Below are 54,665 nucleotides of genomic sequence, written 5' to 3'. Positions count from 1 at the left end.
CAATCAGCTTGGCTCCATTGCATTTCCCGCCATCTCGACCGGCGTCTATCACTTCCCGCCGGACCGCGCCGCCGGCATCGCGGTCAAGGCCGTCGTCGATGCCCTGGCCGCCGCACCCGGCCTCACGCAGGTGATCTTTTGCTGCTTCTCGCCCCAAAGCGGCCAGCTTCATCAGACGGTCCTGGAGGCATTTGGCAGCCCTTGTGCCCGATGATACCGCCGCTACACTTCCCCGTGATTTCCGGGGAGGGATAGTTCAAATGCATTCATTTCGTTTGACGTGCGCCGCCGCAGCCGCAGCGGTGGTGCTGGCTGCGCCGGCGTTCTCGCACACCGAGGGCACCTACGAGATTCCGGCGGGCGCGCATTTCAATCCCGCCAAGCTCGCCAAGATCAGCGAGTTCTTCAAGAACGAGGTCGCGACCGGAAAGATTCCCGGCGCCATCGTCCTGATCCAGCAGCACGGCAAGCCGGTGTATCACGAGGCCTTCGGCGTGCAGGATGTGGTCAGCAAGGTGCCGATCACGGACAAGACCATCTTCCGGCTGGCTTCGATGTCCAAGTCGATCACCGCCGTGGTGTCGATGCAGCTGTTGGAGGAGGGGAAATACAAGCTCGACGATCCCGTCTCCAAGTACATTCCGTCCTTTGCCAACGTGAAGGTCGGCGTCGAGAAGAAGGCCGAGGACGGCACCAAGACGCTCGAGCTGGTGCCGCCAAAGCGGCCGATCACGATCCTCGACCTGATGACGCATACGTCGGGTATCACTTACGGCTTCTATGGCGACAGCCTGGTCCGCAAGGCCTATAAGGAAGCCAATATCTACGGCGGAGATTTCGACCTCGCCGAATTCGCCGAGCGGATCGCCAAGCTGCCGCTGCACAACCAGCCCGGCGCGCTCTGGCAATACGGCCATTCCACCGACATTCTGGCGCGCGTGATGGAGGTGGCCACCGGCGAGAAGCTCTCGACGATCGAGCACGAAAGGCTGCTCGGCCCGCTCGGCATGAAGGACACCGGCTTCTTCGTCACCGATCCCGAGAAGCAGAAGCTGATGGCCGAGCCGATGCCGAACGACAGCGACTTCCGGGTCGGCCGGGTCAACGATCCGACCAAGGTCAAGAAATGGGAGTCAGCCAGCGGCGGCATGGTCTCGACCATGGCGGATTATTCGCGCTTCGCGCAGATGCTGCTCAACGGCGGCACCTTCGACGGCAAGACCATCCTGAAGCCGGAGACGTTCAAGGAGCTGACGACCGACCGCGTCGGGCCGGGCTCCGGCGTCGAGCGCGACTTTTTCTACTTCCCCGGCGACGGCTTCGGCTTCGGGCTTGGCATCGCGGTGCGCACCGATCCCGGCACGGCGAAGCCGCCGCCGCCCGGCGATCTCGGCGAGCTGAAATGGGACGGCGCCAGCGGCTGCTATTATGTCATCGACCGCAAGCAGGACTTCTTCTTCGTTCTGCTGGAGCAGACGCCGACCGAGCGTCAGCGCATCCAGCGGACGCTGAAGCAGCTCGTTTATGAAGCCATGGAAAACTAGAGCGTTTTCGAGCGAAGTGGATACCGGTTCGCGTGAAGCAACGTGTTGAAAAGAAGGGAATGACGGCATGATCCGATTCAGGCGGATCGGCTCGTGCGCTTGCATGCGTGGGGGCCGCGCGCTCGTCGCGTCACTCGCGCTCGCGTTGGTCGCAACAGTTGCGAAGGCCGGCTCCGCGGGGCCGGCCGCGCACAGCTTCTCGGCGGAGGGCCTCGCCAAGGTTTCCGACTATGTCCGGAACGAGGTCGCGACCGGAAAGATCCCGGGCGCGATCCTGCTGCTGCAGCAGCATGGCAAGCCGGTCTACTACGAGAAGTTCGGGGTTCGCGACGTCGCCACCGAGTTCTCGATGAGCGCCGATACCATCTTCCGCCTCTATTCGATGTCGAAGCCGATCACCACGGTCATCGCGATGATGCTGGTCGAGGAAGGCAAGCTCGCCCTCGGCGATCCGGTGTCGAAATACATCCCGGCCTTTGCCGACATGAAGGTCGGGGTGGAAAAGCGCGGCGATGAGGGCAAGATGGCGATGACGCTGGAGCCGCTGAGGCGCCCCATCACCATCGAAGACCTGATGCGCCACACCGCCGGCCTGCCTTACGGCTATTACGGCGGTGGTATCGTGAACAAGACCTACGCCGATGCCGGCCTGTTCAACAACGATCCCGACAATGCCGAATTCGTGGCGCGGCTCACGTCGCTGCCGCTCGCCGAACAACCCGGCGCGCAATGGGACTACGGCCATTCCACCGATGTGCTCGGCCGCATCATCGAGGTGATCACAGGGAAATCGCTGTTTCAGGTCGAGAAGGAGCGGCTGCTCGGCCCGCTCGGGATGAACGAGACCGCGTTCTATGTCGCCGATCGGGCGAAATGGCCGCTGATCGCCGAGCCGATGCCGAAGGATCGCACCATCAGTCCGGTCGCCGACGTCCGCAACCCGCGCAAGCCGCTGCGATGGGAATCCGGCGGTGGCGGCATGGTCGGCACCATCGGCGACTATGCGCGCTTCTCGCAGATGCTGCTGAATGGCGGCAGCTATGAGGGCAGGCGCTATCTGAAACCGGAGACCATCGCGCTGATGGCGAGGGACCATATTGGTCCGGAGACCGGCGTCGTGCGCGAGCAGAACTACTATCCCGGTCCGAACTCCGGCTTCGGCCTCGGCTTCGCGGTCCGCACTTCGGTGCCGGCGAACACAGGCTGGCCGCTGGGCGAGTATCGCTGGGATGGTGTCGGCGGCACCTTCTTCTTCATCGATCCCGCGGACGATCTGTTCGGAATCTTCATGGTGCAGACGCCGTCGCAGCGCGGCCGGATCCAGCAGGAGCTGAAGACGCTGATCTACCAGGCGATGGGACGGTAGACTTCTAGTTGCGTAGCCCGGATGCAGCGCAACGCAATCCGGGGCGGTGTTCCCCGCGGATCCTCCCGGATTTCGCGGAGCCTGTCATCGAGTGCGCGTTCGCGCGACCCGTTGGCTGCATCCGGGCTTCTGTCACGGGCCTGGGTTAGTCAATCCCTTTTTGCGTCATCCGCTTGCCGGGCACTTGCTTCTGTACGGGATCGGCGCGCGATGGCCGTCGCCTGATGGGGTGCATGAGAGGAGCCGGCCGGCCAATCTACGGAAGCGTGGTTGTGAGCCAACTTCCCGGATGGCGGCCTGACCGGATCCGTCGTCCCGGCAAGGGACTTCGCTCAGGGAAGGCCTGGTGTTGTGGCCCGCCCGGATTCGGCTGATGCTTCTTGCTTAGATGACGGCACCCTTGGCCATCGGATTGAACGGTTTTGCGTCGGTGAGCATGCGATGCAGGATCACGGCAAGCTTGCGCGCCAGGGCCACCTTGGCCTTGCTCATGCCTGCGCGCCTGGCGATCCGCATCGCCCAGCTCTTCAGAGCCGAGCAGCCCTTGAGCGGTTTGGTCAGCATGACATGAGCGGCCTGGTATAGCGCTTCGCGGACCGAAGCATCGCCGATCTTGCTGATGCGACCGCTGTAGTCAGTTTGTCCTGATTGGTACTTCTTCGGGGTCAGCCCAAAATGCGCGCCGGTTGCCTTCGATGAGCGGAACCTGGTCGGATCATCGATCGCCGCGGCATAGGTGAGAGCCACGATCGGGCCGACTGCCGGCGTGGTCATGAGAAGTCGGGCTGGAGGATGCGATCTGGCGAGCTTCTGGGTGTGTTTATCCAGACCATTGAACTCGCGCAGCACCACGGCATGGGCCTCGAGCAGCGCCTTCGCCACCAGTTCAAGCCCGGGATGGCCGGCGACGAGCTCCCTGATGCGGCCGGCGAAGCTGCGCTCGGTGGTCTTGCCTACCTTCAGGCCAAAGCCTCGCAGCACGCCGCGCACGCTGTTCTCGACATCGCGCAGTTTCGACTGCAGCAGCTTGCGCGCCGTCAGGATCGCGCGGGTCTCCTGTGCTTCGATCGACTTGCAGTGCACCGGCCGGAACCAGCCCAGCCGCATCAGCTGGGCGATGCCGCGGGCATCATTGCGGTCCGACTTCACCGGCATCGCCTTGAAGGCGTCGCGGACATGCCGCGTCTCCAACAATTCCACCGCAAGGCCCGCATCACGCAGCGCCCCATAGAGCCATTGCGACAGCGGTCCTGCTTCCAGCCCGATCCGCTCGAGGCTCACGCCCAGCGATCGGAACCAGGCGATCAGGGCCGCCGGCTCGCTGGCAACCTTCGCCTCCCGCAAAATCTTGCCCGCGCCATCAACAACGCAAATCGTAGAGCATTCCAAAGACACGTCGATTCCTGCATAGTGATACATGGTCGTCCCTTAATGATGCTTGGAGCGGGTCTTGCCCGACTCCGTTGACACCATCAGTTTGAGGGACGACCGCTCTCGGCCAAGCCGGTCGCAAGCGCGCTGTCCAATTGCGCCGTAGCGGCGACCGGCTCCATCCGTCGGCCCGTGACCCCATCTACGGATCTACGCCGCGCGCACGATGTCCCTGACGTGCCCGACCGCTTCCTCGATCATCGCCGCGGTGACGTCGAGATGCGTGCAGGCCCTGATCCGGCCGTCCATCATCGCCAGCGTCACGCCGCGCTTGCGCAGCTCGGCGACCATCTTGTCGCCGGATACCCCGGCGCCGTCGGGCTTGAAGAAGACGAGGTTGGTCTCCGGCGCCTGTACCGCGATGCCGTTGATCTGCGACAGGCCGCGCGCCAGCGCCCGCGCATTGGCGTGGTCGTCGGCGAGGCGGTCGACATGGTGATCGAGCGCATGGATGCAGGCCGCGGCGCAGACGCCGGACTGCCGCATCGAGCCGCCGAGCCGCTGCTTCCAGCGCCAGACATCGTCGATGAACGCCCTGGTGCCGGCGATCACGCCGCCGATCGGCGCGCCAAGGCCCTTGGAGAAATCGATCCAGGCGGAATCCCAGCCCGCCGTCATGTCGCGCGGCGAAATGCCGGACGCCACGGTCGCATTGAGCAGCCGCGCACCGTCCATGTGGGTGACAAGGCCGTGGGTCTTGGCGATGCGCACGATCTCGTCGAGCGCCGCCTTCTCCCAGATCGTGCCGCCGCCGATATTGGCGGTCTGCTCGACGCTGACGAGCACCTGCGGCGGCTGGTAGCGGGTGCGCGGATGCAGCGCGGCCTGGAAGGTGTCCGGCGTGAACTGGCCGTCATCGCCCGGCAGCTGCGTGATCTGGAAACCGCCGAGCGCGGCATGGGCGCCGCCCTCGCGCGCGATGATATGCGCGGTCGCATGCGCCAGGATCTCGTCGCCGGGGCGGCAATAGGCCAGCGTCGCCGCGACGTTGCACATCGTGCCCGACGGCATGAACACGGCGGCCTCCTTGCCGAGCAGATCGGCGACGCGGGCGCAGAGCTCGTTGGTGGTCGGATCGTCGCCGACCTGCTCGTCGCCGACCTCCGCCTTCGCCATCGCCTCGCGCATCGCCGGAGTCGGCCTGGTCTGCGTATCGGACAGAAGGTTGATGCGAACGGGCGGGGCCTTGGGATCGGGCCGGGCAGGGGTGTAGTGCATGATCTCTCTCTCGGTCGATATGCCCTGACTGTAGCCAAACAAAAAGGCCCCGGCAAAACCGGGGCCTTTCGGATCTCGCATGCGTGCTGTGCTCAGCGCGAATAGAATTCGACGATCAGATGCGGCTCCATCTGCACCGGGAACGGCACGTCCGAGAGGCCGGGGGTGCGCGCGAACTTCGCGGTCATCTTGGAGTGATCGACCTCGATGAAGTCGGGCACGTCGCGCTCGGGGAGTTGGGCCGCTTCCAGCACCGGGGTGAGCTGCTTGGAGGAGTCCTTGACCTCGATGAGGTCGCCGACCTTCAGCTTGTAGCTGCCGATGTTGACCTTGCGGCCGTTCACCTTGATGTGGCCGTGGTTGATGAACTGGCGCGCGGCGAACATCGTCGAGACGAACTTGGCGCGATACACCACGGTGTCGAGACGGCGCTCCAGGAGGCCGATCAGGTTCTCGCCGGTGTCGCCCTTCAGGCGGCTGGCTTCGACATAGATGCCGTGGAACTGGCGCTCGGAAATGTTGGCGTAGTAGCCCTTGAGCTTCTGCTTGGCGCGCAGCTGCACGCCGAAGTCGGAGAGCTTGCCCTTGCGGCGCTGGCCGTGCTGGCCGGGGCCGTATTCGCGGCGGTTCACGGGGCTCTTCGGGCGGCCCCAGATATTCTGGCCCATGCGGCGATCGATCTTGTACTTCGCCTCACTGCGCTTTGTCATCGCGTCCTCTTTTGCATAGCCGTCGCTATCCAGCGGCCGGCGTTTGTCAGTTTCAGGTTTGAGGAGACGCGCCCTCCTGTGTACCGGCCAAAAGGCCTGTACCGACAGGTCCGCCTCGAAAGCTCGGGGAGGACCACGGGTCGCGAAACGCATCGCGGGCCGAAACCGGCCCGCGAGCAAGGGTGGTCTTAAGGAGAAAGTCCGGTTCTGTCAAACAAAACGCAGGGCATTTTGGGCCGAATCGGCGTCAAAATTGGCCAATTTCGTCCCTCAGAGGCGGCTTCCAGCCGCCCGGACCAGCCGGGCATCGGCTTGCGGCCGGCTCGCGCCCAGTTCCGCGGCGATTTCGCCGCCCAGCACCTGCTCGAGGCGGGTCAAGGTCTGCGCGATCAGGGCGGCGTCGCAGACCAGATGGTCCCAGCGCAGCACCACGTCGACAGTGTGGTCCGGCCTGATCACGCCATAGCTCAACAGGAATGGCCCCGGGCTTAGCGCATGCAACTCGCCGGGGCCATAGGCCGCGACCGAGGTCACGCCAAAACTGCCGCAGAAATTGGCGCGCTGCCGGCCAAAATTCATCCCGATCGCCCACGCCAGGCGGCGCAGCGGCAGCGGCAGGCGCGTCACGCAGAGCATTTTGCGGAACGAGGGGATTTCGTGCAGCGGCGCGGTCTTGGCGCGGCGGATCAGCGCGTCGACCTCGGCGAGCGGCATCTCGTCGGCGGCACAGACGCGCTCGAACAGCACGCAGTCCTCGCCCTTCTCAACGCGCGCAATCGCCACCATGCCGACGCTGCGCGGCAGCTCGTAGAGGCAAGGCCACGGCCATTTGACGTGCAGCGTGCGCAGGGTCGGCTCGCTCCTGGCGACCAGCGCGAATGCCTTGACGAAGATGGCGGCCCAGCCCGGTGCCTGCGCCGCACGTGCGCGGGCCTCGACGATTGCACGGACGTTCAGGGTGCGCTTCAGGGAGACCAGCGGCACGCCAGCCGATGCATGCATCAGATCGGCGACGAGACGGCGCGGCAATGAAATCTGACGAAATTTACCGCGCATCCGTTCGGTTTAGTTCCCTTGCAAACAGGCAAAAATCAAAAGGCCCGGCGAGCTCAAATGGTTGCTCGCCGCACCTGAAGCTCAGATGAACCAACTGGCCGAAGACCAGGGGGTTCTGCTCACGGCGCTGGTATTGCCAACGGCTCGCCGGCCTTGACCACGTAGACGCCGAGCACCTTGAGCGGCTTGTCGCCTGACGTCTTGGCGTCGTGCACTGCACCTTCCGGGATCTGGTAGGAATCGCCCGCCTTCAGCTTCAACGGCGGCTTGCCGTCGATCAGAAGCTCGAGCTCGCCTTCGAGCACATAGCCGGTTTCAGCGCCGGGATGGGTGTGACGCCCCGACGCACCCCCGGCCGGAACCTCGGCGATCGCGGTGACCGTGTTGTAGCCCGGCGGAAAATCGACCTTCTGCAGCGGCGTCCGCTTGATGCCGCTCTGCTGCGCCAAGGCAGCGCCGGCACCGGCAAGGGCAATCACGGTGAGACCAAGCAGTAATCTCCTGAACATGCATTTTCCTCCCAACCCGCAAAACTCTAGCAGCGCGGAATCGCGGCGGAAAGCAGGCGACGTGTGATGTGCACTTGCGACATTGGGATTAGTTCGTTCATCCAACACCGCGGGTTTGCGCCGCATATTCATGAGCTCCTCAGGCGAACGAGTTGTCTCGGCGACCCGGAAGCTGTGAACGAGCGGAGCGCCGCGTGGCCGCGTTTGACGCCTTACCGCTTGATCCCCGCGAACGCAGCCGCAATGCCGCGCTGGAACAGCGACCAGTCGAAGCCCAGCGCGAGCGCGAGGTAGCCGCGCTCGATCATCGCATTGGCCTGTTCGGCGGTGCGCGCCACGCCGCCGATCGGCACGCCGCTTTTCATGATGCCTTGTTCGGCGCGCTGCATCAGCGCGACCACTTCGGGATCGTCGGGCAGACCGCGCTTGTTGATCGAGGTGGCGAGATCGCCGGGGCCAATCACCGCGAGGTCGATGCCCGGCGTCGCCATGATCTCGTCGATGCGGTTCACGGCATCGACATGCTCGATGGTGATCATGCAGATCATGTCGTCGTCGGCGGTCGCCATGTAGTCGTTCATCGAGACGCCCCAGCGGAACGGCGCATGGAACGGCCCCCAGAGCCGGTCGCCTTGCGGCGGATAGCGCACGCTGCGCACCGCCTTCACCGCATCGCTTGCGCTGCAGATCATCGGAAAATTGATGCCGAGCGCGCCGATGTCCATCGGTGCCTTGGCGAGATGCGGCTCGTTGGCGGCGATCCGCACCATCGGCACGCAGGGCGTGCCCGAGGTGGCCACGATCATCGCATGGGCGGTGCCGAGATCGATCGGGCCGTGCTCGAGATCGACGATGATCCAGTCCAGCGACTGCGCCATGATCTGCACGGTCTGGATGCTGGGAATGGTCGCGATCGCGCCGAAGGTCGGGCGCTTGTCGCGCCACGCCTTGCGCAGGCGATTGAGCGGCGTCAGCGGGGCTGCGGTCAAATTCGGTCCTCCCTCGAAGGAGAGCAGAGGCTAGCAGCGCGTTGTGACGGCGAAAAGGATCAGGCCGGGACGCGGCCGCCGAAGAATGGCGTCAGCGCTTCCGTCAGCGCGTGCGGGCGCTTCGAGGTGAAGATCATCTCGGCGCCGGCCTGGTCGCTCTCGTGGCCGGCCGGGCCGAGCAGGTCGGCGACGCGGCGTGCGATCGCCGGCGCCGGATCGATCCAGTCGACCGGCCAGGGCGCGAGCCGGGTCAGCCGCTCCAGCAGCAGCGGGTAATGCGTGCAGGCCAGCACGACGGTGTCGGTGCGGGCGGGGTCGTGGGCGCCATCGCCGACGAAGCAGGGCGCGAGCTCGGCCGCGATGTCCTCGTCGCGCACGCTCTCGCCGCTGAGGGCGGCCTCCGCCAGCGAGGCGAGCTCGCCGGAGCCGACCAGCGTCACCTCGCAGCCCTGCGCAAAGTCCGAGATGAGCTTGCGGGTATATTCGCGCTTCACGGTGCCCCTTGTGCCGAGCACCGACACCCGCTTCGTTTTCGACGAGGCGCAGGCCGGCTTGATCGCCGGCACGGTGCCGACGAAGGGCAAAGGATAGGCGTCGCGCAAATGCGACATGACCAACGTGGATGCCGTGTTGCAGGCGATCACGACGAGGTCGGGCGCGCGGGCCGTGATCAGTTCACCGATCAGTGGCACCACGCGGGCGATGATCTCGTCCTCGCCGTGGTGACCATAGGGGAAGAAAGCGTCGTCGGCGACATAGACGTAATGCGCGTCGGGCCGGGCGCGGACGATCTCGCGCAGCACGGTGAGGCCGCCGAGGCCGGAATCGAACACAAGGATGGTCGGGGGAATGGACACGCGAAAATTCTATCCGAAGCAGGGTTACCATTCAGTTGTCTTTGGCCATCCGGGGGCTTCGGCCGACAAAAGGCGGTGAAGCCGGGAATTTCACATGGCCTTGACCGATAGCTGCAAGTATCACGGCAAACTATTGCTGCGACGTGTGAAATCCAAAAATGCGGCCGCAAGGGGGCAACGCGACATGATCCGCAATACCGCAGCGAGCTGGGGCTCGCTCGCCCGCGCGTTCCACTGGGGGCTCGGCATCGCCATCATCGGCATGCTGGCCTATGGCTGGTGGATGAACCACGTCCCGGCGCGGGCGGACAAGTTCTTCTACCGCTCGATCCACGCCGATATCGCCTACCTGGTGCTGCTGCTCACCGTGCTGCGGCTGGTCTGGCGCGGCCTTAACCCGACGCCTGCGCTGCCGGCCGACATGCCCTCTTGGCAGCGGATTGCCGCCCGGGTCAGCCACGGCGCGCTCTATGCCGTCACCATCCTGGTGGCGATGCTGGGCTGGGCGCATTCCGGCGCCCGCGCCCAGGATTATTCGAGCTTCTTCGGCCTGTTTCACGTTCCCCAGATCACCTCGCCCGACAAGGCGGCGGCGGATGCCTTTGAGCATCGCCACATCTTCTTCGCCTATGTCTTGCTAGCGCTGATCGTGCTGCACCTCGCCGCGGTCGCCTTCCACCACTTCGTCAAGCGCGACCGTGTCGCCGCGCGGATGATCCGCGCCAGTCCGGCCGATCACGCGACTTGAGGCAAAGTCTACCTCTTCCGACGGGGAGAGGTGACTACCACGTCCGTGCTGACCTACCCCGCCGGCATCTGCTTCTCGACCAGGCGCACCCAGTAGGAGGCGCCGTGGCCGAGGATGTTGTCGTTGAACTTGTAGGCGGGGTGGTGGCACATCGGACCGTCGCCCATGCCGAGGAAGACGAACGCGCCGGGGCGCGCCTCCAGCATGAACGCAAAATCCTCGGCGCCCATCACCGGCACCAGATTGTCGTTGACGCGGTCGGCGCCGACCACGTCGCGGGCGACCTCGGCGGCGACGCCGGCCTCGCGCGCGTGGTTCAGCGTCACCGGATACATGCGTCCATAATCCGTCTCGGCCGAGCCGCCATAGGCCTTGGCGATGCTGGAGGCGACCTCGCCGATCCGGCGCTCGACCAGGTCGCGCACACCTGGATCGAGCGTGCGCACGGTGCCGCCCAGCGTCACGGTCTCCGGGATCACGTTGAACGCGGTGCCGGCCTCGAACATGGTGATCGAGATGACCGCCGATTTCAGCGGGTCGACATTGCGCGATACGATCGATTGCAGCGCATTGATGATCTGGGCACCGATCAGCACGCTGTCGACCGCCTCGTGCGGCGCGGCGCCGGCGTGACCGCCCTTGCCGTGGACGACGATCTTCAACGTGTCCGACGAGGCCAGCATCGGTCCCGGCGTGGTCGCGAAGTAACCCTCGGGCAGGCCCGGCATGTTGTGCAGGCCGTAGACCTCCTGAATGCCCCAGCGGGTCATCAGCCCGTCGTCGACCATCGCCTTGCCGCCGGCGCCGCCTTCCTCGGCGGGCTGGAAGATCACGACCGCGGTGCCGTCGAAATTGCGCGTCTCGGTGAGATATTTGGCGGCGCCGAGCAGCATCGCGGTGTGGCCGTCATGGCCGCAGGCGTGCATCTTGCCGGGAATCTTCGAGGCGTAGGCGACGCCCGAAGCCTCCGCGATCGGCAGCGCGTCCATGTCGGCGCGCAGGCCGATGGTTTTTCCTGAAGTGGACTTGCGGCCGCGGATCACGCCGACCACGCCGGTGCGCCCGATCCCCGTCACCACCTCGTCGCAGCCGAACTCGCGCAGCTTCTCGGCGACGATGCCGGCGGTGCGGTGGACTTCGTAGAGCAGTTCGGGATTCTCATGGAAGTCGTGGCGCCAGGCGGCCATTTCATCCGAGAGGGCGGCAACGCGATTGACGATGGGCATGGGAGGGTCCGTTTCTTGTTGTCGGAGGGAAGGTCGGTTCGTAGGGCGGGTCAGCGTAGCGTAACCCGCTGCGTTGGGGGAGTGGAGAAGAAACCGGTCTATGGTGGCGGCCGCGGCGCACGCGTTGCCGCGAAGGAGACCCTCTCCCTTTCCCGCTTGCGGGGGAGGGCTGGGGTGGGGGCTCTCTCGGCGAGTCACATCGTGGAGAGAGCCCCCACCCGGATCGCGATGCGATCCGACCTCCCCCGCAAGCGGGAGAGGTGCAGAGAGCTCGCGGGCTGGCCGACTATTGAGGTCTAAAGGTTTGCCAGCCCGCATTCGACGGCGAGGCGGACCAGCTGGGCGTCGGTCCGCATGCCGGTCTTGGCCTTGATGAGGTAGTGATAGTTCTGCACGGTCTTGGTGCTGAGGTTGAGGTTGGCGGCGATCTGCTCCTTGGTGCTGCCGGCCGCCAGCTGCCGGAGGATTTCGATCTCCCGCTCGCCGAGCTGGTCGAGCGCCGATCGGGTTGGCACCAGGCTCTCCAGCGCCAGCACGCGCGCAACGTCGTCGCTCATCGCATGCTCGCCGCGCGCCACCGAGCGGATCGCCGCGATCAGCTCGGCCGGTTCGCTGCCCTTGGTGACGAAGCCGCTGGCGCCGGCGCCGAATGCCGCCTTCACCTGGGCCGCCTCGCTGTGCATGCTGAAGACGAGGATGCGCGCGTCGGCGTCGCGCGCGCGGATGTTGCGGATCGCCTCCAGTCCGCTGGCACCCGGCATCGAAATGTCCATCACCACCACATCGGGCCGGTGCGACTTGAACGCGCGATAGGCATTGGCGGCGTTGTCGGCTTCGGCGACCACGCGGAAATCGTCCTGATGCTCGAGCACGCGCCGGTAGCCCTGGCGGACGACCGGATGATCGTCCACCAGCAGGATCGAGATGCCCCGAATCTCCGCCGTCGTCGACGTCACGGTTGTCATCTCACGCGGCGAGCGGGATCGTGGCGGCGACCGACAGGCCGCGGCTGGCGCGCGCGATCGACAGCGAACCGCCGAGGGCCGTGACGCGCTCGCTGACGCCGGTGAGGCCGAAGCCCGCGGATTGCGCCACCTTGGCCGCATCGCCGCCGCCATCGTCCTCGACGCGCACCAGCAGGGCGTTCTCGCTTCCGGTTCTCCGCTCGATCCGCAGCACGATCTCGCGCGCCGAGCTGTGGCGCAGCGCATTGGTCAGGCACTCCTGCGCGACGCGATAGGCGGTGGCGGCGACCGTGCCGCTGATGTCGGCAAGGTCGCCCCGCAAATCGAGCTGGATCATCGGTCGCGCCGTGCGCGACCGCCAGCTGTCGACGAGATCGACCAGGCTTGCCTCCAGCCCGAGCTCTTCGGCCGGCGGATGGCGCAGCCGGTTCAGTGTATCGCGCAGGCACGCCATGATGCGGCGCGTCGCCTGCGAGATCATCCGTGCATCCTGCGCAACTTCGGTGCCGGCGGCATACTTGTCCCCGGCGCTTGCCTCGATCGTGTTGGCGAAGGCGAGGATCGCGGTGAGGTTCTGGCCGAACTCATCGTGCAGCTCGCGCGCCAGCGTGCGGCGTTCGTCGTTGCGGATTTCGAGCAGCCGCCGGGTCAGCACCGTGCGTTCCTCCTCGGCGAGCGCGAGGCGGTCGCCGAGATCGCTGACGGCGCGCCCGATCATCGCGAGCTCCATCGAGCGGACGCGCGGCAGCGGCGTACGGTACTCGCCGTCGGCCATGCGCCGCAGCGCCGACACGATTGAGTGGGCGGGCGCCAGCGTGTGCGCGATCGCAAGCGAGGCGAGCAGCGCGATGGCGAGCGCCATCAACAGCGCGACATGGATGTTGTCGAGAATGTGCTGCCAGGCGAGCGCGATGGCGGCGTCCGGATCGGCGATGGCGCGGACGGTTCCCGCGGTCGCGGCGCGGGCGCTGATCGGCCGCTCCACGGTGGCGTGATCGCCGAGTACCATCTGCACGGTGGCCGCGAACCAGCGCGGCGGCGCCTTGCCGATCCCCTTGCTCTGGCCGCAGAGTGGCTTCTCGAAGGCGCCGGCCGGGTCGAACTGCACGCAGATCCCGGGCGCGATCAGGCCCATGGTTTCGATGGTGCGCCAGTCCGGTGCCGGCAGCAATTGCTCGCGCATCCGGTTGCTGCGCAGCAGCAATTCGCGCCAGTACAGCGCTTCGAGCGATTGCGAAACCCGCTCGGCGGACGCCTGGGTGGCGCGATCGACGCTGCGATAGGCGTCGATCGTGGCCCAGACGGTGGCTGCGCCGAGGCATAGCGCGACGATCACGAGCAGGCGGGCGACCAGTTGAAGCACGAGGCGCATGCGATCACTCCACGGCCAGAGCATGATCCGCAACGGAGAGAAGCGGGTGGTCATGCTCAAACGAGAGATGCGATGCTAACAGCAGCGCTGTTCCCCGCCAATCGCAAGCATGCGAAGCTGCGCAGGTCGGGAAATTTGCCCGACGAAATCTGGGCAGATGTCTTTGGACGGCGCAGGCCGGCTCTGCTCTAACGGAAAGTGAGGCCCGCGGAGCCTCATGGAACAGTCGCCACAGGGAGCTCACGCAGCATGGATGCCAAGGTCGACGTCGCGGCCGCATCGGCCGGCACGGACGCGGCGGAGCGCAGCGCCCTGCTGCTCTGGATGATCTTCACCGGCCTTTCGCTGTTTGCCGCCTTCCTGCTGTGGCGCTACGGGCTGATCCGCCTCATGATCAGTTCCGACCGCACCTACATTTCCAGCGTCATCGCCGTCCTCTACATCGTCACCTGCATCCATTGCTTCTGGCGGACGCGGGCGATCGCGCGGGAAGGCGAGGTCGCGCGCTCCTGCCGCACCATCCTCGCCACGCCGGATGGCGCCAAGATCCTTGCATCGGGGGCGCTTGCATCGGATGCGCGCGGCCTGCCCGGCGGGCTCGTCACCGATCACATCAAAAGCCTGGTGCAGAAGGCCGAGGCGCAGGCCAAGGGACGCATCGACCAGACCCTGCTGCTGCGGACGCTGGCGGACCGGCTGCGCGGGTCCAACGGCTTTGGCGCCTTCGTCTCCGACACGCTGATGAAGCTCGGCCTGCTCGGCACCATCATCGGCTTCATCATCATGCTGGCGCCGATCGCTTCGCTGGATGCCGCCGACAAGGTCGCGATGAAATCGTCGATGGGCCTGATGAGCGACGGCATGGCGGTCGCGATGTACACGACGCTGGCCGGGCTGATCGGATCGATCCTGGTCCGGATCCAGTATTACATGCTCGATTCCGCGACCCAGCGGGTGTTTTCCGACGCCGTCGTGCTAACCGAGACGCACGTTACGCCGGCCCTGGAACGTCGCCTTGGTGCGCCGTCATGATGGATGAGTTCGGGCTCTATCCACGCGAGGAGCCGTTCGATCCGCTCGGCGTCATGCTGTTCAAGGCGCTGCAGGTCATCGCCTTCCTGTTCTTCCTGGCGCTGCTCGCGGTGTCGCCGGACTCCAAGGAAGGCAAGATCGAATCCAAGGCGGAGTTCATCATCACGATGGACTGGCCGGACAATCATCCTGACGACCTCGACCTGTTCGTGCAGGATCCGGCCGGCAACATCGCCTGGTACCGGCATCGCGAGGCCGGCTTCCTGACGCTCGATCGCGACGACCGCGGCGGCGCCAACGACTTCATCATCGTCAACGGCAAGAAGATCGCCTCGCCGATCCGCGAGGAGATCGTCACGCTGCGCGGCGTCGTTGCCGGCGAATACACCGTCAACGTCTCGCATTTCCAGGCCACGACCGGCGAGCCGGTGCAGGCCAATGTGAAGGTGCAAAAACTCAATCCGACGGCGCAGGTGATCTTCGACGACAAGCTGACCGTCGATCACACCGGCGACGAGAAGACCGCGGTCAGGTTTCGTCTCGACGCCGAAGGCAAGGTGATCAACGTCGACCGGCGGCCGAAATCGCTGCTCGAGACCTTCCGCAGCAGCTGGCGCAACGGCGGCGACCTCGATCCGAAAACCGGTGTCCCGAAAACCGGCGTCAGGGTGCTCCGCAATGATTAGCTTGCAGTCAGTGATCCTCACGCTTGCGGTCGCATACGCGGTGGTCGGTGCGCTGCTCTTGATCGTGCTGGTCTATGCGCGGCTGCACTGGTCGCTGAAGGCCGTCGTCATCGTCGTGACCAGCGCGTTCTACTTCGTCAGCTTCGGCGGCATGCGCGGTCTGCTTGGCTGGGCGTCCGCAGAAAAACTGCCGGCGAATTTCAAGCTGCTGTCGACGCGCATCGTGGAGCCGCATTCGCTCGAGGGCGACCCGGGCTCGATCTATCTCTGGGTCGAGGAGCTTGACGAGGACAACCGGCCGAGCGCGATCCCGCGCGCTTTCCGCATTCCCTATAGCGAGGCGTTGGCGGAGCAGACCCACACCGCCGAGAACGAGATCAAGGCCGGGCATCCGCAAGGCGGGCGGGCGGCGGATTTCGGCGGCGGCGACGGCACCATCATGGACTTCGTCAGGGAGTACATCACGCCGAAGACGATCGTGGAGACGACCGGCGGTGATTCCACGACGGGGACGTTCGTGGCTCCGCCGGCCGGCGCGCAAGGGTCGGTGTTCACGCCGCTGCCGCCGCCCCGGATGCCGCCCAAGGACGAGCAGCAATAGCGGGATGCCTACCCGGGAGGGTGGCACAAAAATAGGGATCGGCAATAATCAGTCAGCGGGATGGACAGTAATCATCCGGAATTCCTCAATTCCCTGAAGTGTGTAGTCTTGTGGCTAACCGGGGCTAGATTTTATCCCCAAGCCATTTTTCCCGGCAAAGGGGCCGCTGCGTGAAGCGGCCCCTTTCGATTCCGGCGGCAAGGCCCGGTGAGAGGCCGGCGCGGCGGGGCGGGCTTACAGCACCGTCAGAAATGCGATCGCGAGAACCATCAGCCACCCGACAATGACGAGCGAGACCACCGCGCCCGCGGTGATCTTGGCGATCTCCTTCAAGGTCATTGGCCGGTCCATGCAAACCTCTCCTGGCTAGCCCTGAGCGGAGACATAGGCACGGACCGGCATATCGCCCCGACCGCTCACGGAACGTTGTAGCGCCCATAAGCCAGGGGTGGACCGTTCCGGGGGGGGGGCCACGGCTGTCATGTCACAAAATATTGTCTGACAGATATTGAAATCTGTCAGCGAGATGGTGTATATACTCGGGAGCCCAAGGGAGGAGGGCGCCCAGTGGCTGTTCCGGCGTTTGGCCAGGGAGCCGGACTTAATTTGACTACCTCGAAGGACTACCTCCATGACCATAGAAATCTTTCAATTGACCGCCCAGATTCAACAGTGGCTCAATCTTCGCGTCGCCCGCCACTTGGCCGCCCAAGCCGCCAAGTTCACCCGCGGGCAGGACAGCGATAACCAGACGGTAAACGCATGAACGAGGCGGTGGTTTTGACACCCGAGCGGATCCTTGAGGCAACTGAGGATGTCTTGAGGCGCTTCGGGCTGACCAAGGCCACTGTTGTCGACGTTGCCCGTGCGCTGGATGTCAGCCACGGCAGCGTCTACCGTCACTTCCCCAGCAAAGCCTCGCTGCGCGATGCCGTCGCCAAGCGCTGGCTCGACCGCGCCAATGAGCCGCTGTGCAAGATCGCAGCCGGCGATGGTCCGGCGCCGGAGCGGCTGGAACAATGGCTGCGCACCGCCTTCTCGATCAAGCAGAAGAAGGTCTGTGACGATCCCGAGATGTTCGCGACCTACCTTGCGCTGGCGCAGGACGCGCGCGAGGTGGTGGAAGCCTACAAGGACAAACAGGTCGATCTGATCGCGAAAATCCTGTCCGACGGTGTCGCGCAGGGCGTGTTCGAGATCGACAATGTGAAGGCGACCGCGCGTGCGGTGTTCGACGCCACCGTCCGCTACCATCACCCGGCGCATGCCGAGGAATGGGCCAAGCCCGAATGCCCGTCGCGGATCGACGCGCTGCTGGCCCTGCTGCTGAAGGGCCTGCGGGTCTGCAAGCCCTGACCGACCTTTCTGCCGACATCCTCTGACCGCCTGATGCCTTTGGCCCGATTGCGAGCCCGGGGCCGCGTGTGCTTGATATCGGACAGGGATCAGCAACGCGGACCACGATGCGGCTTGCACTGTTCGCCGATATTCACGCCAACCGGCAGGCCTTCGCCGCCTGCCTCGACGCTGCGCATGCGCGCGGCGCCGAGCGGCTGATCTGCCTCGGCGATATCGTCGGCTACGGCGCCGATCCCGAATGGGCCGTCGATACGGTGATCGACCTCGTCGCCAAGGGTGCGATCGCGGTGCGCGGCAATCATGACAATGCGATCGGCGTGCCGAGCGACACCATGAACGCCGAGGCGCAGGCCGCGATCGACTGGACCCGCGGCCGGCTCAGCGGCGAGCAGAAGGAGTTCCTCGCTGGGCTTCCTATGTCGCGAGAGGAGGACAACAGGCTCTACGTGCACGCCGAAGCTTCGGAGCCCACGAAATGGCGCTACGTTCGCGACACCGCCGACGCCGCGCGCAGCATGATGGCCACCGAGCTGCAGATCACGTTCTGCGGCCACATCCATCGTCCCGGCCTCTATTCGATGTCCTCGACCGCCAAGATGACGAGCTTCGTTCCGACTTCGGGCATCGCTGTTCAGTTGCTGCCGGGGCGGCGCTGGCTTGCGGTGCTCGGCTCGGTCGGCCAGCCGCGCGACGGCGATCCCGCGGCGTCGTTTGCCATGTTCGACACCATAAGCCGCGAGATCACCTATCATCGCGTGCCCTACGACGTCGCGACCGCGGCGGCGCGGATCAAGGCGAACGGCCTGCCGCACTGGCTCGCCGACCGTCTGCCGCTCGGCCGGTGACGCCGATGGCGGCGCTGGCGATGCAGGCGGGTGCCGAGATCGATGGCTTCACCATCGGCGAACGCGTGCACCGCGGCGGTATGGCAACGCTGTGGAGCGTCACCCATCCCGGCATCACCGTGCCGCTACTGATGAAGGTGCCGCTGACCTCGGAGGGCGAGGATCCGGCCGCGATCGTCAGCTTCGAGATGGAGCAGATGATCCTGCCGCGGTTGTCGGGGCCGCACGTGCCGGCCTGTTTCGGCACCGGCGACTTCGAACGCCAGGCCTATGTGGTGATGGAGCGCATCCCCGGGCAGACGCTCTACAAGCGGCTCGGCGAGCTGCCGATGCCGTATGAGGCGGTGAGGGTGATCGGCGGCAAAGTCGCGACCGCGCTCGCCAGCCTGCACCGGCAGAACGTCATCCATCACGACATCAAGCCGAGCAGCATCATGTTCCGCGAGCGCGGCGAGGCGGTGCTGATCGATTTCGGCCTCTCGCATCACCGGCATCTGCCCGACCTGCTGCAGGAGGAGTTTCGCCTGCCTTACGGCACCGCGCCCTACATGGCGCCGGAGCGCCTGCTCGGCGTACGCGACGATCCGCGCAGCGATCTGTTTTCGCTCGGCGTGCTGCTCTATTTCTTCACCACCGGCATCCGCCCGTTCGGCGAGACCGAAAGCCTGCGCGGCATGCGCCGGCGGCTGTGGCGTGACCCCTATCCGCCGCGCCAGCTGAAGCCCGACTATCCGCCCTGGCTGCAGGAGATCGTGCTGCGCTGCCTGGAGATCGACCCCGTGGCGCGCTATCCGACCGCGGCGCAGCTTGCCTTCGATCTCGGCCATCCCGATCAGGTGAAGCTGACGGCGCGGGCGCAGCGGCTGAGCCGCGATCCGCTCGGCACGGTCTGGCGCCGCCGCTTCAATCTCGGCGCGGTGCCGCCGCGGCCGAAGTCTGATGTCGCGGCCCAGCTCGCCGCGAGCCCGATCGTCGCCGTCGCGCTCGATGTCGGCGAGGGAGCCGAGGCGCTGAACGACGCCATCCGCGTCACTGCCGAGCGGGTGCTGTCGACCTCGCCGTCGGCGCGGCTCGCTTGCGTCAACGTGCTGAAGCTCAATCGCCTGGCGATCGACCGCACCCATGACGAGCAGGGCCAGAACAAGCATGTCGACCGCCTGGTGGCGCTGCAGCACTGGGCGCGGCCGTTCGGGCTCGAGGAAGGGCGGCTGACCGTGCATGTGCTGGAGGCGATCGATCCCGCCGCCGCGATCCTGGAATTCGCCGCGGTCAATCTGGTCGACCACATCATCATCGGCGCGCGGCAGAACTCGCTGCGACGCGCGCTGCTCGGCAGCGTGTCCGCCAGGGTCGCGGGGGAAGCGCCGTGCACGGTGACCGTGGTGCGGCCGTCGCGGCTGGCGCCTGCGACGGATGCCGATGAAGGTGACGGCGCGGCGGACCAGGCGGCCAATGCCGCGGCCACGCCGCCCGCGTTGTTCTAGCTTCTCCGGATCGTCAGATCGCTTCGCCGCGCGCTTCGGCCGCCGCATGGCGGATCGCGGCGATGTTGGTCTTGTAGGCTTCGACGGTGCCGCCCTTGAACACGGCGGACCCTGCGACAAAGGCGTTGGCGCCGGCGGCGGCGAGCTGGCCCGCGACGTCGGGCGCAACGCCGCCGTCGACCTCGATGTCGATCGGGCGGCCCGCGACCATCGCCCTGACGTCGCTGATCTTGCCGATCGCCGAGCGGATGAAGGCCTGGCCGCCGAAGCCGGGATTGACCGACATGACCAGCACGAGGTCGATCAGGTCGAGCACGTATTCGATCGCGCTCGCCGGCGTTGCCGGATTGAGCGAGACGCCGGCCTTCTTGCCGAGCGCACGGATCGCCTGCAGCGAGCGATGCAAATGCGGGCCGGCCTCGGCATGCACCGTGATGTGGTCGCAGCCCGCCTTGGCGAACGCCTCCAGATAGGGGTCGCAGGGCGAGATCATCAGGTGGGCGTCGAAGATCTTCCTGGTGTGGGGCCGCATCGCCTTGATGACGTCAGGCCCATACGAGATGTTCGGCACGAAGTGTCCGTCCATCACGTCGAGATGGATCCAGTCGGCGCCGGCCTGGTCGACGGCGCGGACCTCCTCGCCGAGCTTTGAGAAATCCGACGCCAGGATCGACGGAGCGATAACGAGGGGACGCGGGGTGAATGACTGAGTCATGTCAGCTGTTCCGGAAGACTTCAGGGGGCGACGGGTGAGTCCGCCTAACATGCGCAGGCGTGGCGGGCAATGCGAGCCGACGGCGCTCCGTGACCGGAAAATTCTTCCGCCGGCGGCAGCTCTTGCCGGGTGCGCGGAACCGCTTCGACGCGGGAACGCCTGGTTTCACTGGGTTTTTGCCATGGCACGCCGTTTGCTCAGCCACTGACCAGCGTTTGAGCCGCCAGGCGCGGCCCGGTTGGAGTATTGCCATGCTGTTCGCCCTTGGCGCTGCGTCGTCGGCCATTGACCTCTTGAGCTCGCTGATGTCGTCGAAGTCGACGACGCAGACCGGCAGCTCCAGTCGGGGGAGGCAGACCACCGGCCTGTTCGCCCCTTCGACCGGTACCTCGACGTCGACCGGCAGCAGCACCGGCACCGGCTCGGGCAGCGGCTCCGCGCAGATTTCGCCGCTGACGATGGGCGCGCTGATTTCCGCGCAAAGCCAGTCGCAGACCGCGGTTGCAAACAGCCCGACGGCGGCCAGCCGCTCGGATGCGCTCAAGGACCTGTTCTCGCAGATCGATGCCGATGGCAACGGCAAGATCACCCAGTCCGAATTCGAGAACGCGCTCGGCGCCGGCGGCACCAACACGGCGCAGGCCGACGACGTGTTCTCCAAGCTCGACAGCAATGGCGACGGCGGCGTCAGCCTCGACGAGATGTCCCAGGCGTTGCAGAGCCACAAGGGCGGCCATCATCGCCATCACATGGCCAGCGGCTTGACCGATGGTTCCGGCTCCGCCAGCGGCGCGGGCGGATCGAGCTCCGATCCCTTGATGCAGGCGCTGGACGGCGCGACCTCGACGTCGGTGACCAACAGCGACGGCTCGACCACCACGACGACGACCTATGCCGACGGCTCGAAGGTGTCGATGACGACGCCAGCCGCGTCCTCCGCGACCCTCAACGCGGCCTCGTCCTACAATATCGTCGAGCAGCTGATCCAGCGCCAGGCGAAGGCGATCTCCGCGCAGGACTTTGCTTCGGTTTCCGTTAGCGCCTAGCCGAACCGGTCCCGCCAACTCGGCAGCGCGCCGGCAAATGGCAGCGCGGTCGCTGAATGGACGCCGCGGGCGATGGCGCGCGCCACCGTGTTGGCGGCGAGCGCACCGAGCCTGGTGAGGCCGAACAGCGGATCGATCGGCTTGGCGCCGGTCGCGGCGGCAAACACCACGTCGCCGTCGAGCGGGGCGTGCACGGGATAGATCGCACGCGCCATGCCGGTCTGCGCGATCATCGCAAGCCGCCGCGCCTGCGGCTTCGTCAACTGCGCGTCGGTCACCACGACGACGAGGGTGGTGTTCTCGGCGGCGCTGGCGTCGGCGCCGCCCTTCAGCCGCGCCTTCAGCATGTCCGGGGTGAACGCGGGCGGCAGGCCGCGCCCGCCGAACTCGCCGCCGACCTCGAACGGCGCCGCCCAGAACCAGGGGCCGCTGCCGACCGTGACGCTGCCGACCGCGTTGACCACCGCGAGCGCCGCGACCGTCACGCCGTCGTCGGTCACGTCGGACGCCGAGCCGAGGCCGCCCTTCAGGTTGGCCGTGGTCGCGCCCAGGCCGGCGCCGACGCTGCCGAGCTCGAAGGCATCAGAGGCGGCATTGGCCGCCGCGTAGCCGAGATCGCGATAGGGCGGAAAGCGTCCCCACGCCTTGTTGCCGCCGTTGAGCAGGTCGAAGCAGATCGCGCCGGGCACGATCGGGATCACCGCGTCGCGAATGCGGAAGCCACGGCCGCGCTCGGCGAGCCAGGCCTGCACGCCGCCGGCGGCATCGAGCCCGTGCGCCGAGCCGCCGGACAGCGCGATGGCGTCGATTGCCTCGACGACGTTGTGCGGCGAAAGCAGCGCTTCCTCGCGGGTGCCCGGACCGCCGCCGCGGACATCGATCGAGGCGACTGCCGGCCGTTCGAACAGGATGGCCGTGACACCGGAGGCGACCGTGGGATCGTCGGCATGGCCGACGGCAACGCCGCCAATATCGGTGAGAAGGTTTTTCACGATGGGTCCATCCGCCTGCTGTCCGATCGATCCGGTATAGCAGCCGCGACGGATGCATCAACCGTCGGGCGCGGGCGGGCGGAGGCGTGCGGTAAGACTTGCCGGCATCCGGTCAAAAAAACGCCCCGGCGGACCGGGGCGTTCTCGTATCTCTGATGGATCAGACGCGCGAACGGCTCAGGAGCCTTTCGGATTGATCTCGGTGTAGTTGCCCTTGGCGTCCCACTTGTAGACGACGTAATCGATCGCCTTGATGTCGCCCTTGGCGTCGAAGGCCATCTTGCCGAGCACGGTATCCCACTCGCCGGCCTTGATGGTGTCCATCACCTTCTTGGCGTCGGTCGAGCCGGCCTTGGCGACGGCCTGCGTCCAGACCTGCATCGCGGCGTAGGTGTAGAGCGTGTAGCCCTCGGGGTCGATATTCTTGGCCTTGAACTTCTCGACGATCGCCTTCGCGGTCGGCTTGTTGCGCGGGTCGGGGCCGAAGGTGAACAGCGTGCCTTCGGCGGCGGGGCCGGTGATCGAGGCGAACTCCTTGTCGTTCATGGCGTCGCCCGCCATCAGCACGGTCTGCAGGCCCTGGTCGCGCATCTGGCGCAGGATCAGGCCGGCCTCCTGATGGTAGCCGCCGACATAGACCAGATCGATGTTGTCGCGCTTCAGGCGCGACACGATCGAGTTGAAGTCCTTGTCGCCCTTGTTGTACGACTCGAACATCTTCTCCTGGAAGCCGGCCTTGTTCAGCGCCTTCTTGGTCTCGTCGGCGAGGCCTTTGCCGTAGGTGGTCTTGTCGTTCAGGATCGCGACGTTCTTGCCCTTGTAGTTCTTCATGATGTAGTCGGCGGCGACCAGGCCCTGCTGGTCGTCACGGCCGCAGACGCGCGCCACGTTCCAGAGCTTGCGCTCGGTGAACAGCGGGTTGGTCGAGGCCGGGGTGATCTGGAGCACGTTGGCGTCGGCATAGGCCTCGGAGGCCGGGATCGAGGACGACGAGCAGAAATGGCCGGCCACGAACGGGATCTTCGAAGAGCCGATCTTTTCCGCGATCGAGCGCGCCTGCTTCGGATCGCAGGCATCGTCGTCGGCTTCCAGCGCGAGCTTCTTGCCGAGCACGCCGCCGGCGGCGTTGATGTCGGCGACCGCCTGCTCGGCGCCATTCTTCATCTGCCGGCCGAAAGCGGATTCGGAGCCCGTCATCGGGCCCGCGACTGCGATGGTGATGTCTTGCGCGAACGCGCTCGCCGAGAATGCGAACGAAGCGCCCAATGCCAGGCCGATCAGCTTCAGTGATTTCATGAGACGTCCCTCGTGGTCGTTGCCTCTTGCGGAAGGGCCCGGCGCGCCGGGCCCCAAAACCGCGGGCATTCTCAGCTGATTTCGCGGCGAAGTCACCGGCAATTTTCAGGCAAATCGACGCTGCATCAGCTGCATCCTGCTTGCGGTGGCGGCACGGAACGCGCAGCTAGCCGCGGCGGCCGCCTTCCAGATAGGCGGCGCGGATTTCCGGGCGCTGCAGCAATTCGGCGCCGGTTCCGGCCAGCGTGATCAGTCCGTTGACCATGACATAGCCGCGATGGGCGAGCTTCAGCGCATGGTTGGCGTTCTGCTCCACGATCAGCACGGTGAGGCCGTCCTGCCGGTTCAGCGTGCGGATGGCGTCGAAGATCTGCCGCGCGATCAGCGGTGCGAGCCCGAGCGAGGGCTCGTCCAGCATCAGCAGGCGGGGCCGGCTCATCAGGGCGCGGCCGATCGCGAGCATCTGCTGCTCGCCGCCCGACAGCGTGCCGCCGCGTTGTGCTACTCGTTCCTTCAGGCGCGGGAACAGCGCGAACACCCGCTCCAGCCCGGCTGCGCGCTCGGCCTCGCTGCATTCGGTGGCATCGGCGCCCATCTGCAGGTTTTCCGCGACGCTCATGCGCGGAAAGATCCGCCGGCCTTCCGGCGATTGTGCGATGCGCAGCCGTGCGATCTCGTGGGTCGGCACGCCGGTGATGTCACGGCCGTCGAACTCGATCGCGCCGGCGCGGGCGCGCGGCCGGCCGAAGATCGTCATCATCAGCGTCGACTTGCCGGCGCCGTTGGCACCGATCAGGGCGACGATCTCGCCGCGATTGATCTCGATATCGACGCCCTTCAGCGCCTCGATCTTGCCATACGCCGCGCGCACGCCGCGCACCGCGAGCAGGGGTGTCGTTGGCTGTGTCGCGCTCACGTGCCGCTCTCCATCACGGCGATCGCCTCTTCCTCGTCGGCGCCGAGATAGGCGGCGATCACCTTGGGGTCGTCGCGCACCGTCTGCGGCGTGCCCTCGGCGATCTTGACGCCGTAATCCATGACCACGACGTGATCGGAGATCTCCATCACGACCGACATGTCGTGCTCGATCAGGAGGATCGAGGTGCCCTGTTCGTTGCGGATCGACAGCAGCAGCTCGTTCAGCCCGCCGCTCTCGCGCGCGTTCAGTCCCGCTGCCGGCTCGTCGAGACAGAGCAGCGCCGGTTCAGTGCACATCGCGCGCGCGATCTCGAGCCTGCGCTGGTCGCCATAGGGCAGGTTGCCCGCGGCATCGTCGGCGCGGTCGAGCAGGCCGACGCGTGCGAGCCAGGTCCGCGCCAGATCGATGGCGCGCTGCTCGGCCTCGCGCCAGGACGGCAGGCCGAGCAGCCCGAGCAGGGTCAAGCCCGAGGCGCGCATCAGCGCGTTGTGCTGAGCGACCATCAGGTTTTCCAGCGCGGTCATGCCGGGAAACAGCCGGATGTTCTGGAAGGTGCGCGCCACCTTGGCCTGCTTGGAGATGCGGAAATCGTTCAGCCGCTCGAGCTGGATGGTGCGGCCGTCGTCATGGGCGAGGCGGATCGCGCCCCCGCTCGGCCGGTAGAACCCGGTGATGCAGTTGAACACGGTGGTCTTGCCGGCGCCGTTCGGCCCGATCAGCGCGGTGATCTGGCGCCGCTCGGCCGCAAAGGACAGCTCGTTGACCGCCACGATGCCGCCGAAGCGCATCATCAAGCGGTCGACGGTGAGGATGGGGTCGCCGCTCATCCGTGGCCCTCCTTGACGAGGTCGGACGAGATCGCTTGGTTGCGTTCCAGGAACACGGTCGGTGCGCGATGGCCGATCAGCCCGCGCGGGCGCCAGATCATCAGCAGCACCATCGCCATGCCGAACACCAGCATGCGGTATTGATCGAGGCCGCGGAACAGCTCGAAGCCGCCGATCATGGTCAGCGCTGCGAGCGCCACGCCGAGCTGCGAGCCCATGCCGCCGAGCACGACGATCGCCAGCACCAACGCCGATTCCTGGAAGGTGAAGGATTCCGGACTGATGAAGCCCTGCCGCGTGGCGAAGAACGCGCCGGCGAGGCCGCCGAACATCGCGCCGGTCGCGAACGCCGTCAGCTTGGTGGTCGTGGTGTTGATGCCGAGCGCGCGGCAGGCAACCTCGTCCTCGCGCAGCGCCTCCCAGGCGCGGCCGATCGGCAGCCGCCGCAGCCGGATCGTCACCCAGTTGGTGATCAGCGCCATCGCCAGGATCAGGTAGAACAGGAAGACAAGGCGGTGCGTGGGCGAGAATTCGATGCCGAGCTTGGCGGCGAGCCCGTCATCACCCGCCGTCAGCGGAATGCCGAACATGGTCGGGCGGGGAATTCCCGAGACGCCGTTGGGGCCGCCGGTCAGGCTCTGCCAGTTGATGATGACGAGGCGGATGATCTCGCCGAAGGCGAGCGTCACGATCGCGAGATAGTCGCCGCGCAGCCGCAGCACCGGGAAGCCGAGCAGCACGCCCCAGAACGCCGCCAGGATGCCGGCAAGCGGCAGGCAGACCCAGAACGACAATCCGAAATTGGTGGCAAGCAACGCGTAGGAATAGGCGCCGACCGCGTAGAAGGCGACATAGCCGAGGTCGAGCAGGCCGGCGAGGCCGACCACGACGTTCAATCCCCATCCCAGCATCACATAGGTCAGGACCAGGATCGACAGGTCGAGAATGTAGCGCTGGTTGTAGAAGATGACAGGCACGAGGAAGGTGAAGACCAGGAGCGCCGGTGCCAGCCAGCGGCCGGCGAACGACATCGCTGATTGCACTGGCTTCGGCACGATGCGGTCCTTGTCGACCGGTCCCCACCATTGCCGCAGCAGCTCGACGACGATGCTGCCGCCGAACACCGCGCCGACGAGGGCTGCGAGGTCGCCGAATCGTGTCCAGTAGATCAGGCCGCCCTGCGGGCCGGCCTCGGTCCGGACGCCGATCATCAGCGAGAACAGCACCAGCGCGACAAGGGCGCTGATCAGGGCTTTCTTGAGAATGAAGGCGCTGCCCGAGGGCTGCGCGGCGTGCGAGGGGCGGGCTGAGGTCGCGCTCACGAAGTGCCTGTCAGACTTTTTCGACTTCGGGACGGCCAAGCAGGCCGGTCGGCATGAAGATCAGCACCACGATCAGGATCGAGAACGCGGCGACGTCCTTGTACTCCACCGAGAAATAGGCCGACCAGAACGTCTCGATCAGGCCGATCGCGAGCCCGCCGAGCATGGCGCCCGGCAGCGAGCCGATGCCGCCGAGCACGGCGGCGGTGAACGCCTTGATGCCGGCGACGAAGCCCATGAAGAAATCGACCAGGCCGTAATACAAGAGATACATCATGCCTGCGACCGCGGCGAGCGCGGCGCCGATCACGAAGGTCATCGAGATGGTGCGGTCGACGTCGACGCCGAGCAGCGCGGCCATGGTCTGGTCCTGCTCGCAGGCGCGCATGTCGCGTCCGAGCCGGGTGCGCGAGACCAGCCAGGTGAACAGCGCCAGCACGACGATGGTGGCCAGCACGACCATGATCTGGATGTTGGAGAGCTGCACGGCAAAGCCCTGGGAGCCTTCATGCAGTGTGTAGCCGCCGGTGATGATCGGCGGCACCGGCTTCACCCGCGCGCCCTGCGACACCTGCGAGAAGTTGGTCAGCACGAACGACATGCCGATCGCCGACAGCATCGGCGCGAGGCGGAACGAATGCCTCAAGGGCCGGTAGGCGATGCGCTCGATGGTCCAGCCATAGAGCGCGGTGATCGCCATCGAGACCAGCAGCACGATCAGGAGGATCAGGGGGATCGCGGTGAGGCCGAGCGACACCAGCACCAAGAACGAGATCAGCGCGATGAAGCCGCCGATCATGAAGATGTCGCCATGCGCGAAATTGATCATGCCGACGATGCCGTAGACCATCGTGTAGCCGATGGCGATCAGGCCGTAGATCGAACCGAGCACGAGGCCGTTGATCAATTGCTGGGCGAAATAATCCATACGCTGCCGTCAGAGCCTGTTCGGTTGAGAACCGACCAGGCTCTCGTGTTGATCTGGACGCGTTTTCTTCACGCGAACCGGTTCCCACTTCGCTCGAAAACGCTACGTCGAGGGTGACGCGGCGAGGGCCCCGGCAGCCTGATCCGTCGCGTCGTGTTGTTTTCTAACAGTGGAACCCCGGCCGCGGCAACAGCGTGGCAGCAGCAGAAAGGGCTTGTACATAACTAGTTTGGCGGATGCGGTTCCGATGTCACAGGGCCGACATGGCTTTGCCCTGCAATGATCACGCCGGAACCCGTGTTTCCCCAGCAACCGCGCTTCCGACGCGCGCGTTGTCCCCCAGCTTGATGAAAGCAAAGGGAGCAGCTGAATGAGCAACCCAAATCAGAATCCGGGCCAGCCGAACCAGAACCCGAGTCAGAAGCCCGGCCAGCAGCAGCAGGGCGGCGGCCAAAAGCCCGGCCAGTAACAGCAGGATCCGGGCCGGCAGGGCCAGCAGTCCAATCCGGAGCGCTAATTCGGACAATTGAGCCGAACCAGCAGGAGGCCCCGCCGAAAGGCGAGGCCTTCCTTGTTCAGGTTTTCCAGCTTGAGCTACGGCCTGTCTGGTTCAGGCCAACTGATCGGCGAAGCGGCCGCGGAAGGCGTATGAACCGAAATGCGTGAGCTCGCTTCGAAGGTCGAGCCAGATTTCGCCGCCGAGATCGATCCAGCGCCGGCAGAACGCGTAATCTTCGGACAAATACTCGCCGGTCGTCTTGTCGATCATGCATTCGAACAGCGAGACGCGGTCGAGGTCGGCGCGAACCAGGTCGCCGGTGTTCAAGTCGTTGCTCTTGTGGTTCGCCCGATATTTGAGTTCGGGATGGGCGTCGCACAGCCTGACGAGGGCGGATCGCGTCATCATGAGAAAGCCGGTTCCGGTATATCGGACCTTGGCGAAGCCGTCGCCGCGCGCCGCGATCTGGTCGCCCTCCCATGTGACGACATAGTCCAGCGAGGATGACGCGAGGTTCTTGCGCTTGGCGTCCGCAGCCCGCTGCACCTTGGCCCAATCGATGTGCTTGAGCGGATAGGCCGCGGCCGAAACATCGGTGCCGCAATCCAGCAGCCGGAAGACGGACTCGGGTTCGAACCCGATATCGGCATCGATGAACAGGAGATGGCTGGCTCCGGATGCAAGGAATTGGTGGGCCAGTTCGTTCCGGGCGCGCACGATCAGCGATTCGTTTCCGATCAGATGGAACTGGATGTCGATGCCCCGGGCCGCGGCCGCAGCCTGAAGCTTCAGGGCGGACAACACATAGGCCATCTTCAGATCGCCGCCGTAGCAGGGCGTTGCGACGAAAACGCGCGTTCGTTCGGTCATTTTACCCCCAATTTTCGGTCGGCACGGGAGCCGATCGCATAGATCCGGAACCATCGCATCGCGCTTAACCTTAACAAAGGGTTTAAATTGCTGCCGGCAATTGATCGGCGTTAGCTCGCGCCCTGAATCGTCGCCAATCCGATAAGGCGCGGGAAGCACGGGAAGCGGCAATGTCGAACAACTGGCGGATCAGCTCCTTCAACGGCGCGCTGCTTGCGGCCTATTTCATTCCGGTCTGGAGCATCATCGCCTTCAGCATCATGGTGTCACCGATCCACGGCCTCTACGAGCGGCCGAGCGTGTCGATCGCGTTCTATGCCAGCGACTATCTGCACCTCGGCAAGATGGCGACGGTGCGGCTCGCATGGCTGCTCGCGCTGGCGCGGATCACCGTGGTGGCGTTCTTCGCGGTCTTCCTCGCGATGGCCGCGTTCTCGCCGCTGCGCAAGAGCAGCAGCGGCGCCGACGAGGCGCTGGCGGTGGCGCTCTGCCTCGGCAGCGTGCTGAGCTTCGCCAGCATGATGATGGCCTCCAAGGTCGGCGAGATCGAAGCGATGCGCATGCATGCGTCCGAGCTTCTGATGCTGCTCGGGACCGCGATCGTGATGCTGTTCGAGACCTCGCCGAAGCGAGTTCAAGCATCTGCCGACGCGGCAACGACCACCGAAACGCCCGCCGGCCAGCTATCCGTTCAGCAACCCTAATTCGGCAATGATCGCGCCGGCTTCCTTGACGGCGTGATTGGCCGCCGGCACGCCGCAATAGATCGCCTGCTGCAGCAGGATTTCCTTGATGTCGTCGGGCGTGAAGCCGCCCTCGGCGAGCGCCGCGCGCACATGCAGGCGGAATTCGTCCCACTGGCCGAGCGCGACCATGGTGCCGATCACCAGCACGCGGCGGGTGCGGTGATCGAAATGCGGCCGGGTCCAGATGTCGGCCCACGCATAGCGCGTGATCAGGTCCTGGAAGTCGGCGTTGAACGCGTTGCGGTTCTTGATCGACTTGTCGACCCATTCGTTGCCGAGCACCTTGCGGCGCTGCGTCATGCCGTCGTCACGGCGCTGATTGTCGTCCATGGATGTCTCCTCATGAAATCGTAGCCCGAATGGCGCGCAGCGCAATCCGGGGCTTCAGCGTTGGCCGAAAGACTTGTCCCGGATTTCGCTTCGCTGCATCCGGGCTACGTGCTGATTTCGTCATTCCGGGTTCGATGCTTCGCATCGGCTCGGAATGACGATGACCGTTACCGCTGCGTCAGGAAGCCGACCACGGCTTCGGTGAAGGCATGCGACTGCTCGACGTTGGAAATGTGCGCGGCATCGAGCAGCGTCATGCTGGCGCCGGGAATGCCGCTGCGGATCATCTCACCCGCCGACACTGGAGTCGCCATGTCCTGCTTGCCTGCGATCACCAGGGTCGGGCTCTTGATCCTGGGCAGCAGGGCGCGCTGGTCGAGCGTCGACAGCGCCTCGCAGCAGGCGAGATAGCCTTCGACAGGCGAGGCCACCAGCATCGCCTTCATGCGCGCCGCGGTCTCCGGCTCGCGCTCGCGGAAATCGGCGGTCAGCCAGCCGGCGATCACGGTGTCGGCGACGGCGGCGATGCCGCCTTCCTTCACCGCCTTGATGCGGTTCAGCCAGTTGGTCGGATCGGGATAGTAGCAGGCGGTGTTGGCCAGGATGATCTTGCCGAATCGTTCCGGGGCATTCGCTCCCAGCCACTGTCCGACCATGCCGCCCATCGACAGCCCGCACCAATGCACTTTCTCGATGTTGAGGTCGTCGAGGATCGCCAACACGTCGCGGCCGAAGCGCTCCATGGAGTAGGGGCCCGCCGGCACGCTGGATTTGCCGTGACCCCGGCGGTCGTAGCGGATGACGCGGAACAGCTGCGTCAGTGCCCGCATCTGCGGCTCCCACATCTGCAAGGTGCAGCCGAGAGAGTTCGATAGCATCAAGGTCGGTCCGCCGTCGCGGCCGTCCACCTGGACGTTGAGCAGGCACCCGTCGGCGTTGATCATCGGCATCGGTCCAAACCTCCCGTGTCATGCGCGGGCTTGACCCGCGCATCCATCAAGAAAGAGTCTTCTGCGATGATGGATTGCCGGGTCAAGCCCGGCAATGACATCGGAGAAGCTCGTTGGCAATCTCATTTGCTCAGCGAAGCCAGCAGGCGGTCGATCAGCGCTTGCGAGGCGCCCTGATAGGCCATCGGCTCGAACAGCTCCGCGATTCGTGTCGCGTCGAGATGTGTGATGACCTTGGCGTCCGCGGACAGCACCTCGCGCAGATGCTTCTTCTCCACGACGGCGCGCTTGCTGGCGGCCTCGATCAGATGATGGGCGTCGCTCTTGCCGATCTTGTCGGCGAGCGCAAAGGTGATGGCTTCCGCCATGATCAACCCTTGAGTCGCATCGAGATTGACGCGCATCCGCGCCGCATCAACCTCGAGCCCTTCGGCGAGATCGACGATGGCGGCAAGCGCGCCCGAGGTCACCAGCATCAGGCCCGGCAAGGTCGGCCATTCCGCGTGCCACGGGCCGGCGCTGCGCTCATGGTCCTGCACCTGCGCGGCGAAGATCGTGGCGGCAAGGTTCGGCGCCATTGTCGCAGCGCTTAGCGCGCTCGCGGCCGCGACCGGATTGCGCTTGTGCGGCATGGTGGAGGAGCCGCCGCGACCGGCGCCCGCGGGCTCGAACGCCTCGCCGACATCGGTCTGCATCATCAGCGAGACGTCGCGCGCGATCTTGCCGCAGCTGCCGGCGAGGATCGCGAACACCGACGCGGCCTCGGCGATGCGGTCGCGATGGGTGTGCCAGGGCGCATCCGGCAGCGGCAGATCGAGCTCTTGCGCAAGCTGCGCGGCGACCGCTAAGCCCTTGTCGCCAAGCGCGGCGAGCGTCCCGGCGGCGCCGCCAAATTGCAGCGCCAGCGTCTCGCGGCGCAGGCGCAGCAAGCGCTTGCGGGAGCGATGCAGCGCCGCGGCATATTCGGCGAGTTTTAGCCCAAACGGCATCGGCAGCGCGTGCTGCAGCCAGGTCCGCGCGACCACGGCGGTGTTGCGATGGGCGCGCGCAAGCCCGGCGAAGCCGGCAACGGCGCGGTCGAGATCGGCCAGCAGTGCGTCGATCCCCGCGCGCAGCGACAGCATCGTCGCGGTGTCGATGACGTCCTGGCTGGTCGCGCCCCAATGCACGTAGCGCGCCGCCTCGGCATCCGCCTTGGCGACATTGGCGGTCAGGGCCTTCACCAGAGGGATCGCCAGATTACCGGACCGCATCGCGGCGTCGGCCAGCGCGGCGAGGTCGAACGATTCGGCCTTGCAGGCCGCAGCGATCGGTCCTGCGCCAGCTGCGGGAATCACCCCGCAGGCCGCCTCGGCGCGGGCCAGCGCGGCCTCGAAATCCAGCATGTTCTGCAGCGTGGCGGCGTCGTCGCACACCGCGCGCATCGCGGCGCTCGACAGCATCGGCGCAAGCAGGGGAGAGAGGGCTGTGCTCATTGCCGGCGACCTAACCACTCCCGCGCGTCGCTGCCAATGCCCCCGGGCCTGCCTGCATTTTCAACAGCGGGGATTGCGCGATTTCGTGAACAGCGGGCTTGGCTTGCTGCGGTTGCGAATATGCATCGCTCATCCTCCGAAGGTGCCCTTTCCTTTGCGCCCCGGCTGCTTTACTTGGGGAAAAGGTTCTAGCGATCGAGGAGGTCCCCCATGGCCATGACAATGACCGGCGAAGTCCAGCTTGCAGCGCCGCGCCAAGCTGTGTGGGACAAGCTCAACGATCCCGAAGTGTTGAAGGCCTGCATTCCCGGCTGCGAAGAGCTGGAGAAGACCGACGAGGGCGGCTTCCGCGCCACCGCCAAGATGAAGGTCGGCCCGGTCTCCGCCCGCTTCAAGGGCAAGGTCACATTGAGCGATCTCGACCCGCCGAACGGCTACAAGATCTCGGGCGAAGGCGAGGGCGGGGTGGCCGGCTTTGCCAAGGGCGGCGCCACCGTTGGCCTTGCCGACAAGGATGGCGGCACGCTTTTGAGCTACAACGTCGAGGCGCAGATCGGCGGCAAGCTCGCCCAGCTCGGCCAGCGCCTGATCAACGGCGCCGCCAAGAAGCTGGCCGATGAATTCTTTGCAAATTTCGCCAAGGCGGTGCAGGGTTAGCCCCGCCTTTCGGCTGGATTATTCAGGTCCGGCCATGTCTTGCCGTTATGTCCTGGATGGGTGGCTCGAAAGGTTGCCCATCGCGGGGCGCGCCCATATTATGCCGTCTGGAATGATTTAAAACCGCCTGCTTCGCCGATATGCGGTGGCGCAGATAAGAGAGTGCTGATGGCCAAGATTTCAATGATCGTGAACGGCAACCCCGTGAACGCGAATGTCGACCCCCGTACCCTTCTGGTCCAGTTTCTGCGCGAAAACCTGCGGCTGACCGGCACCCATGTCGGCTGCGACACCTCGCAGTGCGGCGCCTGCGTCGTGCATCTGGACGGCAAGGCGGTGAAGTCCTGCACGACGCTTGCGGTGATGGCCGACGGTCATGAGGTCAAGACCATCGAAGGGCTGGCGGCTGACGGCGCGCCGCTGCATCCGATGCAGGAGGCCTTCCGCGAGCATCACGGCCTGCAGTGCGGCTTCTGCACGCCGGGCATGATCATGACCGCGGTCGACCTGGTCCATCGCAAGGGCCACGAGCTCTCCGACGAAGTGATCCGCGAGGAGCTGGAAGGCAATCTGTGCCGCTGCACCGGCTACCAGAACATCGTCGCTTCGATCGCCGCCGGCGCCAAGGCGATGGCGAAGTCGGACTTGGCTTAATCAGACTTGGCCTAACAAGCCGGGCCTCGCGTAATCAGCAATTCATCGCGACCGCGATCAGGACATTCCAATGTACGAATTCAAATATCACCGTCCCGGCACCGTGCGGCAGGCCGCCAACCTGCTGGTGAAGAACGAGGACGCCAAGCTGATCGCCGGCGGTCACACGCTGGTGCCGGTCATGAAACAGCGGCTCGCCAGCCCGCCGCATCTGGTCGACCTCTCCCATATCGAAGGTCTCGATACCATCGAGATGAAGGGCCGCTCGCTGGTCATCGGCGCCACCGCCAAGCACGCCGAGGTCGCGAACTCCGCGGTCGTGGGCGAGGCGATCCCGGCGCTGGCCGAGCTGGCCGGCCTGATCGGCGATCCCGCCGTGCGCCACCGCGGTACCATCGGCGGCTCGCTCGCCAACAACGACCCGACCGCCGACTATCCGGCCGCGGTGCTGGCGCTGGGCGCGACGATCGTCACCAACAAGCGCCGCCTCAAGGCCGAGGAGTTTTTCCAGGGCCTGTTCTCGACCGCGCTGGAGGCCGACGAAATCATCACCAAGGTGATGTTCCCGCTGCCGAAGAAGGCGGCCTACGTCAAGTTCCGCAACCAGGCCTCGCGTTATGCGCTGGTCGGCGTGTTCGTGGCCAAGCGTCCGTCCGACGTGCGCGTCGCGGTCACCGGCGCGGGCTCCGACGGCGTATTCCGCGTCACCGCGTTCGAGGACGCTCTGAAGAAGCGCTTCTCGCACAAGGTGCTCGACGGCATCGCGGTTTCGGCCGACGGGCTGAACAGCGACCTGCACGGCAGTGCGGAATACCGCGCGCATCTGATCGGCGTTTTGACGCGCAGGGCGGTGGAAACCGCGAACGCCAAGGACTAAGTACCAAGGCGTGACTTTGCTCACTCTCGTTCGAAGACTGGCTGTTCCATGAGTGCATCGGCGTTACCCACTTCCGTCGATGCGCTCGAGGATCTCTTGACCTCGCGCGGCTATCTCGCCGAGCGGTCGCTCGCGACCGTGACCTATCTTGCGCTGCGGATGGGTCGGCCGCTGTTCCTCGAAGGCGAAGCCGGCGTCGGCAAGACCGAGATCGCAAAGGTGTTGTCGGCGGCGCTCGGGCGCAAGCTGATCCGCCTGCAATGCTATGAAGGCCTCGACGTCGCCTCCGCGGTCTACGAGTGGAGCAGCGCGGCGCAGATGATCGCGATCCGCCTGGCGGAGGCTTCCGGCGACACCGATCGCGACCAGCTCGCGAGCGACATTTTCGCCGAACGCTTCCTGATCAAGCGGCCGCTGTTGCGGGCGCTCGAGCCCGATGTCGCGGGGCCGCCAGTGCTCTTGATCGACGAACTCGACCGCGCCGACGAGGCGTTCGAGGCGTATCTGTTGGAAATCCTCAGCGACTTCCAGGTCACGATCCCCGAGCTTGGCACCGTGAAGGCACCGGCGCCGCCGATCGTGATCATCACCTCGAACCGCACGCGCGAGATTCACGACGCGCTGAAGCGGCGCTGCCTCTATCACTGGGTGGATTATCCCTCCGCCGAACGAGAGCTCGCGATCGTCAAGTCGCGGGTGCCGAACATTTCCGCAAAGCTGTCGCAGCAGGTCGTCCGCTTCGTGCAGGCGCTGCGCAACCAGGACTTCTACAAGTCGCCGGGCGTCGCCGAGACCATCGACTGGGCTACCGCGCTGTCCGAGCTCGATGCCCGCTCGCTGACCCCGCAGGTGGTCGGCGACACGCTGGGCGCGCTCTTGAAGTATCAGGACGACATCGCGCGCATGCAGGGCGATGCGCTGCAGAAGACATTGAAGGAAGCGACGAGCGAGACGTAAGTCGCGCGTCATGACAACGTCCGTCATTCCGGGGCGATGCGTCAGCAGCGAACCCGGAATCTCGAGGTTCGGGGTTCGCTCGCTTCGCGCGCGCCCCGGAACGACGGGAAATGGATTACGATGGCGATCAACCACCTCGCGCCCCCGACCGGCCACATGGCCGACAACGTGATCGGCTTTGCCCGCGCGCTGCGGGCGGCCGGGCTCCCGGTCGGGCCGGGTTCGGTGATCGATGCGCTCGATGCGCTGCAGCTGATCGAGGTCGGGCATCGCTCCGATTTCTACGCCACGCTGGAAGCGATCTTCGTCAAGCGCCATGAGCACGCGCTGATCTTCCGTCAGGCCTTCGAGCTGTTCTTCCGCGCCGCCGAGGAGTGGAAGAGCATGCTGGATTCGGTGCCGCTGCCCGACCACGCCAGGAAGAAGCCGCCGCCGGCCTCGCGCCGCGTCCAGGAGGCGATGGCCCAGCCGGCGCGGAGCGAGGAGCGTCCGCAGGCCCAGGAGCAGGAGCTCAAGCTCTCGGTCTCCGACAAGGAGGTGCTGCAGAAGAAGGATTTTGCGCAGATGACCGCGGCGGAGATCGCCGAGGTGACGCGCGAGATCGCCAAGATGCGGCTGCCGCAGGCCGAGCTCGTGACCCGCCGCTACCAGCCGGACGCGCGGGGTCTCCGGCTCGACATGCGCCGAACCGTGCGCAATTCGCTGCGCACCGGCGGCGAGATCATCGATATCAGAAAGCTCGGCCGGATCGAGAAGCCGGCGCCGATCGTGGCGCTGCTCGATATCTCGGGCTCGATGAGCGAGTACACCCGCCTGTTCCTGCATTTCCTGCATGCCATCACCGACGCCCGCAAGCGGGTCTCGGTGTTCCTGTTCGGCACCCGCCTGACCAATGTGACGCGGGCGTTACGGGCGCGTGACCCCGACGAGGCGCTGGCGAGCTGCTCGTCTTCGGTCGAGGACTGGGCCGGCGGGACGCGGATCGCGACCTCGCTGCACAGCTTCAACCAGCTCTGGGCCCGCCGGGTGCTCGGGCAGGGTGCCATCGTCCTCCTTATATCCGATGGACTAGAACGGGAGGCCGATGCCAAACTGGCCTTCGAGATGGACCGATTGCACCGTTCCTGCCGCCGCCTGATCTGGCTCAATCCGCTGCTGCGCTACTCCGGCTTCGAGGCCAAGGCGCAGGGCATCAAAATGATGTTGCCCCACGTTGACGAATTTCGCCCGGTGCATAACTTGACGTCCATCAAGGGCTTGATCGGGGCTCTCTCGTCCCCGCCGCCGGCGCACCACCGCAGCCTGATCCGCTCCGTGGCCTAGGGAGGTTCACATGCTCAACCGCGACGAAGACATCCTGCAGGCCGCCGAGACCTGGCAGAAAGAGGGCCATGGCGTGGCGCTTGCCACCGTGGTCGAGACCTGGGGCTCGGCGCCGCGCCCGGCCGGCTCGAGCCTCGTCATCAATGACGACGGCACGTTTCTCGGCTCGGTCTCCGGCGGCTGCGTCGAGGGCGCCGTGGTCACCGAGGCACTGGATGTGATCGCGAGCGGGCAGCCAAAAATGCTCGAATTCGGCGTCGCCGACGAGACGGCCTGGAATGTCGGCCTGTCCTGCGGCGGTACCATCCGCGTGTTCGTCGAGAAGGTCGGGTAGTGTCGCCGATTTGAAGTTCCTGTAGTATATGCCGCGCGTGCGGTTCAGGAACTTCAAATCGATAAGCGGCACTACAATCGTTGAGTTGCAAGTGCCCCTCTTGTTTCCGAAGTTCGTACGAGAGGGCGCCGCGAGAGAGGTACGAACTTCGGAAACGGGGCACTTGCCGTGAAGCTCGAGATCCTGAAAGAACTGAACGCCGAGCGCGCCGCGCGCCGCCCGGTGATCGTCGTCACCGACACCTCCAATGGCGAGCAGCGCCTGGTCAAGGCCGCGGACATCGCCGCCGATCCCCTGCGTGCCGAGCTGTCAAAGCAGCTGCGGATGGGCAAGAGCGGCAATGTCGAGGTCGGGGCCAAGAAGCTGTTTCTCAACGTCTACGCGCCGACCGCAAAGCTCGTGATCATCGGCGCGGTCCATATCAGCCAGGCGCTGGCGCCGCTGGCGCGCTCGCTCGACTATGACGTCACGGTGGTCGATCCGCGCACCGCGTTTGCGAGCCCGGAGCGCTTCCCCGACGTGCCGCTGGTCGCCGAATGGCCCGACGTCGCGCTGCCGCCGCTCAATGTCGATCACTACACCGCCTTCGTCGCGGTGACGCACGATCCGAAGATCGACGATCCGGCGCTGCTGCACGCCTTCGACCGCGACTGCTTCTATATCGGCGCGCTCGGCTCGCGGAAGACCCACGCCAAGCGCGCCGAGCGGCTGCGCGCGCTAGGCGCGCGAGACAGCGACATCGCGCGCATCCACGCGCCGATCGGCCTTGACATCGGCGCGGTGTCGCCGTCGGAGATCGCGGTTGCGATCATGGCCGAGATCACCGCGCAGCTGCGTTTGCCTCCCAAAGAAAGCTCCAAGCAAAAAGAAGAAGCGGCATGAAATTCGGTCCCGCCAGTCCGGCCGACGCGATTGGCGGCGTCACCGTTCACACCCTCCGCCAGGGCGCGCTGGTGCTCAAGAAGGGCACCACGATCGGCCCCGCCGAGGTCGAGGCGCTGACCAAGGCCGGCGTCGACGAGATCGTCGTGGTGCGGCTCGACGAAGGTGACGTTTCCGAGGACGCCGCGGCCGCCAGCATCGCGCAGGCGGTGGCGGGCGAGGGTGTCAATGTCGAGCGCGCCTTCACCGGCCGCGCCAATCTGTTCGCGGCGCGCCCCGGCGTGCTGGTGATCGATCGCGCCGCGGTCGACCGCATCAACGACGTCGACGAGGCCATCACCTTCGCAACCCTTGCCGCGTTCAAGCCGGTGGTCGAAGGCGAGATGATTGCGACCGTCAAGCTGATCCCGTTCGGCGTCGAGGGGCGCTTACGCGATGCCGCCGTCGCGGTCGCCGGCAAGGATACGCTGCGGATCGCGCCCTATGTGATCCGGAAGGTCGGCGTGGTCTCGACGCTGCTGCCGGGCCTCGCGCCGAAGGTGATCGACAAGACGCTGCGCGTCACCGCCGAACGGCTCGCGCCGGCCGGCGCCACCATCATCGCCGAGCGCCGCGTGCCGCATGACGAAACCGTGCTCGCCGCCTCGATCAAGGAATTGCTCGAGCTCGGGGCCGAGCTCGTCATCGTGTTCGGGGCGTCCGCGATCGCCGACCGCCGCGACGTGATCCCGGCTGCGATCACCGAGATCGGCGGCGCGGTCGAGCATTTCGGCATGCCGGTCGATCCGGGCAATCTGCTGCTGATCGGCAGCGCCGGCGGCGTGCCGGTGCTGGGCGCGCCGGGCTGCGCGCGTTCGCCGGTCGAGAACGGTTTTGACTGGGTGCTGATGCGGCTGCTCGCCGGCATCAAGGTGACGCGGTCGGATCTCACCGGCATGGGCGTCGGCGGCCTGCTGATGGAGATCGTGACGCGGCCGCAGCCGCGCACCGTCCCGGACACCGAAGGCAACCGCAACGTCGCGGCGATCGTGCTCGCCGCCGGCCGCTCGACCCGGATGGGCGGCCCGAACAAGCTGCTCGCCGAGCTCGACGGCAAGAAGCTCGCGCGCATCGTCGCCGAGCAGGCGCTGGCGTCGAAGGCTTCCGAGGTGATCGTCGTCACCGGGCATCAGGCCGAGCTGGTCGAGCAGGCGCTCGATGGCCTCAAAGTCAAGTTCGTCCGCAACCCGGATTTCGCCGGCGGTCTCGCCAGCTCGGTCAAGGCGGGCATTGCGGCGGTGTCCGACAGCATTGACGGCGCGGTCGTCTGCCTCGGCGACATGCCGCTGATCGATGCGAAGCTGATCGACCGCCTGATCGAGACCTTCGCGCCGGACCGCGGCCATCTGATCGCGGTCCCGGTCAGCGAGGGTCGGCGCGGCAATCCGGTGCTGTGGTCGCGGCGCTTCTTCAAGGAGCTGATGACGCTCGACGGCGACATCGGCGCGCGCCATTTGATCACCAAGCATGCCGAGGTGGTCGCCGAGGTCCCGGTCGAAGGCGACAGCGCCTTCCTCGACATCGACACGCCGCAGGCGCTGGAAGCGGCAAGACGCGGTTAGCTCTATCGCCGTCGTCCCGGCGAAAGCCGGGGCCCGTTACCACAAATGCCGATTGTCTTGCGAGGCTGGGGCCGCTGCCTCGCCCACAACGGCTTTCGCTGGGACGACGAGTGGATGGAGCATCGGCGCCCTCAACCCGTCATTCACCATCTGGAAACGACCCCTGCGTACAGTCCGCGCCGGACTTTGGGGGATTTCCGCTTGATCATTTCGACCGCCGCCGCGCAGCGTCGCGCGCTGACGATTCTTGTTCTAACGTTGCTGCTCGGCGCCACGCGTTTCTCCGTGGAAACCTTCGTGCCCAAGGCGCGCGCGGCCGGCGCGTTCGCAGTCGGCAAGTGCGGAGCCTACGGCCAGGCCTACGACTATGCGGCGGAAGGCGCGGCGCGCGCTGCGGCGCTGAAGCAGTGCAAGGGCGATTGCACCACCGTGACCATGAAGCGCGCCTGTGCCGCGCTCTCGATCGACATGAAAAATCCTTGCGGCGCCCATGGCTATGCGGTGGCGCCGAAGATCTCGAGCTCGCTCAATGCCGCGACCAAGAAGTGCTACGACTATGGCGGCAAGGAATGCGTGATCCGCGCCTGGGCCTGCGACGCCAAGGGGTAGGGCGGCGGCCGATCCGCAAGGTCCGCTTGGCTGGCAAGGCGCGCTGACAGCCCTCGGTCCGAGCGGCGCTCAGACGGCACCATAGAAGTGTCGGTATTGCCAGGCGGCGTCGCGCTCCAATTGGTCTTCAGACCACGATTGGTCTTTGAACCGCATGGCCGACATCGGCGATAGATCGACGGGCGGCTTGCCGTCCACGATCCAGGCCGCAAGCGCCTCGCCGACGGCCGGCGAGATCGACAGACCGGCGACGTTGCACCCGCTCGCAAAATAGAAACCGGTCACGCCGGCGGCCGGGCCAAGAATATGATGGCCGTCGGCGGTCATGGTCGGAATGCCGCCGCGAAATTCCCGCACCTTGGCGGTTTGCAGGAACGGAAGCTGGTTCTTCACCTCATCGGCGGCTGCATGAAGCACGCCGATGTCGAGCGGCATGTCCTTGATGTCGAAGCCTGCCCCAAGCGATTGCATGTCGAAGAAGCGCGGCGTTTCCTCGTAGACGCCCCACAGGAAACCGCCCATACACCGCGGCATCCATGATGCGGATCATCGGCAGGTCGGCACGCGCGCCATCCAAAGGCTCGGTGACGATCAATTGCTGCCGGATCGGCACCAGCGGCACGCGAATCCCGCTCGCCTCCGCGACCTGCCGCGTCCACGCGCCGGCCGCATCGACGACAACCGGACTTTCAATGACGCCGTTCGCGGTGGTCACGCCGATCACGATGCCGCCGACGATGTTGACGGCGCGCACGTCGATCTTCGGCAGCAAGGTTGCACCATTGGCCGCCGCGGCTTTGGCGAAACCGACGGCAACCTGCGCCGGGTCGAAATACCGGTCGTCGCCGATCCGCATCGCCGCGACGACGCCCGCCGGCTGCAAGAACGGATTGAGGCCGCTCGCCTGTTCCGGAGAGATCAGCTCGACATCGAGGCCGGTGCGGCGTCCGCGCTCGAAGTCGTCCTCGATCACGTCGGCATCCTGCGGCCGACGCGCAATCTTGAGGCTGCCGGAATGTACCCAGTCGAGCGGCTGGCCGGTTTCCTCCGTGAACGCCTCGATCTTGCGGCATGCGTCCTTGATGAGGCCAATCATCAAGTCGCTCTTGCGCGCGCAACTCACCATGCCTGCCGCGCGGGGGGAGGTTTGCGATCCGATCTCATGCTTGTCGACAAGGGCGACGCTGAGACCTCCGCGCTTGCTCAGGTAATAGGCTGTGGCCGCGCCCAATCCGCCCGAACCAATAACAACAACATCGGCCTTGCTGATCATGATGCAATGCCGTGAAATATGCTGATGGTAATCGAACGCCCGAAGCCTACTACGCGGCGCAGGACCTGACTATCGCTTTCCGTCCAGGCACTGGCGGAGCCTTTGCGACGTCGCACGGCTAGCGGTCGACGTGTGGGTTGAGCTTCTTCGCCGCAGCGATATCAGCTTCGCCGGCCGCGATGTCGCCCTTCAGGCGGGCAGGGTCCGCCCGTGGGCTGCTTAAGAAACTAACGCCAGCGCCTGGCGGGCAGACGAGGGATGCGCGGTCAGAACTGGCATTTGTCGTCAACCTGCGGATAGATTTATCGCCATGCAGTTCGACACCAAGATCGCGGTCGTGATCCGCACCGACCTGGAAGTCTGGCAGAAGCTCAACGTGGCGTCGTTTCTTGCCGGCGGCATCGCCGCTTCCTTTCCCGAATGCATCGGGGAGAATTACGAGGACGGCTCGGGGACCAGATATCTCTCCCTGATCGGCCAGCCGATCCTGATCTACGGCGCCGACGGGCCTGCGCTGTCGCGGGCCCTGGAGCGCGCGCTGGCGCGCAACGTGCAGCCGGCGCTTTACACCGAGGACATGTTCAGGACCACGCATGACGCCGCCAACCGCGAGGTGGTGAAGGCGGTCGCGCGCAGCGAGCTCAATCTGGTCGGCCTCGCCATTCGTGCCGAGCGCAAGGTGGTCGACAAGATCCTCGACGGGCTGAAGTTTCACACGTAGCGGACAGCGAGCGTAGTGCGGTCCGGCGCTTATCGGCTCGCCTCCTTGTCCGGCATGATCTGCAGCAACGGCGTCGGCGCAATCGATATCTGGCCGGTGAATGGTCGATCGTGCGCGGCGATCAGCAGAACCGATGTGGCCACGCCGGTCGCGAACAGTCCCATCGCGATGGCGGATCCCAAACGGTTGTCGCAGTGAACAAGGGCGATGACCAATAGCTCGCAGATGGCCTGAAGGTAGAGGCACCACCATTTGATCGAATCGACCTCCGTCTGGCTGACGATGATCCGTTGCCGTCGCGCATCGAGTGCCGAATTCAGATTGGTGATGATCTCGTGCTGCGTCGTCTGCTGGCCCGGGTTTTGCGCGGGCGTTGACACGACAAGCCGCAACGCCGCGGTCAGCGCGGGAGGCGCTGCCTTGAGCGATGCGGCCTGGCGCGCCATCATCGGCCATTCCACGGCGACCGTTTCCTCGACATAGTCGCGAACGAGACCGCGCAGGCGCGCCTCCTGCTCCGGCGGCAGGCCGCCGGCGAGCAAGATGACCGCGCGCAGCGAACTGGCCTCGCGGCTCACCGCCGCGGTGGCGCGATCGCTGTCACTCCAGACCTGTGCCGCGGTGAACGCGACAAACAGGCCGAAAAGGATGCCGAGCACCGGCACATGCCGGGAGAAATCGATTTGAAGGACGTTGCGCGCTCCTTGGTCGACAGGATCGCAACGCCTGCGAAAATGAGAATGGCAACAAGATAGGTGAAGCCGAAGACGATGAAGGCCATCCACGGCACAGAAAGGTTGTGTAACCAATCGCTCATAGGTGTTTCCCCCCAGCCGATCGCTCGTATCAACTCCCGCTGCACCGGATGATCACGTGCCGCCCGGGTCGTTCGCCATGACCTTGCTAGGCCATTGGTGCGACAAAAGAGCCCGACAGGCAACTCAGCAAGGGGCGTTTCGCGGTCGTCGCGAATGTGGGACGAGATGCGGTGGACGCCGAGTGCGCGATCGACGACAGCAAGCGAAGCGGACGGTGAAGTCGTGTGGTCCTGACGCGCTGGTCGCAGGTGTCTCCCCGCAAAACCCGCGAGCGTTTTTGCGGGGGGCGACGACAAACAAGCGCGGTCTCGCCGGGGAGAGCACGAAGTAAGCCGTAGCCCATCGCGCAGGGCAGGCCGGATTGCGCCGGTTACGCCTGTGGTCCTGATCCTGTGCTTTTTGTTGCAGGGCCCATGGGTGCGACCGGCATCCGGTTTTCCCTGCGCCCTCTGTTCCCCAAGGGATGAAAATAAAGCAGCAAACTCGGGCATTTGCGGCGCGAGATCGCGAACCGATGCGCACCCGAAGAAGCCGCGAAGGCCGACAGGAACGCTTCCGGCCGGCAGACGTTTTCCCTGAACGCATTGACAATGACTGACTGGTCAGTCATATTGAGGCCATGACAAAGCGCATCGAACAATCGACCGGCTGCCGGCCTGCCAAGCGCCGGACCACCACGATCCGGGCTGCGGCGGCGAGGATCCCGAAGGTGGCCTCGGCGAAGCCGCCCGAGCCGAAGCCGGCTGGGAACCGCGCCGAGAAATCGGCGGAGCGGCGGGCTGCGATCGTCGCGGCGGCGATGGACGAGTTCATCGCGCGCGGCTTTGCCGCGACGCGGCTCGATGATGTCGCCAAGCGGGCGGGCGTCGCCAAGGGCACGCTCTATCTGTACTTCAAGGACAAGGAGTCGATGTTCGAGGAGCTGATCCGCACCGCCGTCGTGCCTTTGGTCAATCGCATGGCCGCGCCGCCCACCATCACCGGCCCGGTGCGCGATGCGGTGGAGAGATTTGCCGAGACCTTCATCCGCGAGATCGTGTCGACCCGGCGCGGCGACATCGTCCGCCTGATCGTCTCCGAAGGGCCGCGCTTTCCGGCGATCGCCGACTTCTATTTCCGCGAGGTGGTGTCGAAGGGGATGGCCGCGATGCAGGCGCTGATCCAGCTCGCGATCACGCGCGGCGAGATCAGGCAGCGCCAGCTCGCGCAGTTTCCCCAGCTCGTCGTGGCGCCCGCGATCGTCGCGGTGATCTGGCAGAGCCTGTTTGCGCGGCACGCGCCGCTCGATGCCCTCGCGATGTTCAAGGTTCATCTCGATCTGATCTTCGGCGAACGGAGCAAGACATGACCGGCTCGCGCATGATGAAGCTTGTCACGGCAGTCGTGCTGGCGGCGACGCTGGCCGGTTGCCAGGAGAAGCGGGATCCCGGCTTCCAGGGCTGGGTCGAGGCCGACATGATCTTCGTCAGCCCGGATGAATCCGGCCGCGTCATCAAGCTCAATGTGCGCGAGGGCGACGAGGTCAAGCCCGGCGATCTGCTTTATTCGGTCGACGACGATCTGCAGCGCGCCGATCTCAACCAGAACAACGCGACCCTCGCCAACGCGCGGCAAAGCTATGACCGCGCAGCCTCGCTGCGCGGCACCGGCGCCGGCACCCAGGCCAATCTGGATTCCGCGGTCTCGGCGCTGCGCGTCGCGGAGGCGCGGGTCAACACCTCGCAGACCCGGCTCGACCGTCGCAAGGGCTTTGCGCCGATCGCGGGCTCGATCCAGCAGATCTACTTCCGCGAGGGCGAGATGGTGCAGGCGCAGCGCCCGGTGCTGTCGATCATGCCGCCGGGCAATATGAAGCTGCGCTTCTTCGTGCCGGAGACCGAGCTGCCGAAGCTCGCGCTCGGCGACGAGGTGAGGGTGACCTGCGACAATTGCGCCGCCGACCTCACCGCAAAGATCTACTTCATCGCCACCACGGCGGAGTACACGCCGCCGGTCATCTACAGCCTCGATGAGCGCAACAAGCTGGTCTATCTGATCCAGGCGCGGCCGAGCCGGCCCGATGTGCTGCGCGTCGGCCAGCCGATCAGCATCTACCTGAATCCCAAGACGCCGGTGGCGGAGCGCAGATGAACGGCGGCTCCACCAGCGCGCGGTCGAGCGCACCCTCCATCGCCATCGATGTGAAGGGCCTGACCAAGTCGTTCGGCGGACGCGAAGTCGTTCATGACTTGTCGATGCAGGTCAAGCGCGGCTCGATCTACGGCTTCCTCGGTCCCAACGGCAGCGGCAAGACCACGACCATCCGCATCCTGTGCGGCCTGCTGACGCCCGACAGCGGCGAGGGCACCTGCCTCGGCTACGACATCCGGCGCGATGCCGACAAGATCAAGCGCAAGGTCGGCTACATGACGCAGCGCTTCAGCCTCTACCAGGATCTGTCGGTGCGCGAGAATCTCGAATTCGTGGCGCGGCTCTATGGCATGCCGGACGCGCGCGGGTCCGCGGCCGACATGATCGCGCGGATCGGGCTGAAGGGCCGCGAGGAGCAGCTCGCCGGCGAGCTGTCCGGCGGCTGGAAGCAGCGGCTGGCGCTCGGCGCCTGCACGCTGCCCAATCCGCAATTGCTGCTGCTGGACGAGCCGACCGCCGGCGTCGACCCCAAGGCACGGCGCGATTTCTGGAACGAGATCCACGCGCTCGCCGCCGAAGGCCTCACCGTGCTGGTCTCGACCCACTACATGGACGAGGCCGAGCGCTGTCACGAGATCGCCTATATCGCCTACGGTCATCTGCTGGCGCATGGCACGGTGGACGAGGTGATCGCCGCCTCCGCGCTGTCGACCTGGACGGTGACGGGCGAGGACTTCAACGGCCTGATGGCCGAGCTCACCGACAAGCCCGGCATCGACATGGTGGCGCCGTTCGGCACCAGCCTGCACGTCTCCGGCCGCGACAAGGCGGCGCTCGCGGCCGCGATCGCGCCCTATCGGGACAATTCGAAATGGCATTGGCAGGCCAGCGAGCCGTCGCTCGAAGACGTCTTCATCGACCTGATGGGGCGCTCCAAGGATAATTTCCAAGGATAATTTTCAAGGATAGGTTCCGATGAGCGCAACGGATACGATCCACGGCGAGACGAGGGAGCCGGCATTCGGCTTCTGGCGGCGCAGCTACGCGATGCTGGTCAAGGAATTCATCCAGCTTCGCCGCGACCGCGTCTCGTTCGCCATGATCATCATGCTGCCGGTGATGCAGCTGACGTTGTTCGGCTACGCCATCAACACCACGCCGCGCAATCTGCCGACCGCGGTGCTGACCCAGGAGGACAGCGATCTCGGCCGTTCGATCCTGAAGGCGATGGAGAACACCGCCTATTTCCATTTTGTCCGCGAGGTCCACACCGTCGAGGCGTTCGACGAGCTGCTGCAATCCGGCAAGGTGCTGTTCGGCGTCGAGATCCCGCGCGGCTTCGAGCGCGCGGTGCGGCGCGGCGACAGGCCGGCGCTACTGGTCGCGGCCGATGCCACCGACCCGGTCGCGTCGGGCTCGGCGCTCGGCGCACTCGGGCCGCTGGTGCAATCGGCGCTGGCGCATGATCTGCACGTCGGCGATCCCCCGGACATGCCGTTCGAAATCCGCGCCCACGCCCGCTACAACCCGGCGGCGGACTCGCGCCTCAACATCGTGCCCGGCCTGGTCGGGACCATCCTGACCATGACCATGCTGATCTTCACCGCGCTGTCGGTCACGCGCGAGATCGAGCGCGGCACCATGGAGAGCCTGCTGTCGATGCCGATCAAGCCGGTCGAGGTGATGTTCGGCAAGATCATCCCCTATGTGCTGGTCGGCTTCATCCAGGCCACGCTGATCATCGCCATCGGCATCGTGCTGTTCGGCGTGCCGGTCCTCGGCAGCCTCACGCTGTTGGCACTGCTCACCACGCTGTTCATCACCACCAATCTGTCGATCGGCTACACCTTCTCGACCATCGTGCAGAACCAGCTGCAGGCGATGCAGCTCTCGATGATGTTCTTCCTGCCGAGCATCCTGCTGTCCGGCTTCATGTTTCCGTTCGCGGGCATGCCGGTCTGGGCGCAATATATCGGCGAGGGGTTGCCGCTGACCCATTTCGTGCGCATCGTCCGCGCCATCATGCTGAAGGGGGCGGCGATGCCGAACCTGCAATACGACACCGTCGCGCTGGTCGCCCTGATGCTGTTCGCCATGACGATCGCGGTGACGCGCTTCCGCCGCACGCTCGATTGAGGCTAGTATGGCTGTCACTGAGCGTCATTCCGGGGCGTCTCGAGGAGGCGAACCCGGAATCTCGAGCTTCCGGGTTCGCTTCGCGCCCCGGAATGACGGGGGTGAGGGATTGACGGAATTTCCAGACAAGGAAGGCACAGCGGCCGGCGCGGCGGTCGCGACGGACTTCCATCACGCCCTGATGCGCGAGGTGATGACCACCGAGCTGCTCCGCATCAAGGTGCTGATCGGTACCGCCGCTACCCTCGCGGCGATCAGCCTGCTGGTGTATTTCTTTGCGCCCGACGCGGTCAGCCGCGTCTGGCACGGCAACCTCAGCCCCGTCTACGTCTTCTACGTCACCATTCCGCTGATCCTGTTCGAGTTCTGGGTGCATGGGGCGATCAGCTGGCACATGCGCAAGGGGCGCGACCTGCCGGTGGTCCGGCGCTACATCGGCGTGCTGGTCGAGACGTCGCTGCCGACCGTCGTGCTGGCGCTGCACATGAGCAGCATGGGGCCGCAGGAGGCGCTCGGCTTCGTGGCGCCGCTGATCTATTTCGTCTTCATCATCCTGTCGACGCTGCGGCTCGACTTCTGGCTCTCGACCTTCACCGGCTTCGTCGCGGCGGCCGAGCTGTTCTACATGGCGGTGTTCTTCCATCCCTCGGGCGGCGGCGCGGCCGAGACCAGCCTCTACTATCACGCCGCGCGGAGCGCGATCATCCTGATCTGCGGCGTGCTGGCCGGCGCGGTCGGCATGCAGCTGCGCCGGCAGTTCGCGGCCAGCATCGCGGCCGCCACCGCGCGCGATCGCATCACCAATCTGTTCGGCCAGCACGTCTCGCCGCAGGTGGTCGAACGTCTGATGACGGAGGGCGCCGGCACCGGGAGCGACATCCGGCGCGTCGCCGTGATGTTCGTGGATTTCCGCAGCTTCACGGCCGGCGCGCGCACCCGCTCGCCGCAGGAGGTGGTGGACAGGCTCGACGGCGCCTTTGCCGTGCTGGTCGATATCCTCGATCGCCATGGCGGCATCGTGAACAAGTTTCTGGGCGACGGCTTTCTCGCCCTGTTCGGTGCGCCGTTCGAGACCGGCGAGGCCGCACACCAGGCGGTCGCCGCTGCGCGTGAAATGCTTGCGGCGAACGAGCGCACCAACGCCGCGTCGAGCTGGCCGCTGCGCATCGGCATCGGCATCCACATCGGCGAGGTCGTCGCCGGCAATATCGGCTCGCCGCGGCGCAAGGAATACACGGTGATCGGCGACACCGTGAATTTTGCCGCGCGGCTCGAGGCGCTCAACAAGGAGCTCGGCTCGCAGTTTTTGATTTCCTCTGCGGTGCGCGAGGCGCTCGGCGACGACTGCAAGGACGCGGTGTCGCGCGGCGAGATCCCGGTGCGGGGTTACGAGCAGCCGGTGCACGTCTGGCAGCTGGGGTAGGCGTCAACACTCGCAAACCGCGCGAGCTGTCTGCTTCTGACTTGCCCGCGATTGTACCGAGTGCTCTGAAGGGCGTCGTTGCGACCGTGTTACGATAGCGCCGTTGGAATGACCGGAGCACAAGGACAAGCAAGATGCAGCGGCGCTATATCACCGTCGACGTTTTCACCGACCGCGCCTTCGGCGGCAACCCGCTCGGCGTGGTGCTCGACGCCGAGGGATTGTCGACGGAACAGATGCACGCGATCGCCACCGAGTTCAACTATTCCGAGACGACCTTCGTGCTGCCGCCGCAGGACAAGGGCAACGACGCCCAGGTTCGCATCTTCACGGTGCGCTCGGAAATTCCGTTCGCCGGCCATCCCAATGTCGGCACCGCCTTCGTGCTGGCGAGCCGGGCAGCGAAGCCGCCGGCGCAGCTGAGGTTCGAGGAGAAGGCGGGTCTCGTGCCGGTCGCGATCCTGTCCGACGGCGGCAGGGTGCTCGGCGCCGAGCTGACGGCGCCGCAGCCGTTGCAGCGGACCAACGAGGTGAGCGCGGCCGACGCCGCCGCGTGCCTGTCGCTGTCGGCGGCTGACGTGAAGACCGATCGGCATGTGCCGCAGGTGGTCTCGGTCGGCCTGCCGTTCCTGGTGGTGGAGATCGCCTCGCGCGAGGCGCTGAGGCGCGCCCGGCCGGATGCGGCGGCGTTCGCCAGGACGCTGGCCGAGATCGGCCGCGACGTCGTCTATTTCTACACAAGCGACGTGCCGGCGAGCGAGCAGCCGCTCGACCTGCAAGCGCGCATGTTCCATCCGGGCGCCAGCGGCCTGTCCGAGGATCCCGCGACCGGCAGCGCGACCGCGGCCTGCGCGGCGCTGCTGGCCGATATCGATCCCGCGCGCGACGGCGAGTTGCGGCTGCGGATCGGGCAGGGCGTCGATATGGGCCGGCCGAGCCTGTTGCTGACGCGCGTGCGCAAGCAAGCCGGCGCGATCATATCAGTGCATGTCGGCGGCGGCTGCGTGAAGATGATGGAGGGGACGCTGAATGTGCCGGGCGAGGCAGGCTAGACCTGCGGCGCCGCCAGGTTCTCGATCCTGACGCCGTCGCGCTCCTCGATGATCTCGGCGATCCAGCGACGGTGGCAGTGTTCGTGGTCGCGCTCGTAGCAGAGGATGCAGACCGGGCCGGACTTCTTCACCAGAGCCGACAGCTCGTCGAGCTCTTCCTTGGCCTGCGCCGTCTTCAGATGCGCCGAATAGATCTTGTGCAGCAGCGCATATTGCCCGCTGCGCGCCGCCTCCCGGCCGCTTTTCGGCGTGCCGAGGCCGCGCAGATGGACGTAGCCGATGCCGCGCTCGTCGAGACCGGCGGCGAGCTGGGTCTTGGAGAAGCCGGGCCGGCGCGAGGACGCGACCGCGCGGACGTCGACCAGCAGCTTGACGCCGGCCTGCTGGAGCTCGTCGAGCACCGCCTTCGACGGCGTCTGCTCGTAGCCGATGGTGAACAGCCTTTTCGCCTTCGCCATCGGTTCTCCCTCACTTCACCCGTTCGATCAATTCCATCGCGCCAGCGGGCGCGCGGACCTTGCCTTCGTGGATCACATAGGCGAACACGTCGCGCGGCGCCTTCTTGGGCGCGGCCTTGTCGACCTTCGGCAGATCGTCGGGCTCGCCGCCGCCGGCCCAGTCCTGAAACCGCTTGGCCCAGGCGTCGAGCTGCTTCGGCGGATAGCAGGTCTTCAATTCGTCATTGCCCTTCTGCAGCCGGGCATAGACGAAGTCGCTCGCGACATCGGCAATCGCCGGATATTTGCCGTGCTCGGCGAACACCACCGGCACCTCGTGCTCGCGAATGAGGGCGACGAATTCGGGCACGCAAAAACTGTCGTGGCGGACCTCGACGACGTGGCGCAGCGCGCGGCCGTCGAGCTTGCGCGGCAGCAGCTCGAGGAACTTGCCGAAATCGGCGCCGTCGAATTTCTTGGTCGGCGCGAACTGCCAGAGCACCGGCCCGAGCCGGTCCTTCAGCTCCAGCACGCCCGAATCATAGAACCGCTTCACCGAATCGCCTGCCTCGGCGAGCACGCGGCGGTTGGTGGCGAAGCGTGGTCCCTTCAGCGAGAAGATGAAGCCGTCGGGCACTTCGCTGGCCCATTTGCGAAAGCTCTCCGGCTTCTGCGAGCCGTAATAGGTGCCGTTGATCTCGATCGAGGTCAGCTTGGAGGCGGCATAGGACAGCTCCTTCGATTGTGCGAGCTTCTCGGGATAGAACACCCCGCGCCACGGCTCGAAGGTCCAGCCGCCGATGCCGATATAGATGTTGCCTGCGTCTGTCTTGGTCTTGGTCGCCTTGGTGGGAGCTTTGGCCACGACTGCACTCATCGTGAGGGAGGGAACAGGAAACAAGATTAGTCAAAATAATCGTGATTGGCCAGTTTGCCAGCGTGCTTATCGTCGCCGTCGCTCTTCGCTACGATGCGCCAAAATGGAGAACAACAAATGCGCATGCTGGTTGCGGCCGCCCTCTTGATCATGTCCTCCGACGCCATATCGTCCGCTGCGATGGCCGATGAGGTCGACGATGCGCACAAGCTCGCGATCACCGGCCGCGACGCCTACTGGAATTGTCTCGCCCGCGAATATCCCCGCGACAGCAACAAGGCGATGTCCGACCAGGAATTCACCTCGCTGATCGCCAATGTCTGTCCCTCGGAGCGGCAGAACTTCCGGGTGTCGCTGATCGACTTCCTGTCGCTGCAATTTCCGAAGCAGGATGCCGACGCCAATCTGACCACCGCCAACCGCGCGATCGAGCTCGCGCAGAAGGACATCGTGACCGCCTTCACCCGGCGCAAGGCCGCGGCGAAATAGGTTCCCAAATCCTGTTGCGGCCGGCCGATTTTTGATATCAATCCGCGCAGGCGAGGGGATGATCGGCATGAGCTCACAATCGACGGCAGGCTTTTTGGGCGCATTGGTCGCAGCCATCGCGCTGGCGGCGGCGTTCATTTACGGGCCGTCGCCGACCCAGCTCCGTAACCCGACCCGGTCGGCCGCGCAGCCGCAGGCGGCTCCCGCCGCCGAGGCCGCGCCGGCGGCCCCGGCGCCACGCGGCCCGGTGATCCGGGAAGTCCCGAACAACTAGCACCTCCTGCGCCCCTTGCGGATCGCCCGGGGGCTTCCTATCTTGCATCCAACGGCGACGTTGCAGCTTCAGGGCTCCGGCGCTGGAACGACCACGACATTGATGGCTGCGCCGGATGTACGCGCGCCCCTTGTTCGTGGTCGTTGGCATTTTGAGGGGTGTTTTGTCCCGTTTTCCCGCTTTCCGAGCGTGCGTTTGGGTCGGCCTGCCTTGGCAGCGGGTGAGGCTGCGGCTATACGCTGGCGCTCATGAACGAAGCCATCAAGCCGGGCCCCGAAACCTCATCGCAGGCGGCAAGTTTGCCGCAGCTTTCGGTGGTCGTCCCGACCTTCAACGAACGTGACAATGTCACGGTGCTGTATCGCCGGCTCGACGCGACGCTGAAGGACGTGTCCTGGGAAGTCATCTTCGTCGACGACAATTCGCCCGACGGAACCTGGGACGTGGTGCGCGCGCTGGCGCGGAAGGATTCCCGCGTGCGCTGCATCCGCCGGATCGGCCGGCGCGGCCTGTCCGGCGCCTGCATCGAGGGCATCCTGGCGTCGAGCGCACCCTATGCCGCTGTCATGGACGCCGACCTGCAGCATGACGAGAGCCAGCTGCCGAAGATGGTGGCGCTGCTGCAGAGCGGCGAGGCCGAGCTCGTGGTCGGCAGCCGCTACATCGAGGGCTACAAGGCCGACGGCTTCAACAAGCAGCGCGCCGGCGCCAGCGCCTTTGCCACCGAGATCGCCCGACGCGCACTGAAGGTCGAGATCGCCGACCCCATGAGCGGCTTCTTCATGATCCGCCGCGACCGGTTCGAGCAGCTCGCGCCGCAGCTGTCTACGCAAGGCTTCAAGATCCTGCTCGACGTGGTGGCGACGGCGGAAGGCAAGCTGCGCGCGGTCGAAATTCCCTACACCTTCGGCGCGCGCCAGCATGGCGAGAGCAAGCTCGACTCGATGGTCGCGCTCGACTTCCTCGGCCTGGTGCTGGCGAAGCTGACCAATGATCTGATCTCGCTGCGCTTCATTCTGTTCGCAGCCGTCGGCGGGCTCGGTCTGGTGGTGCACCTCACCGTGCTGTTCATCGCGCTCGAACTGTTCAAGGCGCCATTCCCGGAGGCCCAGGCCACCGGTGCGATCGTCGCCATGACCAGCAACTTCATCCTCAACAATTTCCTGACCTACCGCGACCAGCGGCTGAAGGGCTTTGGCATCCTGCGCGGCCTGCTGCTGTTCTATCTGGTCTGCAGCGTCGGCCTGCTCGCCAATGTCGGCGTCGCGTTCTCGGTCTACGACCAGGAGCCGATCTGGTGGCTGGCGGGCGCGGCCGGCGCACTGATGGGCGTGGTGTGGAATTACGCGATGTCCGGGCTGTTCGTCTGGCGCAAGCGATGACGGTGGCATGAACGCGAACGAGGCGCGGCTTGCCCGAAACACCGCGCTTGCGGTGTGCGCGCTGGTCGTGTTGCGACTGGCCGCCGCGGCATGGACGCCGCTGACCTTCGACGAAGCCTATTACTGGATGTGGTCGAAGGCGCTCGCCGGCGGCTATTACGACCATCCGCCGATGGTGGCGATGGTGATCCGGCTCGGCACCATGATTGCGGGCGACACGCCGTTCGGCGTGCGGCTGGTGTCGATCCTGCTCGCACTGCCGATGAGCTGGGCGATCTACCGGGCGGCCGAGATCCTGTTCGGCGGCCGGCGCATCGCCGCGAGCGCAACGATCCTGCTCAATGTGACGCTGATGGCCGCCGTCGGCACGCTGATCGTGACGCCGGATGCGCCGCTGCTGGTCGCTGCCAGCCTCCTGCTGTACGCGCTCGCAAAGGTACTGGAGAGCGGTCGCGGCGCCTGGTGGCTTGCGGTCGGCGCCGGCGCCGGCGCGGCGCTGCTGTCGAAATACACCGCGCTGTTCTTTGGTCCGGCGATCCTGATCTGGCTTGCGATGGTGCCGAAGCTGCGGCGCTGGTTTCTCTCGCCCTGGCTCTATCTCGGCGGTCTGGTCGCGCTCGGCCTGTTTGCGCCGGTCATCCGCTGGAACGCCGATCACCACTGGGTGTCGTTCATCAAGCAGATGGGCCGCGCGCGGATCGAGGATTTCCGGCCGACCTACATCGCCGAGCTGATTCCGACCCAGTTTGCGTTCGCAACGCCATTGGTGTTCATCCTCGGCGTGATGGGTCTCTACGCGCTGTATCGGCGCCGCGCCGGCGCGATGGAGGCGCGCGCGCTGGTCAA

Annotated in this window: 60 protein-coding genes (1 of these 60 running past the window's edge); 33 read left to right on the top strand and 27 right to left on the bottom strand. The window is 65.8% G+C overall.

Annotated elements, in window-relative coordinates:
* The 3 genes from E2I15_RS16430 to E2I15_RS16420 all read left to right on the top strand — a co-directional run.
* Positions 1-214, top strand: partial view of an O-acetyl-ADP-ribose deacetylase gene (locus E2I15_RS16430; protein WP_170991620.1) — the final stretch only. The gene continues 341 nt to the left of window position 1, outside the view; the window shows 214 of its 555 coding nt (coding positions 342-555); the start codon falls outside the window, past its left edge; it ends in the stop codon at positions 212-214.
* A gap of 46 nt (positions 215-260) precedes the next feature.
* Complete coding sequence (locus E2I15_RS16425) at positions 261-1,544, top strand: serine hydrolase domain-containing protein (protein ID WP_155262428.1); 1,284 nt, start codon at positions 261-263, stop codon at positions 1,542-1,544.
* A 103-nt stretch (positions 1,545-1,647) separates the two neighbouring features.
* On the top strand, positions 1,648-2,910 hold the full coding sequence (locus tag E2I15_RS16420) for a serine hydrolase domain-containing protein (protein ID WP_170991609.1): 1,263 nt from the start codon (positions 1,648-1,650) through the stop codon (positions 2,908-2,910).
* Positions 2,911-3,294: 384 nt separating this feature from the next.
* Here E2I15_RS16420 and E2I15_RS16415 read toward each other — a convergent pair whose 3' ends face one another.
* The 7 genes from E2I15_RS16415 to murI all read right to left on the bottom strand — a co-directional run bounded on the left by E2I15_RS16415 (position 3,295) and on the right by murI (position 9,680).
* Positions 3,295-4,329 (bottom strand): IS110 family RNA-guided transposase, encoded by a 1,035-nt coding sequence (locus tag E2I15_RS16415; RefSeq protein ID WP_155262156.1) that lies wholly within the window; start codon positions 4,327-4,329, stop codon positions 3,295-3,297.
* A 162-nt stretch (positions 4,330-4,491) separates the two neighbouring features.
* Positions 4,492-5,559, bottom strand: a complete 1,068-nt coding sequence (locus E2I15_RS16410; RefSeq protein ID WP_137483382.1) for a threonine aldolase family protein — start codon at positions 5,557-5,559, stop codon at positions 4,492-4,494.
* Between the two features lie 92 nt (positions 5,560-5,651).
* Entirely contained in the window at positions 5,652-6,269 is a 618-nt protein-coding gene (gene rpsD / locus E2I15_RS16405) for a 30S ribosomal protein S4 (RefSeq protein ID WP_137483383.1), read from the bottom strand.
* 270 nt (positions 6,270-6,539) lie between these two features.
* Positions 6,540-7,325, bottom strand: coding sequence for an acyltransferase (locus E2I15_RS16400; RefSeq protein ID WP_137483384.1), 786 nt, complete (start codon positions 7,323-7,325; stop codon positions 6,540-6,542).
* A 119-nt stretch (positions 7,326-7,444) separates the two neighbouring features.
* On the bottom strand, positions 7,445-7,834 hold the full coding sequence (locus tag E2I15_RS16395) for a cupin domain-containing protein (protein WP_170991797.1): 390 nt from the start codon (positions 7,832-7,834) through the stop codon (positions 7,445-7,447).
* Positions 7,835-8,046: 212 nt separating this feature from the next.
* The gene (locus E2I15_RS16390) at positions 8,047-8,823 is read right to left on the bottom strand and encodes an HpcH/HpaI aldolase family protein (protein WP_137483385.1); all 777 of its coding nucleotides are present in this window, start codon (positions 8,821-8,823) and stop codon (positions 8,047-8,049) included.
* Between the two features lie 59 nt (positions 8,824-8,882).
* Positions 8,883-9,680 carry a glutamate racemase gene (gene murI, locus E2I15_RS16385; protein WP_137483386.1) on the bottom strand — a complete coding sequence of 266 codons (798 nt, stop codon included), beginning with the start codon at positions 9,678-9,680 and terminating at the stop codon, positions 8,883-8,885.
* A gap of 184 nt (positions 9,681-9,864) precedes the next feature.
* Between murI and E2I15_RS16380 the strand changes: the two genes are divergently transcribed.
* Positions 9,865-10,428, top strand: coding sequence for a cytochrome b (locus E2I15_RS16380; protein ID WP_137483387.1), 564 nt, complete (start codon positions 9,865-9,867; stop codon positions 10,426-10,428).
* 53 nt (positions 10,429-10,481) lie between these two features.
* On the opposite strand, the gene E2I15_RS16375 is transcribed toward E2I15_RS16380, so the two are convergent.
* The 3 genes from E2I15_RS16375 to E2I15_RS16365 form a co-directional block, all read right to left on the bottom strand.
* Entirely contained in the window at positions 10,482-11,654 is a 1,173-nt protein-coding gene (locus E2I15_RS16375) for a M20 aminoacylase family protein (RefSeq protein WP_137483388.1), read from the bottom strand.
* A 296-nt stretch (positions 11,655-11,950) separates the two neighbouring features.
* Entirely contained in the window at positions 11,951-12,619 is a 669-nt protein-coding gene (locus E2I15_RS16370) for a response regulator (protein WP_137483389.1), read from the bottom strand.
* Between the two features lies 1 nt (position 12,620).
* Complete coding sequence (locus E2I15_RS16365) at positions 12,621-13,991, bottom strand: sensor histidine kinase (RefSeq protein ID WP_137483390.1); 1,371 nt, start codon at positions 13,989-13,991, stop codon at positions 12,621-12,623.
* A 249-nt stretch (positions 13,992-14,240) separates the two neighbouring features.
* Between E2I15_RS16365 and E2I15_RS16360 the strand changes: the two genes are divergently transcribed.
* The 7 genes from E2I15_RS16360 to E2I15_RS16335 all read left to right on the top strand — a co-directional run bounded on the left by E2I15_RS16360 (position 14,241) and on the right by E2I15_RS16335 (position 19,998).
* Positions 14,241-15,023, top strand: a complete 783-nt coding sequence (locus E2I15_RS16360) for a MotA/TolQ/ExbB proton channel family protein (RefSeq protein ID WP_137483391.1) — start codon at positions 14,241-14,243, stop codon at positions 15,021-15,023.
* Positions 15,020-15,709: a DUF2135 domain-containing protein gene (locus tag E2I15_RS16355; protein WP_137483392.1), complete on the top strand. Its 690-nt coding sequence runs from the start codon at positions 15,020-15,022 to the stop codon at positions 15,707-15,709. Before E2I15_RS16360 ends, E2I15_RS16355 begins: the two co-directional genes overlap by 4 nt.
* Complete coding sequence (locus tag E2I15_RS16350) at positions 15,702-16,310, top strand: hypothetical protein (protein ID WP_016843143.1); 609 nt, start codon at positions 15,702-15,704, stop codon at positions 16,308-16,310. Before E2I15_RS16355 ends, E2I15_RS16350 begins: the two co-directional genes overlap by 8 nt.
* 631 nt (positions 16,311-16,941) lie before the next feature.
* On the top strand, positions 16,942-17,076 hold the full coding sequence (locus tag E2I15_RS39560) for a hypothetical protein (protein ID WP_016843141.1): 135 nt from the start codon (positions 16,942-16,944) through the stop codon (positions 17,074-17,076).
* A complete protein-coding gene (locus E2I15_RS16345) occupies positions 17,073-17,666 on the top strand; it encodes a TetR/AcrR family transcriptional regulator (RefSeq protein WP_137483393.1) in 594 nt (197 codons plus the stop codon). Before E2I15_RS39560 ends, E2I15_RS16345 begins: the two co-directional genes overlap by 4 nt.
* 107 nt (positions 17,667-17,773) lie before the next feature.
* Positions 17,774-18,514: a metallophosphoesterase family protein gene (locus E2I15_RS16340; protein WP_137483394.1), complete on the top strand. Its 741-nt coding sequence runs from the start codon at positions 17,774-17,776 to the stop codon at positions 18,512-18,514.
* Positions 18,515-18,519: 5 nt separating this feature from the next.
* Positions 18,520-19,998: a serine/threonine protein kinase gene (locus E2I15_RS16335; protein ID WP_137483395.1), complete on the top strand. Its 1,479-nt coding sequence runs from the start codon at positions 18,520-18,522 to the stop codon at positions 19,996-19,998.
* Between the two features lie 13 nt (positions 19,999-20,011).
* On the opposite strand, the gene rpe is transcribed toward E2I15_RS16335, so the two are convergent.
* A complete protein-coding gene (gene rpe / locus E2I15_RS16330; RefSeq protein ID WP_038380608.1) occupies positions 20,012-20,713 on the bottom strand; it encodes a ribulose-phosphate 3-epimerase in 702 nt (233 codons plus the stop codon).
* Positions 20,714-20,964: 251 nt separating this feature from the next.
* Between rpe and E2I15_RS16325 the strand changes: the two genes are divergently transcribed.
* Complete coding sequence (locus tag E2I15_RS16325; RefSeq protein WP_137483396.1) at positions 20,965-21,759, top strand: EF-hand domain-containing protein; 795 nt, start codon at positions 20,965-20,967, stop codon at positions 21,757-21,759.
* Here the strand turns inward: E2I15_RS16325 and E2I15_RS16320 are convergent.
* From E2I15_RS16320 to E2I15_RS16290, 7 genes are all read right to left on the bottom strand, one after another.
* The gene (locus E2I15_RS16320) at positions 21,756-22,751 is read right to left on the bottom strand and encodes a P1 family peptidase (RefSeq protein WP_137483397.1); all 996 of its coding nucleotides are present in this window, start codon (positions 22,749-22,751) and stop codon (positions 21,756-21,758) included. The genes E2I15_RS16325 and E2I15_RS16320 overlap by 4 nt on opposite strands.
* A gap of 177 nt (positions 22,752-22,928) precedes the next feature.
* A complete protein-coding gene (locus tag E2I15_RS16315; RefSeq protein ID WP_018272407.1) occupies positions 22,929-24,047 on the bottom strand; it encodes a branched-chain amino acid ABC transporter substrate-binding protein in 1,119 nt (372 codons plus the stop codon).
* Between the two features lie 166 nt (positions 24,048-24,213).
* Positions 24,214-24,963: an ABC transporter ATP-binding protein gene (locus E2I15_RS16310; protein ID WP_137483398.1), complete on the bottom strand. Its 750-nt coding sequence runs from the start codon at positions 24,961-24,963 to the stop codon at positions 24,214-24,216.
* Positions 24,960-25,793, bottom strand: a complete 834-nt coding sequence (locus E2I15_RS16305; RefSeq protein ID WP_137483399.1) for an ABC transporter ATP-binding protein — start codon at positions 25,791-25,793, stop codon at positions 24,960-24,962. The genes E2I15_RS16310 and E2I15_RS16305 overlap by 4 nt, the downstream gene beginning before the upstream one ends.
* Positions 25,790-27,115 (bottom strand): high-affinity branched-chain amino acid ABC transporter permease LivM, encoded by a 1,326-nt coding sequence (livM, locus tag E2I15_RS16300; protein ID WP_026192977.1) that lies wholly within the window; start codon positions 27,113-27,115, stop codon positions 25,790-25,792. The genes E2I15_RS16305 and livM overlap by 4 nt, the downstream gene beginning before the upstream one ends.
* Before the next feature lie 10 nt (positions 27,116-27,125).
* Positions 27,126-28,043, bottom strand: coding sequence for an ABC transporter permease subunit (locus E2I15_RS16295; RefSeq protein WP_018272404.1), 918 nt, complete (start codon positions 28,041-28,043; stop codon positions 27,126-27,128).
* Between the two features lie 610 nt (positions 28,044-28,653).
* Entirely contained in the window at positions 28,654-29,412 is a 759-nt protein-coding gene (locus tag E2I15_RS16290) for a hypothetical protein (protein ID WP_137483400.1), read from the bottom strand.
* A gap of 170 nt (positions 29,413-29,582) precedes the next feature.
* On the opposite strand from E2I15_RS16290, the gene E2I15_RS16285 reads away from it, so the two are divergent.
* Positions 29,583-30,116: a hypothetical protein gene (locus tag E2I15_RS16285; protein WP_137483401.1), complete on the top strand. Its 534-nt coding sequence runs from the start codon at positions 29,583-29,585 to the stop codon at positions 30,114-30,116.
* Here E2I15_RS16285 and E2I15_RS16280 read toward each other — a convergent pair.
* The 3 genes from E2I15_RS16280 to E2I15_RS16270 form a co-directional block, all read right to left on the bottom strand.
* Positions 30,096-30,488 (bottom strand): carboxymuconolactone decarboxylase family protein, encoded by a 393-nt coding sequence (locus E2I15_RS16280; RefSeq protein WP_137483402.1) that lies wholly within the window; start codon positions 30,486-30,488, stop codon positions 30,096-30,098. The two genes, E2I15_RS16285 and E2I15_RS16280, sit on opposite strands and share 21 nt — an antisense overlap.
* 167 nt (positions 30,489-30,655) lie before the next feature.
* Positions 30,656-31,438: a 3-oxoadipate enol-lactonase gene (gene pcaD / locus E2I15_RS16275; RefSeq protein WP_137483403.1), complete on the bottom strand. Its 783-nt coding sequence runs from the start codon at positions 31,436-31,438 to the stop codon at positions 30,656-30,658.
* Positions 31,439-31,560: 122 nt separating this feature from the next.
* Positions 31,561-32,913, bottom strand: coding sequence for a 3-carboxy-cis,cis-muconate cycloisomerase (locus tag E2I15_RS16270; RefSeq protein WP_137483404.1), 1,353 nt, complete (start codon positions 32,911-32,913; stop codon positions 31,561-31,563).
* A gap of 210 nt (positions 32,914-33,123) precedes the next feature.
* Here E2I15_RS16270 and E2I15_RS16265 point away from each other — a divergent pair, with 210 nt between their 5' ends.
* The 9 genes from E2I15_RS16265 to E2I15_RS16225 all read left to right on the top strand — a co-directional run bounded on the left by E2I15_RS16265 (position 33,124) and on the right by E2I15_RS16225 (position 40,807).
* Complete coding sequence (locus E2I15_RS16265; protein WP_016840413.1) at positions 33,124-33,570, top strand: SRPBCC family protein; 447 nt, start codon at positions 33,124-33,126, stop codon at positions 33,568-33,570.
* Positions 33,571-33,738: 168 nt separating this feature from the next.
* A complete protein-coding gene (locus tag E2I15_RS16260) occupies positions 33,739-34,224 on the top strand; it encodes a (2Fe-2S)-binding protein (RefSeq protein ID WP_016840414.1) in 486 nt (161 codons plus the stop codon).
* Positions 34,225-34,294: 70 nt separating this feature from the next.
* Positions 34,295-35,101, top strand: a complete 807-nt coding sequence (locus E2I15_RS16255) for an FAD binding domain-containing protein (protein ID WP_137483405.1) — start codon at positions 34,295-34,297, stop codon at positions 35,099-35,101.
* Positions 35,102-35,149: 48 nt separating this feature from the next.
* On the top strand, positions 35,150-36,058 hold the full coding sequence (locus E2I15_RS16250; RefSeq protein WP_137483406.1) for an AAA family ATPase: 909 nt from the start codon (positions 35,150-35,152) through the stop codon (positions 36,056-36,058).
* Positions 36,059-36,178: 120 nt separating this feature from the next.
* On the top strand, positions 36,179-37,381 hold the full coding sequence (locus E2I15_RS16245; protein WP_155262427.1) for a vWA domain-containing protein: 1,203 nt from the start codon (positions 36,179-36,181) through the stop codon (positions 37,379-37,381).
* A gap of 10 nt (positions 37,382-37,391) precedes the next feature.
* Entirely contained in the window at positions 37,392-37,715 is a 324-nt protein-coding gene (locus tag E2I15_RS16240; protein WP_018272401.1) for an XdhC family protein, read from the top strand.
* Between the two features lie 168 nt (positions 37,716-37,883).
* Positions 37,884-38,597, top strand: a complete 714-nt coding sequence (locus E2I15_RS16235; protein WP_137483407.1) for an XdhC family protein — start codon at positions 37,884-37,886, stop codon at positions 38,595-38,597.
* A complete protein-coding gene (locus E2I15_RS16230) occupies positions 38,594-40,198 on the top strand; it encodes an NTP transferase domain-containing protein (RefSeq protein WP_137483408.1) in 1,605 nt (534 codons plus the stop codon). The genes E2I15_RS16235 and E2I15_RS16230 overlap by 4 nt, the downstream gene beginning before the upstream one ends.
* A 258-nt stretch (positions 40,199-40,456) precedes the next feature.
* Positions 40,457-40,807: a DUF4189 domain-containing protein gene (locus tag E2I15_RS16225; RefSeq protein WP_246668425.1), complete on the top strand. Its 351-nt coding sequence runs from the start codon at positions 40,457-40,459 to the stop codon at positions 40,805-40,807.
* A gap of 69 nt (positions 40,808-40,876) precedes the next feature.
* Here E2I15_RS16225 and E2I15_RS39005 read toward each other — a convergent pair whose 3' ends face one another.
* Positions 40,877-41,242, bottom strand: a complete 366-nt coding sequence (locus tag E2I15_RS39005; protein WP_210241921.1) for an FAD-dependent oxidoreductase — start codon at positions 41,240-41,242, stop codon at positions 40,877-40,879.
* On the bottom strand, positions 41,202-42,080 hold the full coding sequence (locus tag E2I15_RS16220) for an NAD(P)/FAD-dependent oxidoreductase (protein WP_210241922.1): 879 nt from the start codon (positions 42,078-42,080) through the stop codon (positions 41,202-41,204). The genes E2I15_RS39005 and E2I15_RS16220 overlap by 41 nt, the downstream gene beginning before the upstream one ends.
* Positions 42,081-42,390: 310 nt before the next feature.
* Between E2I15_RS16220 and E2I15_RS16215 the strand changes: the two genes are divergently transcribed.
* Positions 42,391-42,801, top strand: coding sequence for a DUF2000 family protein (locus E2I15_RS16215; RefSeq protein ID WP_016840425.1), 411 nt, complete (start codon positions 42,391-42,393; stop codon positions 42,799-42,801).
* A 29-nt stretch (positions 42,802-42,830) separates the two neighbouring features.
* On the opposite strand, the gene E2I15_RS16210 is transcribed toward E2I15_RS16215, so the two are convergent.
* The gene (locus E2I15_RS16210; RefSeq protein ID WP_246668424.1) at positions 42,831-43,460 is read right to left on the bottom strand and encodes a bestrophin-like domain; all 630 of its coding nucleotides are present in this window, start codon (positions 43,458-43,460) and stop codon (positions 42,831-42,833) included.
* The gene (locus tag E2I15_RS39235; RefSeq protein ID WP_246729417.1) at positions 43,376-43,618 is read right to left on the bottom strand and encodes a hypothetical protein; all 243 of its coding nucleotides are present in this window, start codon (positions 43,616-43,618) and stop codon (positions 43,376-43,378) included. The genes E2I15_RS16210 and E2I15_RS39235 overlap by 85 nt, the downstream gene beginning before the upstream one ends.
* Positions 43,619-44,238: 620 nt before the next feature.
* Here E2I15_RS39235 and E2I15_RS16205 point away from each other — a divergent pair.
* The 6 genes from E2I15_RS16205 (at position 44,239) to E2I15_RS16180 (ending at position 50,360) form a co-directional block, all read left to right on the top strand.
* Complete coding sequence (locus E2I15_RS16205) at positions 44,239-44,967, top strand: TetR/AcrR family transcriptional regulator (RefSeq protein WP_137483410.1); 729 nt, start codon at positions 44,239-44,241, stop codon at positions 44,965-44,967.
* Positions 44,964-45,749 (top strand): HlyD family secretion protein, encoded by a 786-nt coding sequence (locus E2I15_RS16200; RefSeq protein ID WP_137483411.1) that lies wholly within the window; start codon positions 44,964-44,966, stop codon positions 45,747-45,749. Before E2I15_RS16205 ends, E2I15_RS16200 begins: the two co-directional genes overlap by 4 nt.
* A complete protein-coding gene (locus E2I15_RS16195; protein ID WP_137483412.1) occupies positions 45,746-46,705 on the top strand; it encodes an ABC transporter ATP-binding protein in 960 nt (319 codons plus the stop codon). The genes E2I15_RS16200 and E2I15_RS16195 overlap by 4 nt, the downstream gene beginning before the upstream one ends.
* 19 nt (positions 46,706-46,724) lie before the next feature.
* Positions 46,725-47,885: an ABC transporter permease gene (locus tag E2I15_RS16190; RefSeq protein ID WP_137483413.1), complete on the top strand. Its 1,161-nt coding sequence runs from the start codon at positions 46,725-46,727 to the stop codon at positions 47,883-47,885.
* 109 nt (positions 47,886-47,994) lie between these two features.
* Positions 47,995-49,308: an adenylate/guanylate cyclase domain-containing protein gene (locus tag E2I15_RS16185; RefSeq protein ID WP_137483414.1), complete on the top strand. Its 1,314-nt coding sequence runs from the start codon at positions 47,995-47,997 to the stop codon at positions 49,306-49,308.
* 134 nt (positions 49,309-49,442) lie between these two features.
* Positions 49,443-50,360, top strand: a complete 918-nt coding sequence (locus E2I15_RS16180; protein ID WP_137483415.1) for a PhzF family phenazine biosynthesis protein — start codon at positions 49,443-49,445, stop codon at positions 50,358-50,360.
* On the opposite strand, the gene E2I15_RS16175 is transcribed toward E2I15_RS16180, so the two are convergent.
* Positions 50,357-50,818, bottom strand: coding sequence for a DUF488 domain-containing protein (locus E2I15_RS16175; protein WP_137483416.1), 462 nt, complete (start codon positions 50,816-50,818; stop codon positions 50,357-50,359). The two genes, E2I15_RS16180 and E2I15_RS16175, sit on opposite strands and share 4 nt — an antisense overlap.
* 10 nt (positions 50,819-50,828) lie before the next feature.
* Positions 50,829-51,662 carry a DUF72 domain-containing protein gene (locus E2I15_RS16170; protein ID WP_170991798.1) on the bottom strand — a complete coding sequence of 278 codons (834 nt, stop codon included), beginning with the start codon at positions 51,660-51,662 and terminating at the stop codon, positions 50,829-50,831.
* Between the two features lie 129 nt (positions 51,663-51,791).
* Here E2I15_RS16170 and E2I15_RS16165 point away from each other — a divergent pair, with 129 nt between their 5' ends.
* The 4 genes from E2I15_RS16165 to E2I15_RS16150 all read left to right on the top strand — a co-directional run.
* Positions 51,792-52,163, top strand: a complete 372-nt coding sequence (locus E2I15_RS16165; protein WP_137483418.1) for a hypothetical protein — start codon at positions 51,792-51,794, stop codon at positions 52,161-52,163.
* A gap of 67 nt (positions 52,164-52,230) precedes the next feature.
* On the top strand, positions 52,231-52,437 hold the full coding sequence (locus E2I15_RS16160; protein WP_137483419.1) for a hypothetical protein: 207 nt from the start codon (positions 52,231-52,233) through the stop codon (positions 52,435-52,437).
* Positions 52,438-52,685: 248 nt separating this feature from the next.
* Positions 52,686-53,819, top strand: a complete 1,134-nt coding sequence (locus E2I15_RS16155) for a glycosyltransferase (RefSeq protein ID WP_137483420.1) — start codon at positions 52,686-52,688, stop codon at positions 53,817-53,819.
* Between the two features lie 7 nt (positions 53,820-53,826).
* Positions 53,827-54,665: glycosyltransferase family 39 protein (locus E2I15_RS16150; RefSeq protein ID WP_196238914.1), on the top strand; the 839-nt coding region annotated here is incomplete at its 3' end.

Source organism: Bradyrhizobium sp. BR2003 (assembly GCF_009720285.1).
Classification (GTDB): domain Bacteria; phylum Pseudomonadota; class Alphaproteobacteria; order Rhizobiales; family Xanthobacteraceae; genus Bradyrhizobium; species Bradyrhizobium elkanii.
Note: the sequence above shows the minus strand (reverse complement) of the source record. Positions and strands in the feature narration are given on the sequence as shown.

Excerpts from the sequence above, each read along its gene's own strand:
- E2I15_RS16425 (WP_155262428.1), top strand. The coding sequence starts at position 261 with ATGCATTCATTTCGTTTGACGTGCGCCGCCGCAGCCGCAGCGGTGGTG.
- E2I15_RS16420 (WP_170991609.1), top strand. The coding sequence starts at position 1,648 with ATGCGTGGGGGCCGCGCGCTCGTCGCGTCACTCGCGCTCGCGTTGGTC.
- E2I15_RS16415 (WP_155262156.1), bottom strand. The coding sequence starts at position 4,329 with ATGTATCACTATGCAGGAATCGACGTGTCTTTGGAATGCTCTACGATT.
- E2I15_RS16410 (WP_137483382.1), bottom strand. The coding sequence starts at position 5,559 with ATGCACTACACCCCTGCCCGGCCCGATCCCAAGGCCCCGCCCGTTCGC.
- rpsD (WP_137483383.1), bottom strand. The coding sequence starts at position 6,269 with ATGACAAAGCGCAGTGAGGCGAAGTACAAGATCGATCGCCGCATGGGC.
- E2I15_RS16400 (WP_137483384.1), bottom strand. The coding sequence starts at position 7,325 with ATGCGCGGTAAATTTCGTCAGATTTCATTGCCGCGCCGTCTCGTCGCC.
- E2I15_RS16395 (WP_170991797.1), bottom strand. The coding sequence starts at position 7,834 with ATGTTCAGGAGATTACTGCTTGGTCTCACCGTGATTGCCCTTGCCGGT.
- E2I15_RS16380 (WP_137483387.1), top strand. The coding sequence starts at position 9,865 with ATGATCCGCAATACCGCAGCGAGCTGGGGCTCGCTCGCCCGCGCGTTC.
- E2I15_RS16375 (WP_137483388.1), bottom strand. The coding sequence starts at position 11,654 with ATGCCCATCGTCAATCGCGTTGCCGCCCTCTCGGATGAAATGGCCGCC.
- E2I15_RS16370 (WP_137483389.1), bottom strand. The coding sequence starts at position 12,619 with ATGACAACCGTGACGTCGACGACGGCGGAGATTCGGGGCATCTCGATC.
- E2I15_RS16365 (WP_137483390.1), bottom strand. The coding sequence starts at position 13,991 with ATGCGCCTCGTGCTTCAACTGGTCGCCCGCCTGCTCGTGATCGTCGCG.
- E2I15_RS16360 (WP_137483391.1), top strand. The coding sequence starts at position 14,241 with ATGGATGCCAAGGTCGACGTCGCGGCCGCATCGGCCGGCACGGACGCG.
- E2I15_RS16355 (WP_137483392.1), top strand. The coding sequence starts at position 15,020 with ATGATGGATGAGTTCGGGCTCTATCCACGCGAGGAGCCGTTCGATCCG.
- E2I15_RS16350 (WP_016843143.1), top strand. The coding sequence starts at position 15,702 with ATGATTAGCTTGCAGTCAGTGATCCTCACGCTTGCGGTCGCATACGCG.
- E2I15_RS39560 (WP_016843141.1), top strand. The coding sequence starts at position 16,942 with ATGACCATAGAAATCTTTCAATTGACCGCCCAGATTCAACAGTGGCTC.
- E2I15_RS16345 (WP_137483393.1), top strand. The coding sequence starts at position 17,073 with ATGAACGAGGCGGTGGTTTTGACACCCGAGCGGATCCTTGAGGCAACT.
- E2I15_RS16340 (WP_137483394.1), top strand. The coding sequence starts at position 17,774 with ATGCGGCTTGCACTGTTCGCCGATATTCACGCCAACCGGCAGGCCTTC.
- E2I15_RS16335 (WP_137483395.1), top strand. The coding sequence starts at position 18,520 with ATGGCGGCGCTGGCGATGCAGGCGGGTGCCGAGATCGATGGCTTCACC.
- rpe (WP_038380608.1), bottom strand. The coding sequence starts at position 20,713 with ATGACTCAGTCATTCACCCCGCGTCCCCTCGTTATCGCTCCGTCGATC.
- E2I15_RS16325 (WP_137483396.1), top strand. The coding sequence starts at position 20,965 with ATGCTGTTCGCCCTTGGCGCTGCGTCGTCGGCCATTGACCTCTTGAGC.
- E2I15_RS16315 (WP_018272407.1), bottom strand. The coding sequence starts at position 24,047 with ATGAAATCACTGAAGCTGATCGGCCTGGCATTGGGCGCTTCGTTCGCA.
- E2I15_RS16305 (WP_137483399.1), bottom strand. The coding sequence starts at position 25,793 with ATGAGCGGCGACCCCATCCTCACCGTCGACCGCTTGATGATGCGCTTC.
- E2I15_RS16295 (WP_018272404.1), bottom strand. The coding sequence starts at position 28,043 with ATGGATTATTTCGCCCAGCAATTGATCAACGGCCTCGTGCTCGGTTCG.
- E2I15_RS16290 (WP_137483400.1), bottom strand. The coding sequence starts at position 29,412 with ATGACCGAACGAACGCGCGTTTTCGTCGCAACGCCCTGCTACGGCGGC.
- E2I15_RS16285 (WP_137483401.1), top strand. The coding sequence starts at position 29,583 with ATGTCGAACAACTGGCGGATCAGCTCCTTCAACGGCGCGCTGCTTGCG.
- E2I15_RS16280 (WP_137483402.1), bottom strand. The coding sequence starts at position 30,488 with ATGGACGACAATCAGCGCCGTGACGACGGCATGACGCAGCGCCGCAAG.
- pcaD (WP_137483403.1), bottom strand. The coding sequence starts at position 31,438 with ATGCCGATGATCAACGCCGACGGGTGCCTGCTCAACGTCCAGGTGGAC.
- E2I15_RS16270 (WP_137483404.1), bottom strand. The coding sequence starts at position 32,913 with ATGAGCACAGCCCTCTCTCCCCTGCTTGCGCCGATGCTGTCGAGCGCC.
- E2I15_RS16265 (WP_016840413.1), top strand. The coding sequence starts at position 33,124 with ATGGCCATGACAATGACCGGCGAAGTCCAGCTTGCAGCGCCGCGCCAA.
- E2I15_RS16260 (WP_016840414.1), top strand. The coding sequence starts at position 33,739 with ATGGCCAAGATTTCAATGATCGTGAACGGCAACCCCGTGAACGCGAAT.
- E2I15_RS16255 (WP_137483405.1), top strand. The coding sequence starts at position 34,295 with ATGTACGAATTCAAATATCACCGTCCCGGCACCGTGCGGCAGGCCGCC.
- E2I15_RS16250 (WP_137483406.1), top strand. The coding sequence starts at position 35,150 with ATGAGTGCATCGGCGTTACCCACTTCCGTCGATGCGCTCGAGGATCTC.
- E2I15_RS16245 (WP_155262427.1), top strand. The coding sequence starts at position 36,179 with ATGGCGATCAACCACCTCGCGCCCCCGACCGGCCACATGGCCGACAAC.
- E2I15_RS16240 (WP_018272401.1), top strand. The coding sequence starts at position 37,392 with ATGCTCAACCGCGACGAAGACATCCTGCAGGCCGCCGAGACCTGGCAG.
- E2I15_RS16230 (WP_137483408.1), top strand. The coding sequence starts at position 38,594 with ATGAAATTCGGTCCCGCCAGTCCGGCCGACGCGATTGGCGGCGTCACC.
- E2I15_RS39005 (WP_210241921.1), bottom strand. The coding sequence starts at position 41,242 with ATGCCGCTCGACATCGGCGTGCTTCATGCAGCCGCCGATGAGGTGAAG.
- E2I15_RS16220 (WP_210241922.1), bottom strand. The coding sequence starts at position 42,080 with ATGATCAGCAAGGCCGATGTTGTTGTTATTGGTTCGGGCGGATTGGGC.
- E2I15_RS16215 (WP_016840425.1), top strand. The coding sequence starts at position 42,391 with ATGCAGTTCGACACCAAGATCGCGGTCGTGATCCGCACCGACCTGGAA.
- E2I15_RS39235 (WP_246729417.1), bottom strand. The coding sequence starts at position 43,618 with ATGAGCGATTGGTTACACAACCTTTCTGTGCCGTGGATGGCCTTCATC.
- E2I15_RS16205 (WP_137483410.1), top strand. The coding sequence starts at position 44,239 with ATGACAAAGCGCATCGAACAATCGACCGGCTGCCGGCCTGCCAAGCGC.
- E2I15_RS16200 (WP_137483411.1), top strand. The coding sequence starts at position 44,964 with ATGACCGGCTCGCGCATGATGAAGCTTGTCACGGCAGTCGTGCTGGCG.
- E2I15_RS16195 (WP_137483412.1), top strand. The coding sequence starts at position 45,746 with ATGAACGGCGGCTCCACCAGCGCGCGGTCGAGCGCACCCTCCATCGCC.
- E2I15_RS16190 (WP_137483413.1), top strand. The coding sequence starts at position 46,725 with ATGAGCGCAACGGATACGATCCACGGCGAGACGAGGGAGCCGGCATTC.
- E2I15_RS16180 (WP_137483415.1), top strand. The coding sequence starts at position 49,443 with ATGCAGCGGCGCTATATCACCGTCGACGTTTTCACCGACCGCGCCTTC.
- E2I15_RS16175 (WP_137483416.1), bottom strand. The coding sequence starts at position 50,818 with ATGGCGAAGGCGAAAAGGCTGTTCACCATCGGCTACGAGCAGACGCCG.
- E2I15_RS16165 (WP_137483418.1), top strand. The coding sequence starts at position 51,792 with ATGCGCATGCTGGTTGCGGCCGCCCTCTTGATCATGTCCTCCGACGCC.
- E2I15_RS16160 (WP_137483419.1), top strand. The coding sequence starts at position 52,231 with ATGAGCTCACAATCGACGGCAGGCTTTTTGGGCGCATTGGTCGCAGCC.
- E2I15_RS16155 (WP_137483420.1), top strand. The coding sequence starts at position 52,686 with ATGAACGAAGCCATCAAGCCGGGCCCCGAAACCTCATCGCAGGCGGCA.